The 49,264-nt window shown below is 35.9% G+C and carries 43 protein-coding genes, 1 pseudogene and 1 other annotated feature; of the genes and pseudogenes, 12 read left to right on the forward strand and 32 right to left on the reverse strand.

The window, feature by feature from the left end:
- Positions 1–293: 293 nt before the first annotated feature.
- The 3 genes from J2S19_RS10810 to J2S19_RS10820 form a co-directional block, all read right to left on the reverse strand.
- On the reverse strand, positions 294–452 hold the full coding sequence (locus tag J2S19_RS10810) for a hypothetical protein (protein ID WP_307341334.1): 159 nt from the start codon (positions 450–452) through the stop codon (positions 294–296).
- 109 nt (positions 453–561) lie between these two features.
- The gene (gene argH, locus J2S19_RS10815; RefSeq protein WP_307341337.1) at positions 562–1,935 is read right to left on the reverse strand and encodes an argininosuccinate lyase; all 1,374 of its coding nucleotides are present in this window, start codon (positions 1,933–1,935) and stop codon (positions 562–564) included.
- 1 nt (position 1,936) lies between these two features.
- A complete protein-coding gene (locus tag J2S19_RS10820) occupies positions 1,937–3,136 on the reverse strand; it encodes an argininosuccinate synthase (RefSeq protein ID WP_307341340.1) in 1,200 nt (399 codons plus the stop codon).
- A 657-nt stretch (positions 3,137–3,793) separates the two neighbouring features.
- On the opposite strand from J2S19_RS10820, the gene J2S19_RS10825 reads away from it, so the two are divergent.
- Positions 3,794–4,081 carry a hypothetical protein gene (locus J2S19_RS10825; RefSeq protein WP_307341342.1) on the forward strand — a complete coding sequence of 96 codons (288 nt, stop codon included), beginning with the start codon at positions 3,794–3,796 and terminating at the stop codon, positions 4,079–4,081.
- Positions 4,082–4,106: 25 nt separating this feature from the next.
- On the opposite strand, the gene J2S19_RS10830 is transcribed toward J2S19_RS10825, so the two are convergent.
- From J2S19_RS10830 to sppA, 9 genes are all read right to left on the reverse strand, one after another.
- Positions 4,107–4,619 carry a MogA/MoaB family molybdenum cofactor biosynthesis protein gene (locus tag J2S19_RS10830; RefSeq protein ID WP_307341345.1) on the reverse strand — a complete coding sequence of 171 codons (513 nt, stop codon included), beginning with the start codon at positions 4,617–4,619 and terminating at the stop codon, positions 4,107–4,109.
- A 12-nt stretch (positions 4,620–4,631) separates the two neighbouring features.
- Positions 4,632–5,456: an EcsC family protein gene (locus J2S19_RS10835; protein WP_307341347.1), complete on the reverse strand. Its 825-nt coding sequence runs from the start codon at positions 5,454–5,456 to the stop codon at positions 4,632–4,634.
- 111 nt (positions 5,457–5,567) lie between these two features.
- Positions 5,568–6,755 (reverse strand): acetate kinase, encoded by a 1,188-nt coding sequence (locus J2S19_RS10840; protein ID WP_307341350.1) that lies wholly within the window; start codon positions 6,753–6,755, stop codon positions 5,568–5,570.
- Positions 6,756–7,631: 876 nt separating this feature from the next.
- Complete coding sequence (locus J2S19_RS10845; protein ID WP_307341353.1) at positions 7,632–8,624, reverse strand: class I SAM-dependent methyltransferase; 993 nt, start codon at positions 8,622–8,624, stop codon at positions 7,632–7,634.
- Positions 8,625–9,410: 786 nt separating this feature from the next.
- The gene (tpx, locus tag J2S19_RS10850; protein WP_307341356.1) at positions 9,411–9,911 is read right to left on the reverse strand and encodes a thiol peroxidase; all 501 of its coding nucleotides are present in this window, start codon (positions 9,909–9,911) and stop codon (positions 9,411–9,413) included.
- A gap of 121 nt (positions 9,912–10,032) precedes the next feature.
- Positions 10,033–10,485 (reverse strand): GerW family sporulation protein, encoded by a 453-nt coding sequence (gene ytfJ / locus J2S19_RS10855; protein WP_307341359.1) that lies wholly within the window; start codon positions 10,483–10,485, stop codon positions 10,033–10,035.
- A gap of 50 nt (positions 10,486–10,535) precedes the next feature.
- Positions 10,536–11,225 carry a DUF2953 domain-containing protein gene (locus tag J2S19_RS10860; RefSeq protein ID WP_307341364.1) on the reverse strand — a complete coding sequence of 230 codons (690 nt, stop codon included), beginning with the start codon at positions 11,223–11,225 and terminating at the stop codon, positions 10,536–10,538.
- Between the two features lie 176 nt (positions 11,226–11,401).
- On the reverse strand, positions 11,402–11,896 hold the full coding sequence (locus J2S19_RS10865) for an RDD family protein (protein ID WP_307341367.1): 495 nt from the start codon (positions 11,894–11,896) through the stop codon (positions 11,402–11,404).
- 12 nt (positions 11,897–11,908) lie between these two features.
- A complete protein-coding gene (sppA, locus tag J2S19_RS10870) occupies positions 11,909–12,913 on the reverse strand; it encodes a signal peptide peptidase SppA (RefSeq protein ID WP_307341369.1) in 1,005 nt (334 codons plus the stop codon).
- A gap of 148 nt (positions 12,914–13,061) precedes the next feature.
- Between sppA and J2S19_RS10875 the strand changes: the two genes are divergently transcribed.
- On the forward strand, positions 13,062–13,862 hold the full coding sequence (locus tag J2S19_RS10875) for an NAD kinase (RefSeq protein ID WP_307341371.1): 801 nt from the start codon (positions 13,062–13,064) through the stop codon (positions 13,860–13,862).
- A gap of 24 nt (positions 13,863–13,886) precedes the next feature.
- Here the strand turns inward: J2S19_RS10875 and J2S19_RS10880 are convergent, their stop codons facing one another.
- The 6 genes from J2S19_RS10880 to ezrA form a co-directional block, all read right to left on the reverse strand.
- A complete protein-coding gene (locus tag J2S19_RS10880; protein WP_307341374.1) occupies positions 13,887–14,372 on the reverse strand; it encodes a CBO0543 family protein in 486 nt (161 codons plus the stop codon).
- A gap of 183 nt (positions 14,373–14,555) precedes the next feature.
- A complete protein-coding gene (gene mbcS, locus J2S19_RS10885) occupies positions 14,556–16,148 on the reverse strand; it encodes an acyl-CoA synthetase MbcS (RefSeq protein ID WP_307341377.1) in 1,593 nt (530 codons plus the stop codon).
- Between the two features lie 699 nt (positions 16,149–16,847).
- Positions 16,848–17,063 (reverse strand): alpha/beta-type small acid-soluble spore protein, encoded by a 216-nt coding sequence (locus J2S19_RS10890; protein ID WP_307341380.1) that lies wholly within the window; start codon positions 17,061–17,063, stop codon positions 16,848–16,850.
- A gap of 307 nt (positions 17,064–17,370) precedes the next feature.
- A complete protein-coding gene (thiI, locus tag J2S19_RS10895; RefSeq protein ID WP_307341383.1) occupies positions 17,371–18,570 on the reverse strand; it encodes a tRNA uracil 4-sulfurtransferase ThiI in 1,200 nt (399 codons plus the stop codon).
- Positions 18,571–18,574: 4 nt separating this feature from the next.
- Positions 18,575–19,720 carry a cysteine desulfurase family protein gene (locus J2S19_RS10900; RefSeq protein ID WP_307341386.1) on the reverse strand — a complete coding sequence of 382 codons (1,146 nt, stop codon included), beginning with the start codon at positions 19,718–19,720 and terminating at the stop codon, positions 18,575–18,577.
- Positions 19,721–19,972: 252 nt separating this feature from the next.
- Positions 19,973–21,661: a septation ring formation regulator EzrA gene (gene ezrA, locus J2S19_RS10905; RefSeq protein WP_307341389.1), complete on the reverse strand. Its 1,689-nt coding sequence runs from the start codon at positions 21,659–21,661 to the stop codon at positions 19,973–19,975.
- A 574-nt stretch (positions 21,662–22,235) separates the two neighbouring features.
- On the opposite strand from ezrA, the gene hisJ reads away from it, so the two are divergent.
- Complete coding sequence (gene hisJ, locus J2S19_RS10910; RefSeq protein ID WP_307341392.1) at positions 22,236–23,042, forward strand: histidinol-phosphatase HisJ; 807 nt, start codon at positions 22,236–22,238, stop codon at positions 23,040–23,042.
- On the opposite strand, the gene refZ is transcribed toward hisJ, so the two are convergent.
- Positions 23,025–23,675: a forespore capture DNA-binding protein RefZ gene (gene refZ / locus J2S19_RS10915; RefSeq protein WP_307341394.1), complete on the reverse strand. Its 651-nt coding sequence runs from the start codon at positions 23,673–23,675 to the stop codon at positions 23,025–23,027. The genes hisJ and refZ overlap by 18 nt on opposite strands.
- Positions 23,676–23,794: 119 nt before the next feature.
- Between refZ and msrC the strand changes: the two genes are divergently transcribed.
- Entirely contained in the window at positions 23,795–24,274 is a 480-nt protein-coding gene (gene msrC, locus J2S19_RS10920) for a free L-methionine (R)-S-oxide reductase MsrC (protein WP_307341397.1), read from the forward strand.
- Positions 24,275–24,331: 57 nt separating this feature from the next.
- Here msrC and J2S19_RS10925 read toward each other — a convergent pair whose 3' ends face one another.
- A complete protein-coding gene (locus tag J2S19_RS10925; RefSeq protein WP_307341401.1) occupies positions 24,332–26,128 on the reverse strand; it encodes a sensor domain-containing diguanylate cyclase in 1,797 nt (598 codons plus the stop codon).
- A gap of 682 nt (positions 26,129–26,810) precedes the next feature.
- On the opposite strand from J2S19_RS10925, the gene rpsD reads away from it, so the two are divergent.
- The gene (rpsD, locus tag J2S19_RS10930) at positions 26,811–27,413 is read left to right on the forward strand and encodes a 30S ribosomal protein S4 (RefSeq protein ID WP_307341404.1); all 603 of its coding nucleotides are present in this window, start codon (positions 26,811–26,813) and stop codon (positions 27,411–27,413) included.
- A 198-nt stretch (positions 27,414–27,611) separates the two neighbouring features.
- Here the strand turns inward: rpsD and J2S19_RS10935 are convergent, their stop codons facing one another.
- The 3 genes from J2S19_RS10935 to tyrS all read right to left on the reverse strand — a co-directional run bounded on the left by J2S19_RS10935 (position 27,612) and on the right by tyrS (position 31,640).
- On the reverse strand, positions 27,612–28,448 hold the full coding sequence (locus J2S19_RS10935; RefSeq protein ID WP_307341407.1) for a MerR family transcriptional regulator: 837 nt from the start codon (positions 28,446–28,448) through the stop codon (positions 27,612–27,614).
- 71 nt (positions 28,449–28,519) lie between these two features.
- Positions 28,520–29,713, reverse strand: a complete 1,194-nt coding sequence (gene norA, locus J2S19_RS10940) for a multidrug efflux MFS transporter NorA (RefSeq protein ID WP_307341410.1) — start codon at positions 29,711–29,713, stop codon at positions 28,520–28,522.
- 664 nt (positions 29,714–30,377) lie between these two features.
- A complete protein-coding gene (tyrS, locus tag J2S19_RS10945; protein ID WP_307341414.1) occupies positions 30,378–31,640 on the reverse strand; it encodes a tyrosine--tRNA ligase in 1,263 nt (420 codons plus the stop codon).
- A gap of 73 nt (positions 31,641–31,713) precedes the next feature.
- Positions 31,714–31,939: a binding site (T-box leader), on the reverse strand.
- A gap of 242 nt (positions 31,940–32,181) precedes the next feature.
- Here tyrS and J2S19_RS10950 point away from each other — a divergent pair.
- On the forward strand, positions 32,182–35,061 hold the full coding sequence (locus tag J2S19_RS10950; protein ID WP_307341417.1) for a transglycosylase domain-containing protein: 2,880 nt from the start codon (positions 32,182–32,184) through the stop codon (positions 35,059–35,061).
- Between the two features lie 178 nt (positions 35,062–35,239).
- On the opposite strand, the gene acsA is transcribed toward J2S19_RS10950, so the two are convergent.
- Complete coding sequence (acsA, locus tag J2S19_RS10955) at positions 35,240–36,955, reverse strand: acetate--CoA ligase (protein WP_307341420.1); 1,716 nt, start codon at positions 36,953–36,955, stop codon at positions 35,240–35,242.
- Between the two features lie 180 nt (positions 36,956–37,135).
- On the opposite strand from acsA, the gene J2S19_RS10960 reads away from it, so the two are divergent.
- From J2S19_RS10960 to J2S19_RS10970, 3 genes are read left to right on the forward strand one after another with little or no spacing between them, the layout of a single operon-like run.
- On the forward strand, positions 37,136–37,768 hold the full coding sequence (locus J2S19_RS10960; RefSeq protein ID WP_307341450.1) for a GNAT family N-acetyltransferase: 633 nt from the start codon (positions 37,136–37,138) through the stop codon (positions 37,766–37,768).
- Positions 37,769–37,817: 49 nt separating this feature from the next.
- Positions 37,818–38,462, forward strand: a complete 645-nt coding sequence (locus J2S19_RS10965) for an acetoin utilization AcuB family protein (protein WP_307341423.1) — start codon at positions 37,818–37,820, stop codon at positions 38,460–38,462.
- On the forward strand, positions 38,462–39,613 hold the full coding sequence (locus J2S19_RS10970; RefSeq protein WP_307341452.1) for an acetoin utilization protein AcuC: 1,152 nt from the start codon (positions 38,462–38,464) through the stop codon (positions 39,611–39,613). The genes J2S19_RS10965 and J2S19_RS10970 overlap by 1 nt, the downstream gene beginning before the upstream one ends.
- 42 nt (positions 39,614–39,655) lie before the next feature.
- Here the strand turns inward: J2S19_RS10970 and ccpA are convergent, their stop codons facing one another.
- A complete protein-coding gene (ccpA, locus tag J2S19_RS10975; protein ID WP_307341425.1) occupies positions 39,656–40,660 on the reverse strand; it encodes a catabolite control protein A in 1,005 nt (334 codons plus the stop codon).
- A gap of 487 nt (positions 40,661–41,147) precedes the next feature.
- Entirely contained in the window at positions 41,148–42,224 is a 1,077-nt protein-coding gene (locus J2S19_RS10980; protein WP_307341427.1) for a bifunctional 3-deoxy-7-phosphoheptulonate synthase/chorismate mutase, read from the reverse strand.
- Between the two features lie 278 nt (positions 42,225–42,502).
- Here J2S19_RS10980 and J2S19_RS10985 point away from each other — a divergent pair, with 278 nt between their 5' ends.
- Both J2S19_RS10985 and J2S19_RS10990 read left to right on the forward strand, forming a co-directional pair.
- Entirely contained in the window at positions 42,503–44,650 is a 2,148-nt protein-coding gene (locus J2S19_RS10985) for a cell division protein FtsA (RefSeq protein WP_307341431.1), read from the forward strand.
- Positions 44,651–44,675: 25 nt separating this feature from the next.
- On the forward strand, positions 44,676–45,155 hold the full coding sequence (locus J2S19_RS10990; RefSeq protein WP_307341432.1) for a hypothetical protein: 480 nt from the start codon (positions 44,676–44,678) through the stop codon (positions 45,153–45,155).
- 71 nt (positions 45,156–45,226) lie between these two features.
- On the opposite strand, the gene ytxJ is transcribed toward J2S19_RS10990, so the two are convergent.
- The 3 genes from ytxJ to J2S19_RS11005 are packed head-to-tail and all read right to left on the reverse strand — an operon-like array spanning position 45,227 to position 46,478.
- Complete coding sequence (ytxJ, locus tag J2S19_RS10995) at positions 45,227–45,559, reverse strand: bacillithiol system redox-active protein YtxJ (RefSeq protein WP_307341434.1); 333 nt, start codon at positions 45,557–45,559, stop codon at positions 45,227–45,229.
- Positions 45,560–45,583: 24 nt separating this feature from the next.
- Positions 45,584–46,024: a YtxH domain-containing protein gene (locus tag J2S19_RS11000; protein WP_307341436.1), complete on the reverse strand. Its 441-nt coding sequence runs from the start codon at positions 46,022–46,024 to the stop codon at positions 45,584–45,586.
- Positions 46,017–46,478: a DUF948 domain-containing protein gene (locus J2S19_RS11005; protein ID WP_307341438.1), complete on the reverse strand. Its 462-nt coding sequence runs from the start codon at positions 46,476–46,478 to the stop codon at positions 46,017–46,019. The genes J2S19_RS11000 and J2S19_RS11005 overlap by 8 nt, the downstream gene beginning before the upstream one ends.
- A 276-nt stretch (positions 46,479–46,754) precedes the next feature.
- Between J2S19_RS11005 and J2S19_RS11010 the strand changes: the two genes are divergently transcribed.
- On the forward strand, positions 46,755–47,870 hold the full coding sequence (locus J2S19_RS11010; RefSeq protein WP_307341439.1) for an aminopeptidase: 1,116 nt from the start codon (positions 46,755–46,757) through the stop codon (positions 47,868–47,870).
- 374 nt (positions 47,871–48,244) lie between these two features.
- Here the strand turns inward: J2S19_RS11010 and J2S19_RS11015 are convergent, their stop codons facing one another.
- From J2S19_RS11015 to J2S19_RS23835, 3 genes and pseudogenes are all read right to left on the reverse strand, one after another.
- Complete coding sequence (locus J2S19_RS11015; protein ID WP_307341440.1) at positions 48,245–48,382, reverse strand: hypothetical protein; 138 nt, start codon at positions 48,380–48,382, stop codon at positions 48,245–48,247.
- A 225-nt stretch (positions 48,383–48,607) separates the two neighbouring features.
- The gene (locus tag J2S19_RS11020) at positions 48,608–48,754 is read right to left on the reverse strand and encodes a hypothetical protein (RefSeq protein WP_307341441.1); all 147 of its coding nucleotides are present in this window, start codon (positions 48,752–48,754) and stop codon (positions 48,608–48,610) included.
- A 234-nt stretch (positions 48,755–48,988) separates the two neighbouring features.
- Positions 48,989–49,159: pseudogene (locus J2S19_RS23835) on the reverse strand (DUF2705 family protein); the annotation flags it as partial.
- Positions 49,160–49,264: the final 105 nt, after the last annotated feature.

Below are 49,264 nucleotides of genomic sequence, written 5' to 3' on the forward strand. Positions count from 1 at the left end.
TTAATGAGTTATCGTTTAGGGTTCGTCTGCGCTACAGTACTCACGGACAGCGGGGTGAGTGGTGAGCATCATAGCTCCACGGCTACCCGCTAACAAACTTCGGGTCACCTCCCTTATGATGTGTCATCATCGATTCGCCATTCGGCTCATCACTTTTCATATCATTAGTAAACAATAATCAGAAACGAGGCGATTCAAGCGAAAGAAAATCAAAAAAGGATTAACCCCTCAAACACATTATTATATCCGTGTAATGAGGAGTAAATCCTTAAATTTTTGTTGTTACTATTACATTATTCTTCCCACAATTTCAATGGTTCTTGAAGAAAGTTTTGCTCATATTGCTGTTCAACAACTCCGCTTGAGTAAGACTCAAAAAGCTGCTGCTTTGTTTCTTGATCACCGAGGTGATCATAATAATATGTCTGTCTCGTTATTTTCTTTTCCTTCATGTTTGCTCGTCTCCTTTACTTTCATCTATGACCCTTGTTAGTGTCTCTGAAAAAAAGAAGCCTATGCAAAAAAGTGATTACATAATTATTGTATGTGTTTGAAACCGGATTATAGTAAAGTTGTTTTCGCCTTTTCGATTGCTTTTCGCACCATTTCAAAGCCCGTTCCGCCAGCGCTCATCCGTTTTTTAACCGCTTCATATGGATTAATTATTTCATAAATATCCTCTTCGAATAATGATGAAGCTTCTTTATATTGGTCAAAAGAGAGATCTTTTAAATATATACCTTGTTGAATACATTGATAAACTAGAGTTCCTACCACTTCATGCGCTTCTCTAAATGGCATCCCTTTCATTGACAAATAGTCAGCTAATTCAGTTGCGTTAGAAAAGTCTTCTTTTGTTGCCTTTTCCATTTTTTCTTCATTAACATTTAGTGTATCAACCATTCCGATGAAGATTTGTAAGCTTCCTTCAATCGTTTTTACTGTGTCAAACATGCCTTCTTTATCTTCTTGGAGGTCTTTATTATATGCTAATGGTAATCCTTTTAAGATTGTAAGAAGCGACATTAAATTACCGTATACTCGGCCTGTTTTACCACGAATCAATTCTGCCATATCAGGATTTTTCTTCTGTGGCATGATACTGCTTCCTGTCGCGTACGTATCATCTAATTCAATAAATTGAAATTCTTGTGAACACCATAGAATAATTTCTTCACAAAAGCGCGATAGATGCATCATTAAAAGTGAGCTATTGCTTAAAAATTCGATAATGAAGTCACGGTCACTGACACCGTCTAAACTATTTTCATAAATGCCATCAAATTGTAGTTCCTTGGCAGTGAATTCCCGATCAATAGGAAATGTTGTCCCTGCAAGTGCAGCACTTCCAAGAGGTGAGATATTGATTCTTTTTAAAGATTCTTGGAATCGCTGTTTATCACGGTCAAGCATCCAGAAATAAGCCATCAAATGATGTGCAAATGAGATTGGTTGAGCCCGTTGCAAATGAGTATAACCTGGTAAAATCGTTTCAACATGGTTTTCAGCCTTATTTAATAAGGATTGCTGCAAGCCATCAATTAACTCAACAACATTTGCAACATGCTTACGTAAGTATAAGTGCATGTCAGTGGCTACTTGGTCATTACGACTTCTTCCAGTATGTAATTTTCCGCCAACTGGACCGATTTCATCTATCAACATTTTTTCAATGTTTAAATGAATATCTTCGTAGTTTACTGAGAATTCGAGTTCGTTCTTTTTTGCCTTATCAAGCAAAATAGTTAAACCATTCGTTATCTGCTCTGCCTCTTCTTGGCTAATAATTCCACAATTCCCGAGCATTTTTACGTGTGCAAGACTTCCTGTTATGTCTTCCTCAACGAGCTCCTGATCAAAATGGATGGATGCGCCGAACTCATCCACCCATTGTTCAGGGGTTTTTTGAAAACGTCCACCCCAGAGTTTTTTCATATTATACTTCCACCTTCTTGTTTTTTACCATGCTGTTAACTTTTGTTGGAAGGCCCCATAATTCGATAAAGCCGATTGCTGCATTGTGGTCAAATGCATCATCTTTCGTATATGTTGCAAGCTTTTCATCGTATAGAGAGTATTCAGACTTTCTACCTTCTACGATAGCATGCCCTTTGAATAATTTCACACGTACAGTACCTGTTACATATTTTTGAGTTTCTTGTAAGAACGCATGTAATGCATTTCTTAATGGAGAGAACCATAAACCGTTATAAATTAGTTCTGTCATTTTTTGCTCGATTACAGGCTTAAAGTGAGCTACTTCTTTTACTAATGTTAAGTCCTCAAGCTCTTTATGGGCTTTAATTAATGTCATCGCACCAGGGCATTCATACACTTCACGTGATTTAATTCCGACTAAACGGTTTTCTACATGGTCGATACGTCCAATTCCATGTCTACCTGCAATTTCATTTAGTTCAAGAATTAATTCATGTAATGGGTATGCTTTATCGTTAATTTTTACCGGTACACCTTTTTCAAAATGTATTTCAATGATTTCTGCTTGGTCAGGTGTTTTCTCTAGAGGTGTTGTTAATTCATATGCACCTTCTGGAGGAGCTGCCCAAGGGTCTTCTAAAATTCCACACTCGTTACTTCTACCCCACAGGTTTTGGTCGATAGAGTATGGGCTATCTAAATTAATCGGAATTGGAATACCATGCTTTGATGCGTATTCAATTTCCTCTTCACGAGACCATCCCCACTCTCTCACTGGAGCAAGAACTTCTAAGTCCGGATTTAACGCTTTAATTGATACTTCAAAACGCACTTGGTCGTTCCCTTTTCCAGTACAACCGTGTGCGATTGCAACAGCATTTTCCTTTTCAGCAATTTCCACTAATTTTTTAGCGATAAGTGGACGTGATAATGCTGATACTAGAGGATATTTCCCTTCATATAACGCATGTGCTTGAAGTGCAACTAACGCGAAGTCATTAGCATACTCTTCTCTCGCATCGATCATGTATGATTGAACCGCTCCAACTTGCAATGCCTTTTGTTGGACGAATGCTGTATCTTTTCCTTCCCCAACATCTAGGCAACATGCCACTACGTCGTATCCTTGTTCTTGTAACCATTTAATTGCAACAGAGGTATCTAATCCTCCAGAATATGCTAGCACTACTTTTTTCATCTATTTGTTCCTCCTCGGCTGTTGTATAAAAATGAATACACTTTTATAAAAATACAATGTCTTTGTTAAATAACACTTTACAACTCAAACTTCTTTTCGTCAATAGAAAAATGCATATTTTTATAAAAGTTTTGCATAAAAATTAATTCTCCTTGAAATTACCACTTTACACCTATAAAGTGTTAAATGTATCTGCTATAGTACTTTGAGAGGGCCAATATCTTATTCATCTCTTTTACAATGTATACTTCATTATACAAATATGTTCATAATAATTGCATAAAGGGAACATGAAGCTACCGTTTTTCAGACAGCTCTTTACTGAAGGATTGTTCCTTTTGCACAAACTTCGACTTATGATATAGAAATCGCGATGAGCGGTATGGCAAATCGAGGATGACTTATCGTAGGGAGGTCTTGAAGGTTGATAGCGGATAGCGGGAACTAGACAGACTCAACCACTCACACCGAGAAAAGCAACTAAGTTTAAAACAATCATAACTAGGAACTAACAGCTTATAAGAAAGATTGTCTTCGTAATCGATATTTTTCCTTTACTTATTTTGATTTTCTATTTATTTTAGAATCCGAGCCTTGATTGTTAATAGAATATTACGTTGATATGTCTTTTACTAAAAATCGATAGGGAGAAATAATATGGAAAATTTTTTTCAATATGACTCGCGTTTAATGATTAAATTACCCAAACCAAATATCCCATGGGAAAGCCTCAATCATCAAACAAAAGAACAGATTATGGCAAAATGGGAATCAATACGTGGCAATATTCCGGACCGAATTGCTGAAATTGAAAAACAGATCGAACAAAAGCAAGAAGAGCTAAATAATGAAGATAACTTTGACTACTCATGTCAATTAACAGAGGAAATCGCCAATTTAGCTTCCAAAATTAACGACCTGTGGCTATGGTTTCGAAGTGAATGAAGTCATAAAAAAAAGGCATATAGCCTTAGATATCCTTTCGTAACTCACTTACAATATGACTTATTTCAGGTAAAATTAATTTATTCATCCCCAGTTTAACTGCTCCTGTTGATCCTGGTAGAGAAAATACAACTGTATCTTTTACGATACCTGCAATTGCTCTACTAAGAATTGCTGCAGACCCGATATCATCTTGATAACTTAAAAGTCGAAAAATCTCGCCAAATCCGGGTAATTCCTTTTCTATTAAAGGTTGCACAGCTTCAATCGTGACATCTCGCTTCGCTACTCCTGTACCCCCATTCGTTATCACCGCATCGATTTGGTTGGAATGACATCCCTTTAAAATTTCTTCTGTAATCATGTCTATTTCGTCTTTTATAACAGTATGTACAGCTATTTGATGACCTTCTGCCTCTAATAGCTGTACGATTAAATGGCCACTCTTATCCGTTTCCAATGTTCTCGTATCACTTACTGTAATGACTTTACATCGGATTGAGTTAGGGGCATGTAATTTATGTTCAGTACTGCTCACTTCTGATTCACCTCAATTGTCTTCGACTAATTTACGATATGTGTAAAACTTATTAGCAAACTCTGAAACTTGTCTTGTCAGTTGATAATTCATACTTGCACCTATCATGATACTAATAACCGGTAACCCTGATAGAAGTTTTCTTTTAAAAAGTGAAATGGCAGAGAGCTTTGCAATTTGTTTTAATAGAAATTCTGCATCTGTAGTAAAAGTTAATTTCTCTTTGCCTTCATAAAAATAGTTCATTGTATCACGGTCCCTAATTTCTTCCTTTAACTTACACCATTGCTCATACTGTAAATGCTTTGGCAGAAGTGCAGCGTGGAATACTTTTAAAGAAATCATCATTTCATAAGGTGTTTTCAGTTCATAACCATAACACATCGCAACAGACTGTACTGTCCGTAGATTAATAACTGTTTGAGCAGGAATATCGATGCTAGACATTAAGATTCCCCCAATACCTGTTACTCCACCTTGCACAAAGGAATATAAGCGTTGTTTTGATGTTTGATTTTCTGCTAAGAATATTAACTGACTAAGTGGTAATTGATGTAAATCACTAATGTCGTTTATTTCTTCATTGATAGCTTTTGCGGTTATAATAATTTGTTTTCTTGTATCTTCTTGTACTGCAGAGTTTTGGATGAAGGAGTGCAAATGAAAAATTAACGTATCAAAGGTTTTATAGAAAGTTTGTTTAGCATGCAACGGAATTTGACTCATCCCATGATTAATCCATTTTGTCACTGTCAATTGAATATCTGTTCGATTGTCTTGCTTTAAGTCATCTTCCCAATTCATCATTTCCGTTAATAATTGCTGCTCATGCATCATCTCATAACTCCTTTGCCACAATATTCAAAATTGTACTATCGTTATCATAACATAAAAAAGACAGTCGTTACCTTTCTCGACTGTCTTTTGCATAGCTGTTTTATCTATTAATTAATGTGTTAAACGAACAACGTCTCGTGCAATCATGACCTCTTCATTTGTTGGGATGACGATGACTTTAACTGGCGAATGAGGATAACTGATGAAAATCTCTTCACCTCTAGTTTTATTAAGAGAAGGATCCCAGTATACACCCATAAATTCTAAACCATTTAATACTCTTTCACGAATTTCTGAGCTATTTTCACCAATTCCTGCTGTGAAAATAATGGCATCGACACCTGACATTCTTGCTGCATATGATCCAATATATTTATGGATTCTGCTCGCGAATACATCTAGTGCAATTTTTGCTCTTGAATTCCCTTCACTAGCTGCCATAATATTATCGCGCAAGTCACTTGAAATACCAGACATCCCTAAAATTCCGCTTTCTTTATTTAATACATTTAATACTTCATCAACGTTCTTCCCTGTTTTTTCCATAATGTATGGAATAAGTGCAGGGTCAATATTTCCTGAACGTGTTCCCATTGCAACCCCTGCAAGTGGTGTAAAGCCCATTGACGTATCAATTGATTTTCCGCCTTCAATTGCTGCAATACTTGCACCATTACCTAAGTGACAAGAAATAAGACGTAAATTTTCAAGCGGTCTACCTAATAATTCAGCAGCACGTTCTGATACATATTTATGTGATGTACCGTGGAATCCATATTTGCGTATTCCGAAATTCTTATAATATTCATATGGTAAGCTATATAAAAACGATTTTTCCGGCATTGTTTGATGGAATGCTGTGTCAAAAACTGCAACTGCATTTACATTCGGTAGTACTTCTCTGAACGCCTTAATTCCCACAACGTTTGCAGGATTATGAAGTGGTGCTAGCTCTGATAAGTCTTCGATTTGCTTTAATGTCTCATCCGTAATAATCGCAGAATCATTAAACGTTTCACCACCATGTACAACACGATGACCAATACCTTCGATTTCATCTAGTGATTTTATAATACCTAAATCTGTTAGCTTTGATAATAATATTTTAACAGCAACTGCGTGATCTGGAATATCTGTAACTTCCGTATGTTTTTCTCCATTCGCTGTAATTGTAAATACCGAATCGGAAATTCCAATTCTTTCAACTAATCCTTTCGTTAACACTGTTTCACTTGGCATTTCAAAAAGTTGAAATTTTAAAGATGAACTACCAGCATTAATTGCAATTACTTTTGCCATTATTGTTACTCTCCTTTTTCGTGCCACTGATATTTTTACAGATGATTAGCGAAACGTAAATCATTATGCCGACCGAAAGAAAAATGCTTTACGAATTTATAAAAATCGTATGGCTAATAAACATCTATAGTCATTTGCCGCAACCAATCGCCTTGGTGATGACTATTTTTTCATATATTATATAAAGGCGGTTTTCGTAAACTTCGTTGTTTTTTACGTAGCAATTTTTTTTGATTTCCATTACACAATTCGCTTTCCGCAGGGTGGTGGTGTGCTCCTTGGTTTTTACCTAAGCGGTCTGGCAATTATTAAATAAATGATTACAAAAAACAACAAATTTTAAGAAAGAGCCTATATAAATAGTCTTTTCCTTCAAGTAAAGTCTCGATTAACGTTCATGCTTTGATTAAATAGTTCCACAAATAATAATCAACACATCTATATTCTTCACAAAATGCGACTGTTTATCCGAATACCTATTTAATAATTAGCTCTGCTAGTTTTGATTACATTATTAGTATTGAGAAAATTTATAAGAACGAACACCATTCAAATTATTCCTTATCGTCTTTAGAGCTTCTATTTGGAATGGACTAATTATTACGTTAATCATTTCACAAACCGGAATAATGCAACTACATTTTATGTAAATCAGATAAACATCGATTTTAACTACCAACTTCATTTAAACACTGCTATATCAACATTTCAAGGATGAGTTTGGTTTGGTATCGTTTACAATTAAAAGTCTAATTATTCTCATTATTTCAAAGGTTATATAGCGTTTCAGTTAATCGTTTTCATTTATCATGAAAGCTTGAAAGAATACATTAAAAGAGGAACCTTGATTCAGGTTCCCTAATTATGGAGATTCATTTATTTGTTTTCACTAAACCATTGGTCAATTTGTTTCATCATTGCATTCATTGCCGTTATATTAGAGAACTTCGGCAATTGTGCTAGCAATGCTTGTTTAGGCTGTTTACTTTCACTTCCACGCTTCTGAAGAATTAAAATACTTTTCCCATGCTTCTCATCCTTAAATAACGATAAGGGTAATTGTATGAAGCCTTGTATAATCGCAACTTCCTTCAAATATTGATTAAGCTTCGGAGCTTCTTTTGTTTCAAACAGTGAATTAGGTACGATAAAAAATAAATAACCATTTTCCTTCGTATGCTTAATGGACTGTTCGATAAATAAATGATGTGAATAAGAGTGCCCCTCCATTGCTTTTAACTGATAATTCGAAGCTTCAACATCGTTAGGGTAATAACCAACTGGTAAATCACACACTGTCACATCTACTGGATCAACTAATAACCTTGATAAGCTATCTTGGTTAAAAAATTGAATAGGATGCTCTTGAAGATTTGCATTGATATAGGCTAATTTTATTAACAAGTCATCTACATCGACACCATAGCTTTCAAGTGTTTCGATCTTAGATAAGTAATTTAAAATCGTTGTTAATAAATTCCCTGTTCCAACCGCAGGATCTAATATTGTAAGTGTTTTTTGATTGCCAACAAATTTTTCTACTAAGTATCCTAAGAAGAGACCAATTGTATCAGGTGTCATTTGGTGATTTGGATGCGCACCTTCTTTAAGTCCCTTTAAAATGACAATTTGAAAAGCTTTTCGAATTTCTTCCTTTTCAAAGGTGCTTAAATTTATTGAATCGTATTTTCTTTTTAAGTTTTTTTTCGTAATTTCACTTAAGTCCTCTTGTAAAATTGACCCGTGAAAAAGGTTCTCGCCTGTTTCTGCCACCGCTTCTATGTATGATAATTGACATTCCTTCGCGATTAAATCAGCAGTTTCATTTATAACTGTAAACAAATTCTCTAATTTCGAAACTGTCTTCATTCCCTTTCCTCCTCACCATATACATTTATCATTTTAGACATTGCATTCGTTCAAGTCAAAAAATTATAATGCATAAAGTGAAAAAAGAGTTAGTTTGAAAGAGTTTTTAACTTCGGAGTGTACTTTTTAGGGAATTGGTATGGCTTTGGACATGCTTTGCACGTGTGCATGTAGGGGAAGGGTTAGGTAACTTTTAGAATTAACCGCTTGTTGTAGCATTGATGAGAATTTGTTCTGTAGAGAATTGGTTCTCTCTTATGACGATGGAGATTTTGGGTGTTCGTCCGTTGGGGAAATTGGCTTTATGACAGTGATGAAGGAGATTTTGGCTCTGCTCCCGTTGGGAAATAGGCTTCATGACAGCGATGAAGGAGATTTTGGTTCTTCTTCGATTCTGAAATAGGCTTCATAACAGCGATGAAGGAGATTTTGACTCTGCTTCCGTTGGGAAATGGGCTTCATAACAGCGATGAAGGAGATTTTGACTCTGCTTCCGTTGGGAAATGGGCTTCATAACAGCGATGAAGGAGATTTTGGCTCTGCTTCCGTTGGGAAATGGGCTTCATGACGGCGATGAAGGAGATTTTGGTTCTTCTTCTGTTCTGAAATGGGCTTCATAACAGCGATGAAGGAAATTTTGGCTCTCACAAATTTATGTTTATACTAATCAAAATCGCCTACACGAATCCATTTTCCAATAATGAAAACAAGGTGACACATAAAGTAACAGAACACAACCAGATTGTGAATCAGTTACTATTGGGTCACCTTCCCTCAATTATTGAATTACTGGGCAGCCTTGGCAGCTTCGATTGCAGCTTCGTAATTTGGATGGTTTGTTGCTTCACTTACGTATTCAACGTGTGTGAGTTTGTTATTTGCATCGACGACGAATACTGCACGTGCTAATAAGCGTAGTTCTTTAATGTGGACGCCATATGCTTCACCGAAAGAAAGGTCACGGTGGTCAGATAATGTTTGAACATTTTCAAGACCGTTTGAAGCGCACCATCTTTTTTGTGCAAATGGTAGGTCAACACTTATTGTTAAAACTTCAACATTTGATAGTTTTGAGCCTTCTTCGTTAAAGCGACGTGTTTGTGCGTCACATACGCCTGTATCGATTGATGGAACAACAGAAATAATGCGTACTTTTCCGTTAGTATCAGCTAAAGTAACAGGAGATAAATCATTTGCAAGTACTGTAAAATCTGGTGCTGTATCTCCTACTTTCACTTCATTACCAAGTAATGTTACAGGACTATTCTTAAATGTTATGTTTGCCATTCCAAATTCCTCCTTTTTATATGTACAGTGTTAATATAGCTTAGCTCAATGAAATGATCAAATGATTCGTGTTTGAATTGTTTAAAAACTACCAAAAAAAATTAACTGCCATTAAAGGCAGTTAGAATTCGAGGTCTTGCTTTTGTTGGTTTTCGTTATTGCTATTGCCTGAAGACTGGTTGTCTTTGTTCTTCTTGAACATACCTTGGATTTTCTCTACAGTTTGTGGTGCTGCTTCTAATATTTTTTCATATAGATGAGTATTTTCATCTAAATGTAACATCTTGACACCAGTAGAGGATACAATTAAAAATGCAATTGGTGTAATCGATACACCACCACCACTACCTCCACCAAATGGTAGTTTTGGAGAGCCTTCGCCGCCTTCTTCACCACTTGTTGAGTTAAATTCACTACCACCAGCAGCAAATCCGAAGCCAACTTTTGATACAGTTAAGATAACACTTCCATCTGGAGTTTCGACAGGGTCACCTACAATGGTATTCACATCAATCATTTGTTTAAGGTTTTCCATTGCTGTCTTCATTAATCCTTGAATTGGATGTTCACTCATAATAAATATCCTCCTTTTACTTTTATCCGGTCATTGTTCATCTATTGGAGCTATGATTCATTAGAAAAGGTTGATAGTGGTTTGCTTTTAAGCTTAGGCTTTCCACCTCTCCAATATTTAATGAACTGTATACCTGCTAACATAGCTTGCCCGATCCGGAATTGGATCATACATTCAAGTTTCGTGCGTGAACAGATTTGATTGAACTCTGGTGTTATCGATACAACCGGTGTTATCGTTACTTTCATGTACTGTCGTATGAGCGCAATCACACCCCCTTTTATCGACCATACTGCACCAGTTAGGACTCCAGTGTGAGCGGCGTCTCCAATTCCTATTTGCGAATGCCATTCTAATTTTTTCACCTTCACTTTTTTTAAGAAGCGTCGGATTATTTTATGGATGCCTACAATATGTTCCATTATTGCCTTAACATCATGGAAGAAGTGGAAAGACTCTTCTGGCGTTACCTTTTCCTTACTTTCTTTCACTTTATGATTTTTCTTTTCTTTTCCGACCTTTTGTTTTTGTTTTATTATAAGGTTAGGACCATTTTCGTCTACTTTAACGAACGGTATATCGATTGTATAACGTAATATTCCAAACCAGGCTCGGGCCTTTATTTTAAAACGGTCATCATCACCAACATGTCTTAGCTGTATGGTGATTGTCACTTTTGTGAATAGTAAGATGATCAATAGTAATATGAGTGCAAGTATGATGTATAAAACCCATCGCATTCTCTCACATCCTTTCAATTTACCATTATCACCCTTTTATTAGAAAATAAACCTATTTGGAAAAGTACTTTTTAGTGAGTTATAGCGTGGAATGATTCGAGGTTAAAGTATATAAAGTCTCAAAAAAATAAGAAAAGGTCAAACTCCAATAGTTATAGGAGCTTGACCCGTATTTATTACCCATTAGCAACAGTAGAAATCTTTGTATATACTTTTTCATGAATGACAAGTGTGTCAGAAAAAAGGTCATGCAGTGCTTGCTTTTTCGGTGTAAATGCTGCGACTAAATACAAAATTACAATTGTCTTAGAGATGTAACGACCGATAAATTCCCTGAAGATTATTGTTGCCCAATCGAGTTTTTCTTCTTTTAGAGAAATTACTTTAATACCCAATATCATTTTTCCTAATGTTTGCTGAAAATATTTGGTCATTAATACGAAATACGCAAAAAAGATAATTGTCGTTACGACTGTTGTTGTTGAGGTAAATAATAGTTGTTTATCTAAATTTAATAAATTAAATATTGGATGGACAATGATTCTATTGATGCTCGCAATCACGATTACATCGATTAAATAAGCCCAAAAGCGAATCCAAAAACCGGCTAACATGTGCTGATAATCGTTTGATGATTCAGCTGAGTTTACATTTTCAATCGTTGTATCCACATGCATCCCTCCTTATTCAGAATATAAATACATTAATCGAGGAGAGTTTGAGCTTGCTAAAAATTGATAAAGGCTTGACAATTCATCGTCTCCTTTTAATACTTTGCTTACACTCATGGAAAACAGAGAATTTAACCCTAAAGATGAACCATATTCGATAACTTTTGCATTTTTCAATTTATGTTCTTCTTTCATTGCAGCGATTGTGTCGTCAAGATAGCCAAGTTCATCGACTAATTTATTTTCTTTAGCTTGTCTGCCATCATAGATTCGACCATCAGCTATTTTTCGGACTTCATCCTCTGATAATGAACGTCCTTCAGCAATGACATCGACAAAGCCTTTGTATGCATTATCAACCATTGATTGTAAAATTTTTCTTTCCTCTTCTGTCATATCACGAGTCGGCGAGAAAATATCTTTATGTGGACCGCTCTTGATTGTTTCGAATTTTACGCCATATTTTTCTGCTAATTCACCATAGTTAACTGATTGCATAATTACACCTAATGAACCTGTTAATGTATCTGGTGCTGCGAAAATTTTATCCGCGATAGTTGAAATATAATAACCACCTGATGCTGCTTGTGTACCCATAGAAACGTAAATAGGTTTCTTTGTTTTTTCCTTTAGTTCTTTTAATTCTTTATGTATTTCTGCGCTTTCGACGACTCCGCCACCTGGTGAGTTTACTCTAAGAATGACACCTTTTACTGTATCATCCTCAGCTGCAGCACGGACCTGTTCTAAAAATGTCTTATGTTGATAACCAGCTGTACTAAAAAAAGATGTTACATCTTCTCCTGTATCTTGAATCACACCATTTACATTTAAAACAGCAATCTTATTCATTTCAGAGCCTTCCTCTATTACTTCTTCAGTGAATTCACTCGTTGAAGCGAAAGCCTCCGAAAAGATCTCACTTTGCTGGAAGAACATATTTGAGATACCAATGATGATTGATACAAAGAACAAAAACGCTGCAATACCAAGTGCTCCCCATCGCTTACCATTCATTCACTAATCTCCTCCTTTGATTATTTTAAATTCCTCACCTAATAAACATTTTATTATGTAAAAGTGGTAAACTAAACAACATAGAGTATTGTAACATTTCTATAAGTAAAAGTGGAGAATATTAACAGATGTGAAGGAGGATACATACATGTCAGATCGTCGTAATGTTTATTTTTACTACAAGAAGGATGAAGATTTAACTGAGAAGGTAGGTACCCTTATCGAGTTAGCTAAACAATATGATTTTCATGTTGTCGATGATTATGTACAAGCCAATATTATTGTCAGTATCGGTGGAGATGGTGCATTTCTTCAGGCTGTTCGCAAAACAAAATTCAGGTCTGATTGTTTATATGTTGGAGTGAGCATCGATGAGACATTAAGCTTATATTGTGATTTCCATATCGATGACCGTGATAACATGATCGAGGCAATTATGAAATCTCAAATAGAAGTAAGACGCTATCCAGTCCTTGAAGTAAAATTGGATGGAAAGACTTCATTTAAATGTTTAAATGAATGTTCTATCCGTTCAAGCATTATAAAAACATTTGTAATTGATGTATTTATCGATGACTTACATTTTGAAACATTTAGAGGCGATGGAATGCTCATTGCAACACCAACTGGAAGTACTGCTTACACGAAATCAGTAAACGGGGCTGTTGTCGACCCAATGTTGCGTTGTATTCAGGTAAGTGAACTGGCGTCGTTAAATAATAATCTATACCGTACACTCGGTTCTTCTTTTATTCTTAGTGAAAATCGTAAATTTGTTTTAAAGATCGTTCAGGATGGGAATGACTACCCGATTATCGGAATGGATAACGAAGCGTTGAGTATCCGTCACGTACAGGAATTAGAGTTCTTATTAAGTGAAAGTCCTATTAAGACGGTGAAATTAAAGGATAATTCATATTGGGAAAAAGTGAAACGCTCATTTTTATAAGAAACGATTTAAAAAGGGGAGGCATTAAGCCATCCCTTTTTCTTTACCATCATCAAATTTTCGTATTATGCCGATAAATAGACGAAACAGGAGTAACGTGACTGTTTCTGATAAGAAAGTGTGGTACCATCTCCAGCTATTCTTAAAATTGATAAGTCGAGTGTTCGCTTCAAAGTAAACTTCAATGATAGTTAACGTTAAACTGGTCAACGATGCCTTCCAAAGCATTTTCACATATTTATCTTCACGTGTTATTCTGTTATAGAACACACACACTAATGGGAATAATAGTAAATCAAAAAGTATATTTGAACGAAAATAATTCGGCAAAAACCGGATTGGGTATTTTATTTTCTTTTTCCCTGTTGTTAAAGTATCTAAGAAAATTGCTAAAAGTCCTTTTCCCATAAAAATTATAATGCCGTCTTTCAAATATTTCCGCTCAAAGACGAACGGGATTAAGCCGATACCTAAAATCAAGAGAAACTTTAAAATGAGCCGTTCCCGCATGATAATCACATCCTTCTTACCTAGGTTGCGCTTTTAAAATTAATTTTATGAGTTGATTTCGTTATGAAAATATCTTTATACATTAAGAAGGTCTGACCCGTTGTTTAGAGTCAGACCTTTATGCATAATTATAGATTATTATTAATTTTTATTAACTTCCTTTTAGAAAGAAAGAGCCAATTACTAGATAAGATTTCCACTCTTTATGTTTATCTCACGTTGCCTTAATTCTACTCTTCGGATCTTTCCTGAAGTGGTTTTTGGTAATTCTGTTGTAAACTCTATTTCACGCGGATATTTATAAGGTGCTGTTAATGTTTTTACATGGTTTTGAAGAGTTCTAATGAGTTCGTCGGTTTCGAGTGTCGGGTCTTTTAATACGATATACGCTTTAACCACATTACCTCTTATTTCGTCCGGACTTGCAACAACTGCACATTCCTTTACGAGAGGATGTTTAACAAGCGCATCTTCGACTTCAAATGGCCCGATTGTATAGCCAGAGCTTATAATGATATCGTCTCCTCTTCCTTCAAACCAAAAGTATCCATCTTCATCCATTCGCGCACGGTCACCTGTTATAAAATAGTCTTTACGGTACTGTTTAGCAGTACGCTCAAAATCTTTGTAATATTCCTTAAATAGAGCTGGTGTATTACGATGCACAGCAATATCACCAATTTCATTTACTCGACATGGCTCACCTTCATCATTAATGATGACAACATCATTTCCAGGAGTCGGTTTCCCCATAGAACCTGGTTTAATATCCATGCCCTTCATTATCCCTACAAGTAGTGTGCTTTCAGTTTGGCCGTAACCATCTCTAACTTTTACATTAAAATGTTTTTGGAATATATCAATGACTTCTCTATTTAAAGGTTCACCAGCAGATACAGCACTGTGTAAAGTTGCTAATGAATAGTTGTTTAAGTTGTCCACTTTAGCCATTAAACGATATTCTGTTGGTGTACAGCATAGTACATTCACTTTATACGTATCAAGCAGTTCTAAGTATTTCTCAGGATTGAATTTCCCATGATATACGAGTCCTGTTGCACCCGATCCTAGGACAGATAGAAAAGGACTCCATACCCATTTTTGCCACCCAGGTCCAGCAGTTGCCCAAACGATATCTTCTTCCCCAATGCTCAACCAATTTTTCGCAGCAGTTCTAAGGTGAGCATACGCCCAACCGTGTGTATGTACAACACCTTTCGGGTTACCGGTTGTACCTGATGTATAAGATAAAAAGGCTGTGCTAGTTGCCTTCGTATTTGCAATTTTCAATTCTTTACTTTGATTTTCAATTAATTGGTCTAAAGATAACCAGTTCGAGTCTTCGCATCCATCAACAGCAATCTTCGTTAGTTCATTAAATTCTCTAATCGAAGTAAATTCACTTGTATGTAACCCGTAGCTTATAACAGCTTTGACATCACCATGAGTAACTCGATATTGTAAATCTTTTGTTCTAAGCATTTCTGAGCTAGGAATGACAACTAGGCCTGCTTTTAGAGCACCAAGATAAATTGCATATGCTTCAATAAGACGGGGAATCACAACAAGTATACTATCACCCATTTTTAATCCCTCATTAATAAGTGCATTTCCAATCTGATTTGCCTTCTCGATTAATGCATGGTAAGTAATTTCTTTCTTTTCACCATTGTCATTCTCCCATTTTATTGCAACTTTCGTTCTATCTGAGGAGTATTTTTCTATTTCCTCAACTAGATTATAATCCGTTGGTGCAAGCAGTTCTTCTCTTACCATAATTTCATCTCCTAAATTTTTAGTACCAATTTATTATACCTGATAATAACTCCATTTTAAATACATTTGCTTTTGGAGGAATTTGGTAGTCGAAACAAAGCGCCTAACACGAATCTGAATTGCATGTGGTTTCGTTAACTGGATGAAGAACATTTCTCTTCCTATACTCAAACAAAATGGGCTTCATCAGTGGGATGAAGAACATTTCTCTTCCTACGCTCAAACAAAATGGGCTTCATCAGTGGGATGAAGAACATTTCTCTTCCTACGTTCAAACAAAATGGGCTTCATCGGTGGGATGAAGGACATTTCTCTTCCTACGTTCAAACAAAATGGGCTTCATCAGTGGGATGAAGAACATTTCTCTTCCTACGCTCAAACAAAATGGGCTTCATCGGCGGGATGAAGGACATTTCTCTTCCTACGCTCAAACAAAATGGGCTTCATCGGCGGGATGAAGAACATTTCTCTTCCTACGCTCAATCAAAATGGGCTTCATCGGCGGGATGAAGAACAATTTCTCTTCCTACGCTCAATCAAAATGGGCTTCATCAGCGGGATGAAGAACAATTTTCTCCTGTGCTAGGCGCGCTGGAGCTGGTTGTCGAGCGATTATCCACTTGTTCAAAAAATTCACATTGAAAACAACAAGAAAGAGCAGGAACAAAGTCCCTGCTCTCGTAGCCATTATTTATGAAATTATTGTTGTTGGAAAGAACCGCTCATTTGTTGTTGAGCAAAAGATACTAGACGCTTAGTGATTTCACCACCAACTGAACCGTTAGCACGTGAAGTTGTTTCAGCACCTAAGTTTACACCAAATTCAGAAGCGATTTCTAGCTTCATTTGGTCGATAGCTTGTTGTGCACCAGCTACTAATAATTGATTTGAGTTGTTAGAACTGTTTGATGCCATGTGTATCACCTCCTTGTGAGTATAGAATGTGTAATACACATTGGCATCATTCATAAAATTTGATGGTAAATATTCACATGATGCTTATTGTCATTAAGTAATTTTATCAATAAGGATGCTTTCGTAAGCCCTTTGCTTATTCTTAGTTTTCGATAAGGATTGGTTTGACACAGCACGAGTACTAGTACTCGCTTTCCGCTACAACACTTTAATTAAGTTAGTAAATAAAGATTGCCTAAATAATTGCAGGTTCCCCAATGCACTTGTCATAAAAACATTATTGCTACACACATCGCCAAGATATGACTTATAACAGTGAGGAATATTCACTTTCTTGCTCTGCCGTAATATCGATTGTTTCAATATTCTCGACAGCTTCCTTAATAAGCTCATCAAAATCAACGAAGCTTTCAAACCGTGAAACTTTGTCTAGTTTTGGTTTTGTTTTAGGACTTGCAGGTGTAAAAATTGTACAGCAATCTTCAAAAGGTCTGATTGATATGTCATGCGTCCCAATCTCATGGGCAATTTCAATAATCTCTGTTTTATCCATTGTGATAAGTGGTCTTAATATTGGTGTGCTTGTTACATCATTAATCGCAAGCATACTTTCTAATGTTTGACTGGCAACTTGTCCTAGGCTTTCACCTGTTATCAATGCAAGGGCTTGTTGCTTCTCTCTTAATAAGTCAGCTACTTTCAACATCATTCTTCTAGTTGAAGTCATCGTATAATTTTCTGGCACCTGCGCTTGGATTTTTTCTTGAATCTGAGTGAAGGGCACAATATGCAAGCGAATTTTTCCTCCAAATGCTGTTAATTCTTTTGTTAAGTCAATAACTTTTTGCTTTGCCCGTTCACTTGTATAAGGTGGACTAAAGAAGTGAACGACTTCAATTTCGACACCTCTTTTTAATGATAAATAACCTGCAACAGGACTATCAATTCCACCAGATAATAGAAGCATAGCTTTTCCGCTTGAACCAACTGGTAGGCCGCCTGCACCCTTATAATCATAACAAGTTAAATAAGTTGCCTGTTTTCTTACTTCTACACGCAAATTTATTTTTGGATTTTTTACGTCAACTGTTAAACCTTCCGTGTTAATGAGGATGTGACTACCAATTTGGTAGTTCAAGTCATTTGTATCATAAGGGAATTGTTTATCAGCACGTTTTGCAGTTACTTTAAACGTGTCTCCTTGTTCATATAGACTTTTTATAGCTTCTAGTGCTTTTTCCTTAATAATATCTAAGTCACTATCGCATTTCATAGCCAGGCTAAATGACTGGATACCGAATATTGCTTGTAAACGCTCTACGATCCCTTCATGACTTTCACCATTTAGATGAAGATAAATACGGTCACGTGTAGCTTCGTATCCTAAATTAGGATAATCCCCCATTACATCAATTATATTTCTTTTTAACCGTTCAATGAAAACACGGCGATTTCTCCCTTTTGTAGATATCTCCCCAAAACGGATTAATATGTAATCAAATATCATATTTTTACCTCATTACCTTCGATAATTTTTTGATGCCCGTTGATAGCGTAGTAATAAACGGTGAAATAATTTCCTCTTTCTGTTCAAATGAGAGGCTGACTCTTATTGCACTTTTGGCAATATTCTCTTGCTTATTCATCTGTATTAATGTATTACTAATCGATTTACGACGAGACGAACATGCTGATGTTGTCGATACATATATTTGATGCTCTTCTAAATAGTGGACTAATACTTCAGCCTTTATCGCCGGAACAGAAAAATTCACAATGTGTGGTGCCGCATAATCCAGCGGTGTATTCACATGAACACCATCAATATTGCTTAATTCTGTTATTAGCTCTCTTTGCAATTGCTTTAGTCTTGGTAAATTTCCCTTACTATCATCTACAGACATTCTTAAAGCTTTCGCAAGTGCTACATTCCCTGCTAGACTTTCAGTACCTGAGCGTAATTGATTTTCTTGTGCACCACCTGAAAATAGTGGAAGAATTTTCACACCTTCCTTCACAAATAAGGCGCCTGTTCCGTTCAGACCATGAAACTTATGGCCTGAAATCGTACATAAGTCTATTTTTGCCCTATAAAAATCAAGTGGTACTTTTGTTATACCTTGTATATGGTCTACATGGAATAACGTCTGTGGATAACTTTCTAATAGCCCACCTATATCTTCTATTGGCTGGATAGTACCGACTTCATTGTTCACATGCATTATTGATACGAGGATAGTATCGTCGCGCAATTCTCTTTTCATTCGTTCACATGATACAACTCCGTACTCATCCACTGGTAGATAAGTGACTTCAAAGCCAAATTCCTGCTCTAACTGCTTAAAGGATTCTAATACAGACGGATGTTCAATACTTGTCGTAATTAGATGCTTTCCTTTATGCTGATTGGCCAGCGCTGCTCCCTTTATTGCCAGATTGTTACCTTCCGTCCCACCTGATGTAAAAATGATCTCTTGCTGCTTTACACCTAACAATTGTGCGACCTGTTCTCTCGCCTTCGTTAATAACGATTCTGCATCACTGCCAAGCTTATGCAATGAAGAAGGGTTTGCAAAAAACTGGTCTGTTACATTTATAAATGATTGAATAACTTCACGGTATGGTTTTGTTGTTGCACTGTTATCTAAATATAACATGAGATGTGCCTCTTTCTATCAGTTTCTAACCTTTTCTATAACTTCCAATCCTAGTTATGTACAAATAGAATAAAAGAAGTTTTCAATTTGTAATCATACCATACTCATTTTAAAAAATGAACTAGCGTACTTTCATATGAACGTATTTGTTTTTCTTTCTCACTAACATAACCAAATATAAAACAGGTCTGACAGAGGAAACGATTTTATCGTGAACCGTTCTTGTCAGACCTGTTTTATTTATTTATTTATTTATTTATTTTGTGAAATACTTTTTATTTTTTCAAAAGCACCGGGTTCTACTTGCTCGAGTGCTGCTGAGGCCATATCAAGTGCTTCTCGGTAGTTCGATTCTCTAAATAAATGTTCTGCTTCTGTAAATGCTGATGCAAGCTGACTATGACGACTACGATAGCGATTCCCGTATTGAATAACTTGCTCGACAAGAAGTACTTGATTAATCAATTCATCAGAAGCTTGTTTTAACGTTTCGACTGTTTCAATTGCATCATTGAGTAATTGATTGACGACATTCATATTTAAAGGAATTTCCTCAAGCTTAGCTGTCGCCTTTTGGACATCACGTTTCGCCTTATCAATATGACTTACAACCTCTTCAGGTAAACCAGGAACATTACTTTGATGTACAGCTCTTGTTGTATCAAGTAAAAGTCTTTTTAACTGATTCAACCTTTCACGAGCTTGAATTTCATCCTTTCGTAATGTAGAAAGCATTTCTCTATATTCATTATGATCTTCAAATAGCTTTGTAATTTGCTTCTCTAACTCTTCCAGCTCCTCTTTGACGATCGAATGTGCGACATGCTCACTATTTACATTTTGCTTCAAATGTGCAAATTTTTTCTCAATTTGTGTAATTTGTTTTTCTATTGTTTTTTGCTTATCTAATTCTGTTTCAGACAATCGATAGCTCTGTTTTACTAATTCAGTTTCTTCTACGGTTTTTGCTTTTTCTTCAGCTAGTTTATTTAGTTTACTTTCAATTGATACTGCCGCTTGTTTGACAAACTGACTTGCTTCGACTTCATTTTCGAGCAAATCATAAATACCTTCAATTGCTAGTTGAATAGACTGAAGATTTTCCTCTACTTCCTCGATCTCGGTGTTTTCGATTTGTTTTCTCATCGCGTCTAATTGTTTCCTCAAACGATTTAATTCCTGATTAACTTGGATATGCTCAAGGAAATATCCACTTTGCGCCATTTCCTTGTATCCATCCGCTAATTCAGTAAGAGTATTAGGTAATGTAATATTACATTCTGTTAGTAGTTTTGGTATTTCTTCAATTTTAACTTGCAAAGTATCTAAATCTAGCTTTAATTGGACGAGTATTTCTCGAGCAGCTAAGTAATTTCCCTCAATTGTTTCCGTTTCGAATTGTTTTAGCGAATCTGCAATTTCAGATAATGAGGCATCCAATTGATTATATGCCTTCCCATATTGATGACTATGTGCAAGGAGTGACTTCTTAACTTTTCGATACTGTTCTTTTATTTCTTCACTCTCAACTTTATTCTTCTCTTCACTTGTCACTAGTTCATTAATTTCTTCAATAATTTTATCGATGTTTTCGTCTACTGTTATTAGTATGTTTTCAATATGCCCAAGGACTTCTTTTGACTTTTTGAATCGGTATTTATCAGAGTAATCTTCGGCCTCGTACAATAAATCCTCAACTTGGGGCAGTTGATCGGTAATGATTTCATCCCATTCATTGCGCCATTGTTCAAATAGTTCTTCAGCTTGTCCTAACATTTTTAATTCTTTTACTTTTGATAATTCTTCAACAATCGAACGATTCATAATTTCAATTTTCCATGCTTCTAAACGGTCCACATCTTTATAAATATTTCTTCTCAGTATGTATCCTATTCCAAATACAACACAAATTAGAAGAATTAATCCAATAATAACTTCCATAATGAGCCCCCTCGTTGGTACACAAAATCGTCATGACAGGAAAAAAACTCCCCACTGATGAAAGTTTCACTTTTATCATGCTGATAAGCGTTATTACTTTTTTTCGTTTATCATCTTCAGTATTAATAATCGGCAAAATCGCCTCTTTAAATGAAAAATTGTTTAACTCGTATGTAACTGTTTAATTAAAATTGGCTGTTTTGTTGTCTTAAATTATGATTATCAACAGCTTTTTCGACCTTTAAAGTTCCATTAACTTACAGCCTTTTTATTTAACTAGATTTTTACTGTTATTTCAATGTATTTATGATACCATGTAAACGACAATTTTTGACCAGTAATTTTATTTTTTTTGCATAATTTGTCCTATAATGAAAAGGGTTGTTATCAATGAGGTGTTTTTCGAATACTTTCTTTAATGTATTAAGGTAGTTTTCAAGCTAAAGAGACAGCTTCTAGACAATACTTTTTCACGTAGACTTTCGCCTACATTTGTTGTTTTTTCGCTAAATATATCGAGAGTTCTGCTGTAGGAATTATACTTATAAGCCATTAGGTGACGGGAGGGTTTTACATGAAGATGGATGGTCATATCCATACACCTTATTGTCCACACGGAACAAAAGATAGTTTAAAGGATTACATCGAACAAGCAATTACTGAAAATTTTACTAGTATTACATTTACAGAGCATGCTCCACTGCCAACTAGCTTTACAGATCCTACTCCTAAAAAGGATAGTGCTATAGAACTAGATGAGATAGAAAATTATCTTCGTGACCTTGAACGTGTTAAGCAGGAATACAAAAATGATATTTCGATAAATATAGGATTAGAAGTAGATTACATTCAAGGCTTCGAACATGAAATAACTCAATTTTTAAATGCGTATGGGAAACATTTGGATGATAGTATTCTATCTGTTCACTTTCTTAAACTAGCTGGTCAATATTATTGCATGGACTACGATGAACACGTTTTTTCGGAAATGGTTCAACAAGCAGGCACGTTACATGCCCTTCATAACCTTTATTATGAGGAAGTATACAATTCTATAACGAGTAATCTGGGAGTCTATAAACCAAAAAGAATTGGTCACATTACATTAGTAAGAAAGTTTCAAAAGTTGTTTCCGATAACTTTTTCTGTTAATGATTGGATAGAAAAAATCTTAAATGCCATAAAGAAAGAGAACTATGAATTAGATTTTAATGTCGCTGGTTTGCGTAAGGAGTATTGTGGAGAAGTCTATCCTGACCTTACAATCGCAAAAGCTGCACAACAACAAAGAATCCCTCTAATCTATGGTTCTGATGCCCATAGCGCAAGGGATCTCGGAAAGAACTATACATATTATCATCAATTAACGACTGACAACTAGTTTTCCTTCTACCGATTGATTATCAAGTAACAGCGAATTCAGCCAATTTTTTAGTTCTTTATAATATTGATGGACAAAGTAAGTTTCGTGAGGTTGGATATAAAGAACTTCACTCATGTATTGAGGTTGTAGATATGGCATATGCAGAAGGCTTCTTAACTGAATGATGATATGTGGGATGAAGCCTTTTCGAAAAATTCCTTCCTCAATCCCTTTTTCAATGACTGATTGGAGATAATATTTTTCTTTTGTTAGGTAGGTTGTCATGACTTCTCTAATTAATATTGAATCTAATGTGACTTCACGATACACAAGTCTTGAAAGTTGACGATGTGCGTGCTGGTAATTTAAGATATCTAGTACCATTTTATTTAAAACATTGTGAGCATTTCGGTATTTTAATTGGAAATAATTCTCTTCGATTGTTTGAATATAGCCCTCATAATAATGAGAAACTAAATATTCTAACAATCCCCCTTTCCCCTTAAAATAATAAGATATATGGGCAATATTGACTTTTGCCCTGTTTGCAATTTCCCTAACGGATGTTCCAGCAAATCCTTTTGAATTAAATAAATAGATGGATGCTTCAATGATTTTTTTCTTTGTTTCACTTATAGGTTGTTGAGTCATTTGATTCACCACCTCCTTTATTCTCTTTATTTCAACGATTATTGGCGAATTCCTTCAATAATCACTCGACAATGTTCTAGTGAACATTGTTGCATTTTAACAAAAGGTAGGTCATAACGATGTTTCATGTCGAAAATTACAACGGTAATAAAGATGAGCAACAAAAAATTGTGTTAAATCAATTAAAAGCATTAATTGAAGACGAAAAGGACTTAATCGCAAATTTAGCGAATGCAGCGGCCTTACTAAATCATTACTTAGATGATATTAATTGGGTTGGCTTTTATTTATTGAAGGATAATCAGCTTGTATTAGGACCTTTTCAAGGTATGCCAGCATGTGTACGAATCCCTCTAGGTAAAGGCGTTTGCGGCACTTCTGTTTCTGAAAGAAAAACATTAAGAGTTGCCAATGTTCATGAGTTCCCAGGGCATATTGCTTGTGATGCAGCTTCAAATTCAGAGATTGTCGTTCCTATCATTAATGGGGATGATGTTATCGGTGTGTTAGATATAGATAGCCCTTCGCTAAATCGTTTTGATGAAGAAGATGAGGTCTTTTTAAAGAAATTCGTAACGCTTATAGTTGAGTCTCTTTAATTTAAAAATAGTCATTTATAACATGAAAGAGGGTGACAATTGTCACCCTCTTTATCTTTACAATTCAACAACGACGTGATTTTTGCCATTGTTTTTTGCCTGATATAACGCTTGGTCCGCCTGACTAAAAAGTTGGTTATAACTTATATGGTGACTGGTCGCATCCCAATATGATACACCACACGAAATGGTAACCATCGGATCTGTGTTTTCTCTGACACGATTTACAATTCTTTCAGCAATTGCTTTACCTATTTTAAGTTCAACTTGTGGCAAGTAAATTGCTAACTCTTCTCCGCCCCAACGTGCACCAATATCTTTTTCACGAATATTATTTTTTATAATATTTGCTACTTGGACGAGGATTTTATCACCGATTTGATGGCCATATGTGTCATTTATCTTTTTAAAATCATCAATATCCATAAGTAAATAAGTTCCTTGCCGATCAACCTTCATCGATTTCTCAATACATTCATTCATATATTTACGAGAGTATAGTTGTGTTAAGTGGTCCAAGTTCACAAGCATCTCTAATTCTTCTCTCAGCAATGAGTTTGTCAGTGCCAATGCAGAATGATGAATAAGTGATTGTAGTAGTTTATACATATCAAATGTAAAGTGATATTTACTTTCATGAAGCACTAACGCACAGCCCTTTAAACTTCCGCTTTGGATCATCGGCACCGCCATTAAAGATTGAAATTTAGCATCTTGTATGTGTGCGGACAAATCTCCAATGAAAATTCCTTCCAAATCCTGACCTATTTTCTCCTTAACATATTGAACATAAGTTGTAACGTCATCAGATTCAAATAGCTTTGTACTTCCAGGGAATATATTAATTTCATCATTTTTGTCAAAATAAAAAAAGCCTGCTTCATTAGCATCAAATGACTCAACTATGCGTGTTGTCATGTAAGTCATATTATCGGTTAATCGTAAATTTTTATTTAGACGATGTGATGTTTCGTTAATAAGCTGTAAGTCTTTTATTAATCGCTTGGATTGCTCATATAGCTGCGCATTCTCTAATGCATTACCTGCTGTGTGAGCGAGAAGGGTGATAAAACTTCTATTTTCAGGTAACTCATGGTCTTGACTCGCAACGACTTGTAAAACACCATACACGCCTTGCTTACCTTTTAAAGGTGTATATAAAATCGTTAATTTACTATCATTTAGTTCTGATACTTGTGCATCACCAGTTACATAAGCTTTCATAGCCATTTCATTACCTTGCTGTTCATCATATCCTAAATTCTTTATCGGCAAATCATTATTTGCCTCGTTGTCATGTGATAAGAACAAATAAAATGTATAGGACGCGTACATGCCTCTTAATGTATTAATTAACTCGATTAACACGTCATCACGATTCATAAAGGAATGGAACTTTTCGGTAATTCTATATAGCTGTTCAAACTTTAATTCTTTATGTGTTGATTTAATATTTCGCATTCCAGTAGTGTAAAAGGACGTACATGCTTTGACGATTTCATCTTGTCCACTCACAGTATAGTTTGCAACATCTAAATCTTTAACAGATACTAATCCGAAAATTCTATCGCCCTGGATAATTGGTAGGATGACTTCATTCTGAATTTGATAGAATTTTTGGTCCTGTACTTCTTTCGGAAGTGACCGCAATGAATTTATCGTTACGTCTTTATGTGGAGTTAAGCGGTCATTTTGTTCATCGTAAAAATAGAAAACTGCATGACTAACACACAGTTCCTGTTTGATAATATCTATTAAATTATCCACTATATCAAATGTAGAACTTTGATAATGCTGACTAAGATATTCAAAAAACCTACTTTTCAGCTTTATCACAACTGTCTGGTCATCCATGATTTTCACCCACATAGTTAAATTACAAAATAATACATTATTTGTTTTTATTATATCATAAAAGAAAGCGTTATATATTATAGATAAAAAGTTTTTAGCATTTTCTCTAATGGTGCTTTTCTTAAAAATTATTAATTAAACTTATGAAATCTGTAGAGGAGTAACAGAAGAATACTCTACAAACGTCAAGTTTCTAAAGATATTGACAACTATTTACTATACATGATTTTTCGTTTGTTCACAATTTGTCACCTGAATCAGCTGTTATCATGGCTTGTCTTAAGTTATGCATGTTACGTAAAATACTTGCCCTTACTTAGTTGTCCTTGGCTATTGTTGTATTCGTTATGCGAAAGAATCGTTAATACATAATATGAACAACTGCCTACGATTTTTAAAGGGAAAAATTGATTTTAACTTTAGCACAAGTTAAACAGTTTATTATCTTGTAAAGATGCTTGACTTTATACGTATAAAACAATATAATGATCGTTGTGTATAAAATATGCAGCCTATTGATGTAACTGTTTTGATTTCATTTTGTTCCCCTATAAATATAGGAGGTGCATCGTGTAACTTCTTGCTGCTGGAGCGAGGATGCATGAAAACAAAATGTGCAAAACGAAAGTAGTCAGTTTGGTTTTTATTTTATGCAAAATAAAAACATAAAGGAGGAGTTAGCATGGCTCGTTATACAGGCTCAAGCTGGAAACTCTCTCGTCGTTTAGGTATTTCATTAAGTGGTACAGGTAAAGAATTAGAAAAGCGTCCATATGCACCAGGACAACACGGTCCAGGTCAACGCAAAAAATTATCAGAATATGGTTTACAATTACAAGAGAAGCAAAAGCTTCGTCACATGTATGGTGTAAACGAACGCCAATTCCGTAACCTATTTGATAAAGCTGGTAAAATGAGTGGTATTCATGGTGAGAACTTCATGATTCTTCTTGATTCTCGTCTTGATAACATTGTATACCGTCTAGGTTTAGCTCGTACTCGTCGTCAAGCACGTCAGTTAGTTAACCACGGTCATATTCTTGTTGATGGTTCTCGTGTAGATATCCCATCATACCAACTTAAACCAGGCCAAACAATTTCATTACGTGAAAAATCTCGTAACCTTGATATTGTGAAAGAAGCAATCGAAGTAAACAGCTTCGTACCTGATTACCTAACTTTCGACGCAGATAAATTAGAAGGTACTTTCACACGTTTACCAGAACGTTCTGAATTACCTGCTGAAATTAACGAATCTCTTATCGTTGAGTTCTACTCTCGTTAATAGCGTTAATAAAATCCTTAGAGCGCTTGTTCATTCAAGTCATCTAAGGATTTTTTTATTCCTATTAATAGTTATATTATCTTCATAATGCTTTTATACCTTTTCATCTGCACCTGTATATTCTCATTTACTCACATACTCTCCGAAGACCTTATGAAATGTCCACTTGTGTTAATAAGCTCTATAATTCCTATATCATCAATCACATATTCTTATTTTCATCTCCACCATATATTCCTCTTGTTCAATTGGCGAATAATGAATAGGGATGAAATTATCATATATTGAACCGATAACATTGATTTGGTTTTGTTTTATATATGATAGGAGCTTCTGTAAAGTTGCAAAGTATTTTTCTGGGGTGAACCAGTCAGAAATACATGCATAGTTACCAGATGGGATTGTACCAAGTTGGATGTTGTTTGAATGTAACGAAATGTGATTCGTATTTGTAATAGGCATATAAATATGAGTGTAGAATATTTCTTCCTCATGTTTATATGATTTGAAGGGAATTACCGCTCCATAGCTGCTATTCATTACACCTGGTGCTAATTCTACTACTTTCTTTAATTCTCGGTAAGATGCATTTAATATTTTTTTTGGTGTTAATTGTTTTGCTTCGACTTGAATAATTTTCATTTCATCTTCAGAACGAATTGTTACTTCACCAAAGTTCGGGCTGCTAAGCTGTTTATTTAAACGTTCTTTTATCGACCTGACTGCATGTTGGATATCAAGTAATTTTTGTAGCCTTTTCTCAATTATTTCTTCCTGTGTGTTTAAAAATTGTAGTAAGTCATCTGTTTTTAATTGTTGCGCATTTTTAATATCTTCTAAAGATGTGCCTATGTATTTAAGTGATTTAATCACATCAAGGTGGTAAAGCTGGGAATCGCGATAGTATCGATAATTTGTATTAGGGTCTGTATACGCGGGCTTGAATAATCCTATTTTGTCATAATATCGAAGGGTTTGAATTGAAGTATTTGCTAGTTCAGCTACTTCTCCTATAGTATATAATGTCTCTTCCATCTTCTTTCTCCCTTATCATGAAAATAAGCCTCCAACAAGATATTACCTTGCTGGAAGCACATTTATTACAGTTAATTTATATCTTGGAATGATGGTGTTTGCTGTTGTTTTGGCTGTGCACTATTTTTCCATGCGAGAGAGATAGCGACACCGATTGCTAAGAAGACTGTTGCAAAGTAGAACGGATAGTTCAGGTCAATATCAAATAGGATACCCCCAATGATTGGTCCTAAAACATTCCCAATGCTCGTAAACATCGAATTCATCCCACCGACAAAACCTTGTTCATTCCCTGCAATTTTTGATAAGTACGATGTCAAAGCCGGTCTCATTAAATCAAAACCAACAAATACAGTAACAGTTACTACTAAGATTAAAAAGTACGTATGGACCACTGTCATTAAATAAACAAGTACAACAGAAAAGATTAAACTATAGCGTACTAGTTTGATTTCTCCAAATATCGCTGTTGCTCGGTCAAATAGTGCAACTTGTGCAATCGCCCCTACTATTGCCCCACCTGTTATAGCAATTGCAATATCTTTCGGTGAAAAGCTAAATTTATGGTCTACAAATAACGAGAACAGTGATTCAAACGCTGCTAATCCAAATGATGAAATAAAGAGAATTAAAAATGCAAAGAAGTACTTTTTATCAAATACTCGCTTAAATCCTGACTTCATATTTTCTGTTTGTTCCTCATGTATCTTTTGCTCTGGCTCGCGAAGCATGACAACAGAAAAGATAGCTGCAATCAAAGCAAGTATTGAAGCTGAGTAAAATGGTACACGATGACCTAGCTCAGCTAAAAACCCTCCTATACCAGGTCCAATGATAAATCCAGTAGATATTGCCGCAGACATATATCCAAGTGCTTTCGGTCTCGTTTCTGGAGTTGTAATGTCAGCAATAAATGCTGTTACTGCCGGCATAATGAAAGCTGCACTTATACCGCCAAGTACTCTTGATAGAAATAAAATTCCTACCTGTTCACCTACAGCGAACAATAATTCTGACAAACTAAAGATGAGTAAGCCAATCGTAATCATCTTTTTTCTGCCATAATTATCAGCCCACCGTCCAGCAATTGGCGAGGATATTAGTTGCGCAATTGCAAATGCTCCAACTAAATAACCAACTATAGCACCTGTTAGATTCATTTCGTTCATAATCGTCGGCATTACCGGTATGACAAGGCCAATACCTAAAAATGCAATAAATAAATTAGTTAATAAGATAGCCAAAGTCATATTTTGCTTTTTCATTTTCTTCTCCTCATAGATAATTAATATATATTTATACTATAAACCCTATAGTTACTATAGAGTCAATCTGTTCATATCTGGAAAGGAAAAGTTCAACTATTAAGAAAATACAGTTTTTTATGTGACCGGCATTATATAAAGATGGTTTTGGTAAGGCTTCGTTAATTTCCCTTTTTTCATCAAGCTTGTGAAGAACATTTTCTTTCTGACTTTTGTGAATTTTCGTCTTCATTGAGCTTATGAAGAACATTTTCTTTCTGGCTTTGGTAAATTTTCGTCTTCATCAAGCTTATGAAGAACATTTTCATTCTGACTTTTGTAAATTTTCGTCTTCATCGGGCTTATGAAGAACATTTTCTTTCTGACTTTTGTGAATTTTCGTCTTCATCGAGATTATGAAGACCATTTTCATCCTGATTTTGGTAAATTTTCGCCTTCATCGGGCTTATAAAGACAGTTTTGATTCTGATTCATTACCATATGGTCCGACACTTCTAAATTTCCACCTTCCCTCTAGCTCATGAAAACGATATTAATTCTGACTACGCTTTATTTTTACCAACCTTTTGACGAAGCAATTCGCTACTACAAAATCACACAAAAAAGGAACAACAGCATACACAATATTTTGCGCTAAAACTGTCATTCCAATTTTCTCTACCTATTAAATGTATCTAATAAGAAAATATTTTTTCTTACCGCGACGGATAACTGTGAACTTCCCACCGATTTTGTCTTCATCGGCAATCACCTTTGTTAAATCTTGAACTCTGTCTCCATTAATATAAATCGCACCATTTGAAATGTCTTCACGTGCTTGTCGTTTAGAAGGAGAAATTTTCGCTTCAATTAATAAATCAATTAAACCGATTTCAGAGCTTTCAATTTTAGTTGATGGTACATCTTTAAATCCTTCTACTATTTCATCTGCTGTTAATTGTTTAATATCACCGCTAAATAGTGCTTCTGTAATTTTAATCGCTTGTTGCAATGCTTCTTCACCATGTACAAGCTTCGTTACTTCTTCTGCAAGCGCCTTTTGTGCCGAACGTTTTTCTGGTGCTTCTTGAACTTCCGCTTCTAGCTGTTCGATTTCTGTTTGTGATAGGAATGTGAAGTATTTGATATATTTAATTACATCTCTGTCGTCTGTATTAATCCAGAATTGGTAGAACTCATATGGTGATGTTTTCTCACGGTCTAACCATATTGCACCACCTTCAGTTTTACCGAACTTAGTACCGTCTGCTTTCGTTACTAACGGAATCGTTAATCCGTATGCCTTTGCATTCTCTTCTGATTTTCTGATAAGTTCAAGACCTGAAGTAATATTTCCCCATTGGTCACTTCCACCAATTTGCAGCTTACAATTGTTGTTTTGATATAATTTTAGAAAATCATACGATTGTAAAATCATATAGCTAAATTCAGTAAAGGATATACCTGAGTCGATTCTTGTTTTAACGGAGTCTTTTGCCAGCATATAATTAATTCCAAAGTTTTTCCCAACATCACGAAGAAATGAGATAACATCAAGACTCCCAATCCAATTGTAGTTATTTTCAATAATAGCTGGATTTTCCTTTGCATCAAAGTCGAGAAATCTTGACAGTTGACCTTTAATTCGATTAGACCATTCTTGAACGATATCCGTTGTATTAAGCGTACGTTCAGCCTTTTTACCACTCGGGTCGCCAATTAATCCTGTCGCACCACCAACTAGTGCAATTGGATGATGTCCATTCATTTGAAATCTTTTTAACGTTAATACTGGTAAAAGGTGACCGATGTGCAAGCTATCTGCTGTTGGGTCAAAACCAGCGTATAGACTGATTTTCTCGTTTTCTAAAACTTCAATTAACCCTTCTTCATCTGTCACTTGATTGACTAGGCCTCTGAATTGTAAATCTTTTAATAATTCACTCATTGAGATTGTTCTCCTTTAATTTCCGTATTTTTTGCATAAACTATTTTTGGACGCCAAAAAGCCCCTTCATTGCTGAAGGGGCGAAAAATCCGCGGTACCACCCTACTTAGGATTATTAATAATCCTCACTCGGTTACATAACGGTGTTATCCCGTCTTTTCCTAATCAGATTCTAACGTTCTTTTCAGAAAAGCAGCTCATAGACGTAATTCATAGATTATCTATATACTGATTTACACCAACCATCAGCTCTCTATTATAGGGAGATATCTACTACTTAATCCAATCGTAGCAATACATTATTTTGTTTTATTACATGAATTGTAACCATAGTTGTTTTTAAATGTCAAATAAAAAATTGAGATATTCTACTTTGTTGGTTCAATTAAGAGGATCATTTTCAAGTGGTGGTAATTACCATCGTTAAGAAATACGTTAGCCTAGTTATAAGCAACATTGTCCATGAAAACAGGACAAGAAAACCATATAAATATCTTATTTTCCTATGGTATAATAAGTAAGATTTGGGGGGAAGCAAAATATGAAAAAAAAGGAAGAAAAACTTAGGCGACCTTCACCTTCTAATAAAGATATAGCAAAAGGCTTTCGTATAACGTTTCAAGTTATTAGTGATCTCTTTTTATTATTTTTAATCTTAGGCCTTATCGGTATATGTTTCGCTGGAGGTGTTGGTGCAGGGTATTTTGCATCACTAGTTAAGGACGAACCTGTTCGTTCTTATGAAAACATGAGAAATGATATTTACAATTATGAGGAATCATCAGAAGTTTATTTTGCCAACAATGTTTATCTCGGTAAAGTAAATGCAGATATCGAACGGGAAGAAGTCAAGCTTGAAGAAGTATCAGAACACCTGGTTAATGCGGTAATCGCAACCGAGGATGAACTTTTTTATGAACATGAAGGTGTTGTCCCAAAAGCAATTATGCGCGCAATATTCCAAGAATTCACAAACGCCTCTGTCCAAACAGGTGGTAGTACACTTACACAGCAACTAATTAAGAATCAAATCTTAACAAACGAAGTATCCTTTGACAGAAAGGCTAAAGAAATACTTCTCGCTTTAAGACTCGAGAAATTCTTTGAGAAAGAGGAAATAATTGAAGCCTATCTAAATGTCACTCACTTCGGCCGAAATTCAAACGGACGTAATATTGCCGGTGTCCAATCGGCGGCAAAGGGTATCTTTGGAGTGAATGCAAAGGATTTAAATCTGGCCCAGGCAGCATTTATCGCAGGACTTCCTCAAAGCCCATTTCGCTATACACCGTTCTCAAATAATGGTGGTACTGTGAAAGAGGACCTTGAACCAGGGATTACGCGAATGAAAACTGTTTTAAACCGGATGTACACGGGAGGCTTTATTACACAAGCTGAATACAACGAAGCACTAGCGTATGACGTTCGTGCAAATTTAACATCCAAAAAACCGTCTCCTGTTGACACATACCCATATTTAACTTATGAAATTGAGCATCGTGCTAAGGAAATTCTCTTAGTACAAATTGCAAAAGAAGATGGGTATACGGAAGAAGAGTTAAAAAAAGATGAAGACCTTTACTATCAATATCAAGCCCTTGCAGATACTGCACTTAGACATAATGGCTATCGCATTCATACGACAATTAATAAAGATATATACGATAAAATGCAAAAGGTCGCGAAAGAATATCAATATTATGGCAGTGACAAAATCGAAGAAGAAAAAGACCCTGATACTGGGAAAATCATAAAAGTGAAAGAACCAGTTGAAGTTGGCGGCATGCTCATTGAAAATAAAACTGGAAAAATCTTAAGCTTTGTCGGTGGTCGTGACTTTGACCGTGAAAACTTAAACCATGCGACTAGTGCTCTACGACCAAATGGTTCAACGATGAAACCACTACTTGTATTTGCACCTGCAATGGAGTTAGGAAAATTACAGCCTGGTTCAATAATTGCTGATACACCATATAACTATCATGGCTATCAGCCTAAAAACTACGGTGGAGCTTATCACGGATTAACAAGTGCTCGAAATTCACTAAAACACTCCTATAATATACCTACAGTTAAAACATATGTAAGTATAATGGATCAAAACCCACTATCCTACCTCGAGAAAATGGGTATTTCAAGTATACATCGCAATGATTATGGAGCACCTTCAATTAGTCTAGGTGGTTTAACATTAGGTGTTACAGTAGAAGAAAACGTGAATGCATATACTACATTCGCTAATAGTGGAAAATTTATAGATGCTTATATGATTGAGAAAATTGAAACAAATAATGGTGATGTTATTTTCCAACACGAAAAAACAGAATCAAACGTTTTCTCACCACAAACTGCTTACTTAACAATCGACATGATGCGTGACGTTGTGAGGAGTGGAACTGCAGCTTCCCTAAATGGATATCTGTCCTTTAGTGCTGATTGGGCAGGGAAAACAGGTACTGGTCAAGATTATAAAGATGCATGGTTTGTTGCATCAAACCCTAATGTTACGTTTGGTACCTGGATCGGCTATGACACTCCGAAACCACTTGATTATAATTATAAAGGTTTGTCATATAGTAGACGAAACATTCTGTTATGGGCGAAGTTAATGAATGTAGCACATGAAGCAGAACCAGAGCTGATTGCGCCTAAGGAACGATTCCAAATGCCAGATGGAATTGTCTCACGCTCTTACTGTGCACTAACAGGTGATTTACCTTCTAACTTATGTAAAGAAGCTGGTTTAGTTACAACAGATTTATTTAACGCGAAATATTTACCTAGCAAAGTTGATAATAGCTTAACATCAGGGAAGTTCGTGTTTGTTAAGGATAAAGCATATAAAGTTCCAGCATCAGCACCAGCTGAATTCGTACAACAAGGTGTGATGGTAAATAAGGAAATTCTTGATCGATATGGTGTGAATAATGTTAACGACTTGAAGCGTCTATTACCGAATACGGTGAAGTGGGCGAACTTAGTCATAACTGAAGCTTCAGAAATTGGTGATAACGGTTCTAATCCTGCACAAGTTGCAGGCGTCCGTAAGAATGGAAATCAAATTGCCTGGAATGCAAATGGAGATAATGATGTAATTGGCTACCGGGTATATGCTGCGCCAAACCAAACGAATAACTTTAAAAAGGTTGCGAGCATTAGTTCTACGAATACACTAGCTGTGAATATCGGAAATACCCCTGCAGCGTACTATGTTATTGCAGTCGATGTAGCCGGAAGAGAATCAGCCCGATCAGCCATTATTCAAGTCGGTGATTATTCTGCAACACCACAGGAAAAATCTGTTGCTGAAAAACCGCAACAAGCAAACACACCTCAAGAGGAGAAACCTCCTGCAGAGAAGCCTGTAGAACAACAACAGGAAGCAGTGGCAAATGCCAATACACAACAACCTGAACAATAGGTTTATCGTTCTTATTTAGATTCAAATGACTCTCACGCTATATTTAACAAAGCTCCCACACTCTTCATAAAAGGTGGGAGCTTTTCTATTAATATGACCATTTAGGAAGACCAGGCGCATAATTAAATAGCAAGCTAAAAGGCTAGGAAATCATAAGACTTCCTAGCCTTTCTTATATTTAATCTTCCATTGTCGATAAGTCTCCTGTAGGTAAATCTAGCTCCCATGCTTTCAAGACGCGACGCATGATTTTCCCACTACGTGTTTTCGGTAGTTTATCTCTAAATTCAATCTCACGTGGGGCAGCATGTGCAGCTAGACCTTCCTTTACAAACAGACGGATTTCTTCTTTAAGTTCGTCAGTTGCCTCATAGCCTTCACGAAGAGCCACAAATGCTTTAATAATTTCTCCCCTAACTGGGTCAGGTTTTCCGATAACACCTGCTTCAGCTATTGCTGGGTGCTCAATCAGCTTACTCTCTACTTCAAAAGGTCCAACACGTTCTCCAGATGTCATGATGACATCATCAACCCTGCCTTGGAACCAAAAGTAACCGTCCTCATCCATGTAAGCTGAATCTCCTGAAACATACCATTCACCAGGCATAAAATAGGAATCATATTTTTCCTGGTTGTTCCAAATCGTATGCATCATCGATGGCCAGCCTTTTTTAATTGCTAAATTACCCATGCGATAAGGCGGTAACTCTTGACCCTTTTCATCAACTATTGCAGCTTGAACTCCTGGAATTGGTTTGCCCATTGAGCCTGGCTTAATTTCCATACTTGGGTAGTTACAGATTAATTGAGCTCCTGTTTCCGTCATCCACCATGTATCATGGATTCGTTTATTAAATACCTTTGCTCCCCAGCGAACCACTTCTGGGTTCAATGGTTCACCAACACTTAATACATGTCTCAACGAACTTAAGTCATATTGATTCACTAGGTCATCGCCCGCTCCCATCAGCATTCGAAACGCTGTAGGTGCACTATACCAAACAGTAACCCCGTAATCTTCTATCGTTTGATACCATGACTCAGGACTAAAACGGCCACCTACAATGACGTTTGTCGACCCTGTCAGCCACGGTCCAAATATGCCATAAACCGTACCAGTAACCCAGCCAGGGTCAGCTGTACACCAATATACATCATCCTCTTTAATGTCTAAAACCCATTTTGCAGTTTGATAGTGTTGGATCATGGCTTGATGGATATGTAGGACTCCTTTTGGTTTGCCAGTTGAACCAGACGTATAATGTAGAAGTAAGCCATCCGTCTTTTCTACCCATACAATATCAAGCTCCTTACTGGCTGTTTCCATTTCTGATAGGAAATCAATATGTTTCTCCGTATCAACATCTTCTCCAACAATGATGATATGCTCTAAGTGAGGCAATTCATCGACAGGGATGCGATTGACTAGTTCAGGTGTAGTGACGATGACCCTTGCTTCACTATCTTCTAATCTATCTTTAACTGCCCCTTCCATAAATGCTTCAAATAACGGACCGACGATTGCACCTAACTTTACAGCACCTAAGACAATAAAGTATAGCTCAGGTGTTCTTGGCATGAAGACAAATAGACGGTCACCTTTTTCGACATTTGCAGTATTTTTTATTACGTTTGCCGCCTTATTGGAGAGTTCCTTCATCTCTTTATACGTATATTTCTCTTGTCGCTTTGAATCACGATAATAGAGTGCAATTTTGTTTTTACGGAATGTTTCAGCATGACGGTCAATTGCCTCATATGCTGCATTTAACTTTCCGGTTTCATACCATGTGAAATTCTTTTCAGCTTCCTCCCAATTAAATGAAGTATACACATCCTCATAACTTGATAAGTTATGATCCCCCTTTACTACTGGTAACGCTTCCAACTTCATCTAAATTTCCCCCTTTGTAAGAATTTACAATCCTATTATAGTACACAATATATAATTTCACAATTTTTTAAAAATTGTTTATAAACTTATAATGAAATCGCTTTATTCTTTAAAAAATCCTGTATAATAGATAGTTAAGAATTAGACATGAAATTGATTGACGATAAAGGCGGTGACAACATGCATCACGCTAAAACCTATCATGCTAAAGAATTGAAGAAAGATAACTCTAGTATTCTAATTGAAGGTCCCGTTTCATCTGTTGATTTAGCAGGCTATACATTTCACGAAGGGTTAGTGGCATTTAGACCCCCTAAACAGCAACAGAAGGCATTAATTGAAATTGCTGATTTACCAGAAGGAAGAATTATTATTGCCAGAAGAAACGAGCTAGTTGTTGGTTATGTTACATACTTATATCCTGACCCATTAGAAAGATGGTCTGAAGGAAAAATGGAAGATTTAATAGAGTTAGGCGCAATTGAAGTTGCCCCTGAATATCGAGGCTATTCTATTGGGAAAAACTTGTTAAAGGTGTCGATGATGGATGACGCAATGGAAGATTATATAATCATTACGACAGAATACTATTGGCATTGGGATTTAAAAGGTTCTGGTTTAAACGTGTGGGAATATCGAAAAATCATGGAGAAAATGATGAATGCCGGTGGGTTAGAATGGTATGCAACGGACGATCCCGAGATTAGCTCACATCCTGCAAACTGTTTAATGGCTAGAATCGGAAAACGTGTCAAACCATCGTCAATCCAACAGTTTGACCAACTTCGCTTTAAAAATCGGTTTATGTACTAATCTTTTTTCGTAATCCTCATGATTTAAGAGATTGTAAGGAGGTAACAATATGATCGTTAAGCAAATTATGAAACAGAACCTCATTACCTTAAGTGCAACACATACAATAAGAGAAGCATTGGAAACAATGCGAAAACATAAAATTAGACATATCCCTATTATTAATGACGACCATACACTAATTGGACTTGTTACTGAAAGAGATGTAAAGGATGCGAGCCCATCCATTTTTCAATTAGAATTAAAAGAAGATTTTTTAAATAAACCGATTGAATCACTTATGTCAACAAATCTTATTACCGGACACCCTCTCGACTTTGTAGAAGAAATTGCTGCTATTTTAATGGAAAACCAAATTGGTTGTTTACCAATCTTGCAAAATCAGAAATTAGTAGGTTTAATTACCGAAACAGATTTATTACATACTTTTGTTAAACTAACAGGAGCTGACCAACCTGCTTCACATATTGAAATAAAGGTCGAAAATAAAGCTGGAAAATTAGCTGAGCTCTCTTCAATCTTTCGTCATCACCGCATTAATATATCAAGTGTACTCGTGTATCCTGACACCGATGAAATGTACAAAATCCTTGTATTTCGCATTCAAACAATGAACATTCATACCATTATTGCTGATTTACGTACTGAAGGCTATCAAGTCCTATATCCTCATGTATGGGAGAATGACCAATGATCGAGAAGGATTCAGCATTCATTTATTCTACATTGTTTCAGGATTACAAGTTTCATCAAAACCATCCGTTTAATCAATTACGTGTTGAGTTAACCTATGATTTGTTAAAAGAAATGAAAGCCCTTAACGAATCAGATATTGTAGCCCCACGACTAGCTACCGATGAAGAACTTGCACTTGTACACGATCGGAAATATATAAACGCTGTTAAATTAGCTGGAAAGAACAAACTAGATCCTGAGGAAGCATTGCTTTTTGGACTTGGGACAGAAGATACACCGGTATTCCCTAACATGCATGAAGCAAGTTCCCGACTCGTTGGAGGGACACTAACAGCTGTGGATGCTGTAATGGAAGGAAAGGTGTTGCATGCTGCGAATTTTGGAGGTGGCCTCCACCATGGATTTCGCGGAAAAGCATCCGGGTTTTGTATTTATAATGATAGTTCCGTTGCTATAAAATATATTCAAGAGAAATATCAAGCAAAAGTATTGTATGTTGACACTGATGCACATCATGGTGACGGTGTTCAATGGACATTTTATGATGACCCGACTGTATGTACAGTCTCAATTCATGAAACAGGAAGATATTTATTTCCAGGGACTGGTCAAGTGACAGAACGCGGAACAGGTCAAGGCTACGGCTACTCGTTCAACATTCCATTAGATGCTTTTACAGAAGATGATTCATGGTTAGATGCCTATCGTCAAACGTTATCTGAGGTTGCTGCTTTTTTTAAACCAGATGTAATCATCACCCAAAATGGGACAGATGCACATTATTACGATCCGCTAACACACTTATCGGCTTCCATGGCGATTTATCATGAAATTCCTAAACTAGCACATGAAATTGCCCATACTTATTGTCAAGGTCGCTGGATTGCTGTCGGTGGTGGAGGCTATGATATTTGGCGTGTCGTTCCAAGAGCATGGAGTCTCATCTGGATGGAAATGAAGCAGCTTAAACTTCCTGAACAGCTACCAGATGTTTGGCTCGAGAAGTGGCAAAAAGAGGCACCTGTCACCTTACCGAAAAACTGGTATGATGCAAACGACCTATATAAACCAATTCCTCGTAGACAAGAAATTGAAGAAAAAAATTCGCTTACTGTAACAAAGGCACTTTATCCGATTCGTAAAACCTAGAAACACAAAAACGAGCTAACAAATTTGTCAGCTCGTTTAAAATCACGATTTTGTTGATTCCCTAATCTCAATCCGATGTGGTAATTCCACATTATGGTCATCAACTTCTTCTTTATTCATATATTTCGTAAGTAAACGCATTGCCACTGCACCAATATCATAAGTTGGTTGTACAACTGTAGTAAGCTGTGGACGTACCATTGTTGCTAAGCGTGTATTATCAAAACCAACGATTTCAAAGTCATCAGGAATTGAATAATTTCTATCTTGTGCTCCATGAATGACACCTAATGCCATTTCATCAGTTGCAACAAAAATAGCTGTTGGTTTGTCAGTTAATTCATCAATTTTCTCAAATGCTTCAATACCAGAATCGTAAGAGTAGTCTCCTTCTATCACGATTGAATCATCAAATGCAATACCTGCCTCTTCAAGGGCACGCTTGTATCCTACTGTTTTCTTTGCATGATTAATCGGGTCTTCCAATGGTCCTCTAACATAGGCAATACGCTTATGTCCTTTTTCAATTAACATTGAGACAACATCAAAAACAGCTTGCTCATAATTGATATTAACAGAAGGAGTCGTTTCAGATAAATCTACTGATGCTGCTAATACAATAGGAACGGGTGAGCGTTTAAATTGTTCGACTAGCTCCTCAGTTACATTCCCACTCATGAATACGATACCGTCGACTTGTTTACCGAGCATTGTATTTAATAAATGTAATTCTTTATCATGGTTTTGGTCAGAATTACTTAAGATAATGTTATATTTATACATTGTCGCAATGTCTTCAATCCCTCTTGCTAGCTCAGAATAAAAAATACTTGAGATATCCGGGATGATTACACCAACAGTAGTTGTCTTTTTACTTGCAAGTCCTCTTGCGACTGCATTTGGTCGATAGCCTAATCTTTCTATTGCTTCTTGTACTTTTTTCCTAGTAGTTGGTTTTACGTTTGGGTTCCCATTGACTACCCGGGAAACGGTTGCCATTGAGACATTCGCCTCACGTGCAACATCATATATAGTGACACTACTCATTATTGAACACTCCTTCAATTCCTAAAAAACTTTCTCCGTAAATTGTAAATCTATTTGTTGAAATTTGTTAACGATTGTCAAACAGCATGATTTGAACACGTATTATGTAAATTAATCATACGATACTCTGAAAACGTCTGCAATCCATTTCAGTAGTTTTTTTCATAGTTTTCACAAATATTTCGTATTTATAAGCAACTTACGACAAGTTTATCTAAACTATTTCCATTTTGACCCTAATTTATATAATTTATAATAATTTTATCAAAATCGCAAAAAATATGCTCTCTTCACATAACCTTTTGAATAATTTGTAACTTTTCACTATCTTAATAGCACTTACACGTTTTTTAGAAGGTTTTATTGGAGAGAAAATCAATGGTCTATGAAAGCACCAAAAAAAGAGCAACGATCCCATTCCACTAACACGAACTACTCGTTCGGATTAATGAGAAGAATCGTTACCCTCCACTGACATTTATTAAGCTTATGAGTTTACTTTTACTAATGGTTGCAATTCTTTGATGAATTTGTCGAATTGGTCGAAGTCCATTTGTTGAGCAGAATCTGATAATGCTACTGCTGGGTCAGGGTGAACTTCTGCCATTACACCGTCTGCACCGATGGCTAATGCTGCTTTTGCTGTAGGAACTAATAAGTCTCTACGTCCAGTTGAATGTGTCACATCAACAAAGACTGGTAAATGTGTTTCTTGTTTTAGAATTGGAACAGCTGAAATATCTAAAGTATTCCGTGTTGCACGTTCATACGTACGAATACCACGTTCACAAAGGATAATTTGGTCATTACCTTGAGAGATAATGTATTCAGCAGCATTTACAAATTCATCAATTGTAGCAGCTAAACCACGTTTTAATAATACTGGTTTACGTACCGCACCTGCTGCTTTTAACAATTCGAAGTTTTGCATATTACGTGCACCAATTTGGATAATGTCAACGTAATCTAATGCAACTTCGATATCTGCCGGGTTCACGATTTCACTAATAATAGCTAAACCATACTCATCGCCGACTCTTCTTAAAATCTTAAGACCTTCAAGTCCTAAACCTTGGAAATCGTATGGGCTTGTGCGTGGTTTAAACGCACCTCCACGTAAAATTTTCACACCTTGTTTAACAGCCTGCTCCGCAACAGCTGCTGTTTGCTCGTAGCTTTCAACCGCACATGGACCGACGATAAATGATTGGTTTCCATCACCAATGCGAACACCATTTACTTCTACAATCGTATTCTCTGGTTTTTTCTTACGAGAAACTAATAAAGCTTTACTATGGTCATCCTCTTGCAGCTCTAAGCCCGCTTTGAAAATTTCTTTGAAAATATGTTGTAATGTTGAATCTTCAAAAGGACCATCATTGTATTCTTTAATACTATTTAACATTTTACGCTCACGAACTGGATCATAACGGTTAACACCTTGCGCAACCTTAGCCTTGCCAATCTCCTGAACAACTCTGCCTCGCTCATTAATAAGCTTTAGTATCTGTAAGTTAATCTCATCTGCTCTTTCTCTCAATGCTTCTAATTCTGCATTACTCATCTCTCTCATCCTTCCAAAATAAATATTCGAAACAATCACACACTGATGAATCAGCTAAACAGCTATCATATAAAGAACAATCTTTATCATTCATTGAAAGTGTGGTACATTTTCTATAATTAGTTGTAATTATATACGATAAAATGATGATTGTCATTAAAAACTTTAACATTTAAACGCTTTTAAGCGATAAAGTACACAAATAGCAATACATGTTAATTTTCATAAGGTTTACATAGAAGTAATTTACTTTTAAATCTAAAAGAAGGTGTACCATCATGAAACAATCTGACTTAACATTTGCACTAGATATTGGCACACGTTCTGTTGTTGGCTTAATTTTAAAAGAAGAAAACGGAACATACCATATCATCGATTCAGTTATAAAAGAGCATCAAAAGCGTTCAATGTTAGATGGGCAAATACATGATGTCCTATCGGTAGCATCTGTTATTACGGCCATTAAAGAAGAGTTGGAAAAAGTGCACGGTCGACTACATAAAGTATGTGTTGCTGCTGCAGGCCGTGCCTTAAAGACAGAAAGAGCATCGTCTACCTTTAATATTAAAGGAAAGCCGATGTTCCAAAAGGAAGACATCCTTCAGCTCGAGTTAATGGCATTACAAACCGCTCAAAAGCAAATCGCTGATCTAACAGATACAGAACGGGCACACCATTATGATTGTGTTGGCTATTCTGTTCTCCAATATATGCTCGATGGAGAAGAGATTGGCAGCTTAATTGATCAGCAAGGAAATCAAGCATCTGTAGAAATTATTGCCACTTTTCTCCCTAAGGTCGTTGTTGAATCATTATTAGCCGCTTTAAATCGTGCTGACCTTGAAATGGACGGCTTAACACTAGAGCCAATCGCGGCCATTAATGTGCTAATTCCACCATCGATGCGAAGGTTAAACGTTGCCCTTGTGGACATCGGTGCAGGTACATCAGATATAGCGATAACCGATTTAGGTACGATTATTTCCTATGGAATGGTTCCGGTCGCAGGAGATGAAATCACCGAAGCCTTCTCAGATGAATTTCTGTTAGACTTTCCAAAAGCGGAGGAAGCAAAGCGAAAAATTACGACAAATGAAACCATTACTGTCTCTGATATTCTAGGCTTTGAAACAGAAATAACAAGTGAAGAAGCAATTGAAAAAATTTCAAATGCCATTGATAAATTAGCCAACTCGATAAAAGATGAAATTATAAAACTGAACAATGGTCGTTCTCCAAAAGCGGTCATGTTAGTTGGTGGAGGCAGTTTAACACCTGAACTACCTAAGCGATTAGCAGCATGTTTACAATTACCTAATAATCGAGTTGCTATCCGCGGCATTGATGCTATTGAAAATCTGCAATTGGCTGACCATATGAAAAAAGGTCCTGAATTAGTGACACCAATTGGTATTGCTGTTGCGTCAAAGCAAAATCCTATCCAGTATATAAGTGCTAAAGTAAATGACCGCGCCGTAAGACTTTTCCAAATGAAATCATTAACAGTCGGCGATTGTATACTCGCATCTGGATTACAGCTTCATAAGTACTTTGGAAAGCCTGGCTTGGCACTGATGGTAAACGTAAATGGAAACGCAATTACAATACCAGGTGAACAAGGATACCCACCTATTATTAAGAAAAACAATAAACATGTTTCTATAGAAGATGAGATTCACCACGGAGATATCATCACAATTGAAAAAGGACAAGATGGTAAGTCAAATCAACCAACATTAGCTTCAATTGTTGATATCGTTCCGACTAAAACAGTAACTGTTAATGGACAATCATACAGCGTTAACCCAACTTTTACAATAAATCAGCAACCTGTGAAAGATTTGGATATCTTAATAAATGATCGTGATAATATTACGTGCAGCATTCCAAATACAATTGAAGAACTTTTACAGGAGATACAATTTACTGTATCATTAGCAAATCTAAAGCCCTTTTCAATTGAAATAGACGGAAAGGTTCACCATTTGCAGACTTTTTCCGCTACATTAAATAAAAATGGTCTCCCTACTACAAAGGATGCGAAGCTTGAAGATGGTGATGTTCTATTTGTTCATGAAACGAAGGCACCTACATTAAATGAACTTATCAATGAAACTACTTTTACAGTCTCACAATCGATACCGGTTATCTTTAACGGAGAATCAATTACTCTCGAGAGACCTGTAACAGAGTTCTTTCGAAACGGAGATAAACTCGAACTTACGAGTATGATAAAAAATGGGGATAAATTGACTACGACACAAAAAGAGATTCAGCCATTTATATATCAGGACATCTTTACAGTTATTGATATTGATATCCCCTCATCAGGAAACAATCAATTTCAACTTTTAAAAAATGGCGAACAGTCAAATTTTCAGGATCCATTAGCCCCTGGTGATGAATTGTCTTTTAAGTGGTTATAGCCATGCTGAAAGGTAGATTCAGATAATGAATATTACAGACAAAATATATGCTGAAAAAGTGCTAAAGCATCTCTTCATCGGTGCACAACTTGATGGAGTGCAGTTTGGTATGTCTCCTGCTACAATCAAAGTATATTTTACACATTATAAGGATGTAGTTGATTATGGAGGACAATTATATCTTACTATTGAATCGAAATGGTGTTTATTCGATAAGAGACCTATGAAATTTCCTAAAAGTGCAGAAGAAATTGAACATTATTCTGAAGAAGAGGAATATCGGAGAATTTTTCAATGTAGACGACAAAAAGTGATAAATATCGAATTGGCAGAGAACACGCCACATTTATTAATTACATTGGAAAATGGTTATGAACTGTTTGTAAACGGTGTTCATGACATGTACGAGTGTTGGCAAGCTGGTGTTGAATTCGATGAAGAAACTTGGCTTATTGTTGCTACTCCAGGTAATGATATTGCGATATGGGCACCTGAAAGATTTTGAGCACATAAAAAGCTGGTGGAATCTATCCATCAGCTTTTTTAGCATTACACTTTTTAAAAAAGAATTTTCCTTTATTTCCCAAGCACTTCTGCTTCTAATGCCTGTTTTGTAATCTTATGGTGTGATGTATTCCAGATTACATTACTCCCTTTAAACAGGAGCGCTTGTGGTGATTCATGTTTAATACCATATGTTTCAGCGATATAGTCGGAAAGCGGTCGAGCTTCCTGCACATGAAGGAAATAACAAGGATAGTCCCCATTTGCTTCTGAAAAAGATTCAAATTCAGCAAATGCTGCCTGACTAATTGGACACGTTAAACTGTTTTTGACGAATAAAAATGTGTCATGCTTATCTAGTAATTGTTGAAACTCCTCTTTCGTACCGATTAATGTTTTACTCATCTAATCCCCCTAATGATTTGCCATTTAAGCTTTCGTTTGCTCAGTTACTGTAGCTTCACTATTTTCTGATTCCTTATGATTATTACTACCTGCGCCAGAATCACTTTGACCCGCATCTTCACTTATTTCTTTTAACGCATCGCCTACAATTGATTCAATTGTTTGATCTTGCTGTCCACCTGAATTTTTCGTAATATCCTTAACCTTGTCCATAATTTGGGACGATTGTTCTGTAACTACTTGTGACAGTGATGCAGACTTTTCCTTTGCGATATTCACGAATTCAGAGCCTTTTTCAATTAGTTCTTCCTTCGAAATTTTTCCAGTCTGCTCTTTAAGCTTTGAAGCCTGTTGTCCTAAATCATCTCGTATTTCTCGACCAGATTTCGGTGCGAGCATAAGTGCAGCTGCAGCACCGATTAACCCTCCGATAATTGAACCGACCATAAAATCACGATTACTCATGTTCATTTGCCTCCTTAAAAGAATGTTCTCTTCTTTGTTTTATTTCCTTTTTATGTTTCCATCTTGACCAAATTTCTATGGCGGCATTACTCCATTGCGCAACTTGATTTACCTTGTCTTGATTTTGTTCTAAATTTGTCGTAACAGATGTTGTTACGTTCCTAACAGAATGATTTAACTGCTGAATTGTTGTCCCGATATCCTGCACGGAATCAACGACTGAATTCAATTTTTCAGACTTCTGCCTAATATCATCTGCAAGAATATTTGTTTTATGTAACAGTTGTGTTGTTTCAAGGGTAACTCCTGACATTTGCTTTTCAAGCCCCTCTAATGTATTTGCTACATTCGTTAATGTCCCTTGTAATGCTTTTAAAGTTTTTGAAACGTAAACAACTAAAATTGTAAACGCAATGGCGATTAATGCCACACTTAAGTATAAAATAATAATCAATGTTACACCTCCTATGTATCTGATCAATACCCTTCTTCCCTTATTATAAACATAAACTGCCAAAAATTGCGAAAGTCTTCGCCAAGATTATGCGGTTCCTTGTAATTTTTTTGAGATCATCATCAAGAAGTTATTCTCATAAAGCATATTATAGGTTTCTTTTCTAGGAATCGGGTAAAATATACAGAGTAAAAACATACTTATGAAAGGCTCCCTTATTTTTACTGTTAAAAGTAGTAGTACATAGCCTTACGTTAAGTCTGAGGAGGAATACATATGAGAGATCAACGAATCGACATATTAGCCAAAAATTTAATTCAATATTCTGTTCGACTACAAAAGGGTGAAAAGGTATTAATTGAAAACTTTGGTCTGCAAAAGGAATTAGTGACAGCCTTAGTAAGGGAAGCATATGCTGTCGGCGGATATCCATTTGTATCATTAAAAGATAACGAAGTAGACCGTCAATTATTACTTGGTGCTAAGGAGGAACAATATCAGCTTATTGCTAATTTTGAAGCAGAAGTGATGAGAAACATGGATGCATATATAGGGCTGCGCTCAGGCAATAACATCAATGAATTTGCTGATGTACCAGACGAAAAGTTAAAATTGCAAGGAAGTACGATCGGCAAAAAAGTCCATAGGGAAATTCGCGTTCCAAAAACAAAATGGGTTGTGCTTCGTTACCCAACTTCATCAATGGCCCAGCTTGCAAAAATGAGCACCGAACAATTTGAGGATTTTTACTTTGATGTCTGTAACCTTGACTACAGCAAAATGGACAAAGCAATGGACCCGTTAGTTGAGCTAATGAACAAAACCGATAAAGTTCGCTTAACAGGAGAAGGTACAGACTTAACTTTCTCAATTAAAGATATTCCTGCAATTAAATGTTCCGGACAAATGAATATTCCTGACGGAGAAGTCTATACTGCACCTGTAAAGGATTCTGTTAACGGAACGATTTCCTATAATACCCCTTCTCCGTACAATGGATTTACTTTTGAAAATGTCAAACTAACATTCAAAGACGGAAAAATTATAGAAGCAACAGCGAATGATACAGAAAGAATCAATAAAATCTTTGACACTGATGAAGGAGCAAGATTTATTGGTGAATTTGCAATTGGTGTCAATCCATACATTCTCCACCCAATGCAAGATATCCTATTTGATGAAAAAATTGCAGGCAGCTTCCACTTTACACCAGGTCAAGCTTATGACGATGCATACAACGGCAATAACTCAAATATCCATTGGGATATGGTCATGATTCAACGCCCAGAATACGGCGGCGGTGAAATTTACTTCGATGACGTTCTTATTCGCAAGGATGGACAATTTGTCATTCCTGAGCTTGAAGCATTGAACAGTGAGAATTTGAAATAATATAAGCACTTTTTAAAGCAAGTGAGGAGGATACTTCACTTGCTTTTTTAGTTTGTGTTGGTGAATGTTTAAGTTTGAAGAGCAAAGCAACTTTTGGACAAGGATTGGGTAGGTGTATCTTAAGTAGTTTATGACGGAGAAACTTATTGAGTTTTACGATTCTTTAGACATTGTATTTACTTTTATATCACATTGGCTATTTTGGTGGTAGTTATCTTACATTTGGATTTCTTCTAGTTTGTTTGAGGTCTTACTTCTATTTGCATATCTTGCTATGCAGGATATTTCTTACTGTTTCTTCACATTTTTTGGTCTTCATTCCTCATGAATGACATTTCTTGCTATTTCATCAAGCATTTTGGACTTCATACCTTTTATGAGGACCATTTCCGCTCTTTCTTTCTCTCATTTTGGTCTTCACACCCTTTATGAAGACCATTTCCGATCTTTAGTTCTCTCGTTTTGGTCTTCATTCCTTTATGAAGACCATTTCCGACCCTTAGTTCTTTCATTTTGGTCTTCACACCCTTTATGAAGACCATTTCCGACCCTTAGTTCTTTCATTTTGGTCTTCACACCCTTTATGAAGACCATTTCCGACCTTTAGTTCTTTCATTTTGGTCTTCACACCCTTTATGAAGACCATTTCCGCTCTTTGGTTCTCTCGTTTTGGTCTTCATATCCTTTATGAAGAACATTTCCGACCTTTAGTTCTCTTATTTTGGTCTTCATATCCTTTATGAAGACCATTTCTGACCTTTGGTTCTCTCATTTTGGTCTTCATACCCTTTATGAAGAACATTTCCGATCTTTATTTCTCTCATTTTGGTCTTCATATATTCATACCCTTTATGAAGAACAATTCCGCTCTTTGGTTCTCTCATTTTGGTCTTCATACCTTTTATGAAGAACAATTTCAATCTTTATTTCTCTCATTTTGGCCTTCATACCCTTTATGAAGACCATTTCCGCACTTTCTTCCTCTCTTTTTGGTCTTCATCCCCCTAGCCTTAGTCACATTTTACACCTAGAAGTTTTCAATTATAGTAACGGCTATAGACTCATGTAAACCCGAACAGCAACTCTTTTTAAATTGAATTGAAGTGCCGATCTATAAGTCACACATGCACATCCCGATTATTAAAAAATAAATAGGCAATGAAAAAGAACGAACTAAGATGAACGAGAATGTTGATAATCGAAAACGTTAATGACATTCCATGAAACATCGGTTCTCCTAGGAAGTATGGCATTAAATTAGTGTTTGCAAAAAGCAAATATTTACCTGCTTCGTATTGGTGTAATCGAGCACATTATTCCAGATACTTGTTTTCACATTAATCCAGGAGAAAATCTGAAATAATGTGCTACTTTTTCCACTATATTTCGGAATG

The sequence above is a fragment of the Metabacillus malikii genome, from assembly GCF_030813355.1.
GTDB classification, from domain to species: Bacteria; Bacillota; Bacilli; order Bacillales; family Bacillaceae; genus Metabacillus; species Metabacillus malikii.

Bases quoted from the DNA above. Each gene is read 5' to 3' on its own strand.
- J2S19_RS10875 (WP_307341371.1), top strand. From the start codon at position 13,062: ATGTCAGATCGTCGTAATGTTTATTTTTACTACAAGAAGGATGAAGAT.
- ccpA (WP_307341425.1), bottom strand. From the start codon at position 40,660: ATGAGTAGTGTCACTATATATGATGTTGCACGTGAGGCGAATGTCTCA.
- sppA (WP_307341369.1), bottom strand. From the start codon at position 12,913: ATGAATGGTAAGCGATGGGGAGCACTTGGTATTGCAGCGTTTTTGTTC.
- argH (WP_307341337.1), bottom strand. From the start codon at position 1,935: ATGAAAAAACTCTGGGGTGGACGTTTTCAAAAAACCCCTGAACAATGG.
- J2S19_RS11000 (WP_307341436.1), bottom strand. From the start codon at position 46,024: ATGAGTAATCGTGATTTTATGGTCGGTTCAATTATCGGAGGGTTAATC.
- J2S19_RS11010 (WP_307341439.1), top strand. From the start codon at position 46,755: ATGAGAGATCAACGAATCGACATATTAGCCAAAAATTTAATTCAATAT.
- J2S19_RS10950 (WP_307341417.1), top strand. From the start codon at position 32,182: ATGAAAAAAAAGGAAGAAAAACTTAGGCGACCTTCACCTTCTAATAAA.
- J2S19_RS11015 (WP_307341440.1), bottom strand. From the start codon at position 48,382: ATGAAAGAACTAAGGGTCGGAAATGGTCTTCATAAAGGAATGAAGACC.
- msrC (WP_307341397.1), top strand. From the start codon at position 23,795: ATGTTTCATGTCGAAAATTACAACGGTAATAAAGATGAGCAACAAAAA.
- tyrS (WP_307341414.1), bottom strand. From the start codon at position 31,640: ATGAGTGAATTATTAAAAGATTTACAATTCAGAGGCCTAGTCAATCAA.
- J2S19_RS10990 (WP_307341432.1), top strand. From the start codon at position 44,676: ATGAATATTACAGACAAAATATATGCTGAAAAAGTGCTAAAGCATCTC.
- J2S19_RS10925 (WP_307341401.1), bottom strand. From the start codon at position 26,128: ATGGATGACCAGACAGTTGTGATAAAGCTGAAAAGTAGGTTTTTTGAA.
- rpsD (WP_307341404.1), top strand. From the start codon at position 26,811: ATGGCTCGTTATACAGGCTCAAGCTGGAAACTCTCTCGTCGTTTAGGT.
- thiI (WP_307341383.1), bottom strand. From the start codon at position 18,570: ATGATATTTGATTACATATTAATCCGTTTTGGGGAGATATCTACAAAA.
- ezrA (WP_307341389.1), bottom strand. From the start codon at position 21,661: ATGGAAGTTATTATTGGATTAATTCTTCTAATTTGTGTTGTATTTGGA.
- J2S19_RS10985 (WP_307341431.1), top strand. From the start codon at position 42,503: ATGAAACAATCTGACTTAACATTTGCACTAGATATTGGCACACGTTCT.
- hisJ (WP_307341392.1), top strand. From the start codon at position 22,236: ATGAAGATGGATGGTCATATCCATACACCTTATTGTCCACACGGAACA.
- ytxJ (WP_307341434.1), bottom strand. From the start codon at position 45,559: ATGAGTAAAACATTAATCGGTACGAAAGAGGAGTTTCAACAATTACTA.
- J2S19_RS10825 (WP_307341342.1), top strand. From the start codon at position 3,794: ATGGAAAATTTTTTTCAATATGACTCGCGTTTAATGATTAAATTACCC.
- J2S19_RS10840 (WP_307341350.1), bottom strand. From the start codon at position 6,755: ATGGCAAAAGTAATTGCAATTAATGCTGGTAGTTCATCTTTAAAATTT.
- J2S19_RS10900 (WP_307341386.1), bottom strand. From the start codon at position 19,720: ATGTTATATTTAGATAACAGTGCAACAACAAAACCATACCGTGAAGTT.
- J2S19_RS10845 (WP_307341353.1), bottom strand. From the start codon at position 8,624: ATGAAGACAGTTTCGAAATTAGAGAATTTGTTTACAGTTATAAATGAA.
- J2S19_RS10960 (WP_307341450.1), top strand. From the start codon at position 37,136: ATGCATCACGCTAAAACCTATCATGCTAAAGAATTGAAGAAAGATAAC.
- J2S19_RS10880 (WP_307341374.1), bottom strand. From the start codon at position 14,372: ATGCGGGAACGGCTCATTTTAAAGTTTCTCTTGATTTTAGGTATCGGC.
- J2S19_RS10935 (WP_307341407.1), bottom strand. From the start codon at position 28,448: ATGGAAGAGACATTATATACTATAGGAGAAGTAGCTGAACTAGCAAAT.
- J2S19_RS10980 (WP_307341427.1), bottom strand. From the start codon at position 42,224: ATGAGTAATGCAGAATTAGAAGCATTGAGAGAAAGAGCAGATGAGATT.
- J2S19_RS10860 (WP_307341364.1), bottom strand. From the start codon at position 11,225: ATGCGATGGGTTTTATACATCATACTTGCACTCATATTACTATTGATC.
- J2S19_RS10820 (WP_307341340.1), bottom strand. From the start codon at position 3,136: ATGAAAAAAGTAGTGCTAGCATATTCTGGAGGATTAGATACCTCTGTT.
- J2S19_RS10835 (WP_307341347.1), bottom strand. From the start codon at position 5,456: ATGATGCATGAGCAGCAATTATTAACGGAAATGATGAATTGGGAAGAT.
- mbcS (WP_307341377.1), bottom strand. From the start codon at position 16,148: ATGGTAAGAGAAGAACTGCTTGCACCAACGGATTATAATCTAGTTGAG.
- tpx (WP_307341356.1), bottom strand. From the start codon at position 9,911: ATGGCAAACATAACATTTAAGAATAGTCCTGTAACATTACTTGGTAAT.
- ytfJ (WP_307341359.1), bottom strand. From the start codon at position 10,485: ATGAGTGAACATCCAATTCAAGGATTAATGAAGACAGCAATGGAAAAC.
- J2S19_RS10810 (WP_307341334.1), bottom strand. From the start codon at position 452: ATGAAGGAAAAGAAAATAACGAGACAGACATATTATTATGATCACCTC.
- J2S19_RS10965 (WP_307341423.1), top strand. From the start codon at position 37,818: ATGATCGTTAAGCAAATTATGAAACAGAACCTCATTACCTTAAGTGCA.
- J2S19_RS10890 (WP_307341380.1), bottom strand. From the start codon at position 17,063: ATGGCATCAAACAGTTCTAACAACTCAAATCAATTATTAGTAGCTGGT.
- J2S19_RS11020 (WP_307341441.1), bottom strand. From the start codon at position 48,754: ATGAGAGAACCAAAGAGCGGAATTGTTCTTCATAAAGGGTATGAATAT.
- acsA (WP_307341420.1), bottom strand. From the start codon at position 36,955: ATGAAGTTGGAAGCGTTACCAGTAGTAAAGGGGGATCATAACTTATCA.
- norA (WP_307341410.1), bottom strand. From the start codon at position 29,713: ATGAAAAAGCAAAATATGACTTTGGCTATCTTATTAACTAATTTATTT.
- refZ (WP_307341394.1), bottom strand. From the start codon at position 23,675: ATGACTCAACAACCTATAAGTGAAACAAAGAAAAAAATCATTGAAGCA.